This is a genomic window from Microvirga flavescens (genome assembly GCF_003290125.1).
GTDB classification, from domain to species: domain Bacteria; phylum Pseudomonadota; class Alphaproteobacteria; order Rhizobiales; family Beijerinckiaceae; genus Microvirga; species Microvirga flavescens.
The window spans coordinates 111,500-168,802 of sequence record NZ_QMKH01000006.1; the positions used below are offsets into that span (position 1 = coordinate 111,500).

47 protein-coding genes and 1 tRNA gene (1 of these 48 running past the window's edge) are annotated in these 57,303 nt (G+C 62.4%); 26 read left to right on the forward strand and 22 right to left on the reverse strand.

The features are described from left to right. Positions 1–252 precede the first annotated feature (252 nt). Positions 253–3,948 carry a vitamin B12-dependent ribonucleotide reductase gene (locus DQW91_RS12850; RefSeq protein WP_112664045.1) on the reverse strand — a complete coding sequence of 1,232 codons (3,696 nt, stop codon included), beginning with the start codon at positions 3,946–3,948 and terminating at the stop codon, positions 253–255. A 725-nt stretch (positions 3,949–4,673) separates the two neighbouring features. On the opposite strand from DQW91_RS12850, the gene DQW91_RS12855 reads away from it, so the two are divergent. Both DQW91_RS12855 and DQW91_RS12860 read left to right on the forward strand, forming a co-directional pair. Beyond that, on the forward strand, positions 4,674–5,084 hold the full coding sequence (locus tag DQW91_RS12855; RefSeq protein ID WP_112664046.1) for an NADH:ubiquinone oxidoreductase subunit NDUFA12: 411 nt from the start codon (positions 4,674–4,676) through the stop codon (positions 5,082–5,084). Positions 5,085–5,106: 22 nt separating this feature from the next. Then, complete coding sequence (locus tag DQW91_RS12860) at positions 5,107–5,328, forward strand: hypothetical protein (RefSeq protein WP_112664047.1); 222 nt, start codon at positions 5,107–5,109, stop codon at positions 5,326–5,328. Positions 5,329–5,354: 26 nt separating this feature from the next. Here DQW91_RS12860 and DQW91_RS12865 read toward each other — a convergent pair whose 3' ends face one another. Continuing rightward, positions 5,355–5,981, reverse strand: coding sequence for a hypothetical protein (locus DQW91_RS12865; RefSeq protein ID WP_112664048.1), 627 nt, complete (start codon positions 5,979–5,981; stop codon positions 5,355–5,357). Next, complete coding sequence (locus DQW91_RS12870) at positions 5,978–7,213, reverse strand: alpha/beta fold hydrolase (RefSeq protein ID WP_198411865.1); 1,236 nt, start codon at positions 7,211–7,213, stop codon at positions 5,978–5,980. Before DQW91_RS12870 ends, DQW91_RS12865 begins: the two co-directional genes overlap by 4 nt. A 251-nt stretch (positions 7,214–7,464) precedes the next feature. Here DQW91_RS12870 and DQW91_RS12875 point away from each other — a divergent pair, with 251 nt between their 5' ends. Continuing rightward, a complete protein-coding gene (locus DQW91_RS12875) occupies positions 7,465–8,073 on the forward strand; it encodes a DUF2155 domain-containing protein (protein WP_245411020.1) in 609 nt (202 codons plus the stop codon). Here the strand turns inward: DQW91_RS12875 and aat are convergent. The 5 genes from aat to DQW91_RS12900 form a co-directional block, all read right to left on the reverse strand. Further along, entirely contained in the window at positions 8,070–8,741 is a 672-nt protein-coding gene (aat, locus tag DQW91_RS12880; RefSeq protein ID WP_112664051.1) for a leucyl/phenylalanyl-tRNA--protein transferase, read from the reverse strand. The two genes, DQW91_RS12875 and aat, sit on opposite strands and share 4 nt — an antisense overlap. A 71-nt stretch (positions 8,742–8,812) precedes the next feature. Next, positions 8,813–10,168 (reverse strand): acetyl-CoA carboxylase biotin carboxylase subunit, encoded by a 1,356-nt coding sequence (gene accC / locus DQW91_RS12885; protein WP_112664052.1) that lies wholly within the window; start codon positions 10,166–10,168, stop codon positions 8,813–8,815. Positions 10,169–10,173: 5 nt separating this feature from the next. Beyond that, the gene (gene accB / locus DQW91_RS12890) at positions 10,174–10,659 is read right to left on the reverse strand and encodes an acetyl-CoA carboxylase biotin carboxyl carrier protein (RefSeq protein WP_112664053.1); all 486 of its coding nucleotides are present in this window, start codon (positions 10,657–10,659) and stop codon (positions 10,174–10,176) included. Between the two features lie 24 nt (positions 10,660–10,683). Further along, on the reverse strand, positions 10,684–11,151 hold the full coding sequence (aroQ, locus tag DQW91_RS12895; RefSeq protein ID WP_112664054.1) for a type II 3-dehydroquinate dehydratase: 468 nt from the start codon (positions 11,149–11,151) through the stop codon (positions 10,684–10,686). Between the two features lie 143 nt (positions 11,152–11,294). After that, positions 11,295–12,071 (reverse strand): DsbA family protein, encoded by a 777-nt coding sequence (locus DQW91_RS12900; RefSeq protein WP_112664055.1) that lies wholly within the window; start codon positions 12,069–12,071, stop codon positions 11,295–11,297. 158 nt (positions 12,072–12,229) lie between these two features. On the opposite strand from DQW91_RS12900, the gene DQW91_RS12905 reads away from it, so the two are divergent. After that, a complete protein-coding gene (locus tag DQW91_RS12905) occupies positions 12,230–13,411 on the forward strand; it encodes a pyridoxal phosphate-dependent aminotransferase (RefSeq protein WP_112664056.1) in 1,182 nt (393 codons plus the stop codon). Between the two features lie 179 nt (positions 13,412–13,590). Here the strand turns inward: DQW91_RS12905 and DQW91_RS12910 are convergent, their stop codons facing one another. Next, a complete protein-coding gene (locus DQW91_RS12910) occupies positions 13,591–16,185 on the reverse strand; it encodes an Rne/Rng family ribonuclease (RefSeq protein WP_112664057.1) in 2,595 nt (864 codons plus the stop codon). Positions 16,186–16,790: 605 nt separating this feature from the next. Here DQW91_RS12910 and DQW91_RS12915 point away from each other — a divergent pair. From DQW91_RS12915 to prfB, 3 genes are all read left to right on the forward strand, one after another. Next, positions 16,791–18,062 carry an N-acetylmuramoyl-L-alanine amidase gene (locus DQW91_RS12915; RefSeq protein WP_112664058.1) on the forward strand — a complete coding sequence of 424 codons (1,272 nt, stop codon included), beginning with the start codon at positions 16,791–16,793 and terminating at the stop codon, positions 18,060–18,062. Positions 18,063–18,208: 146 nt separating this feature from the next. Beyond that, on the forward strand, positions 18,209–20,635 hold the full coding sequence (locus DQW91_RS12920; protein ID WP_112664059.1) for a penicillin-binding protein 1A: 2,427 nt from the start codon (positions 18,209–18,211) through the stop codon (positions 20,633–20,635). A gap of 131 nt (positions 20,636–20,766) precedes the next feature. Then, a protein-coding gene (prfB, locus tag DQW91_RS12925; protein WP_112664060.1) for a peptide chain release factor 2 occupies positions 20,767–21,895 on the forward strand; the annotation gives its coding sequence in 2 pieces (ribosomal slippage) (positions 20,767–20,835 and positions 20,837–21,895; 1,128 coding nt in all). A gap of 22 nt (positions 21,896–21,917) precedes the next feature. On the opposite strand, the gene DQW91_RS12930 is transcribed toward prfB, so the two are convergent. After that, positions 21,918–22,382 carry a peroxiredoxin gene (locus DQW91_RS12930; protein WP_112664061.1) on the reverse strand — a complete coding sequence of 155 codons (465 nt, stop codon included), beginning with the start codon at positions 22,380–22,382 and terminating at the stop codon, positions 21,918–21,920. A gap of 210 nt (positions 22,383–22,592) precedes the next feature. Between DQW91_RS12930 and DQW91_RS12935 the strand changes: the two genes are divergently transcribed. Then, positions 22,593–26,021: a YhdP family protein gene (locus DQW91_RS12935; protein WP_157961443.1), complete on the forward strand. Its 3,429-nt coding sequence runs from the start codon at positions 22,593–22,595 to the stop codon at positions 26,019–26,021. On the opposite strand, the gene DQW91_RS12940 is transcribed toward DQW91_RS12935, so the two are convergent. Both DQW91_RS12940 and tyrS read right to left on the reverse strand, forming a co-directional pair. After that, on the reverse strand, positions 26,010–26,468 hold the full coding sequence (locus DQW91_RS12940; protein ID WP_112664063.1) for an NUDIX hydrolase: 459 nt from the start codon (positions 26,466–26,468) through the stop codon (positions 26,010–26,012). The two genes, DQW91_RS12935 and DQW91_RS12940, sit on opposite strands and share 12 nt — an antisense overlap. Positions 26,469–26,532: 64 nt before the next feature. After that, on the reverse strand, positions 26,533–27,795 hold the full coding sequence (gene tyrS, locus DQW91_RS12945) for a tyrosine--tRNA ligase (RefSeq protein WP_112664064.1): 1,263 nt from the start codon (positions 27,793–27,795) through the stop codon (positions 26,533–26,535). A gap of 202 nt (positions 27,796–27,997) precedes the next feature. Between tyrS and DQW91_RS12950 the strand changes: the two genes are divergently transcribed. After that, positions 27,998–30,091, forward strand: coding sequence for a M10 family metallopeptidase C-terminal domain-containing protein (locus DQW91_RS12950; protein ID WP_112664065.1), 2,094 nt, complete (start codon positions 27,998–28,000; stop codon positions 30,089–30,091). Between the two features lie 178 nt (positions 30,092–30,269). Here the strand turns inward: DQW91_RS12950 and DQW91_RS12955 are convergent, their stop codons facing one another. After that, complete coding sequence (locus tag DQW91_RS12955; protein ID WP_112664066.1) at positions 30,270–30,926, reverse strand: alpha/beta hydrolase; 657 nt, start codon at positions 30,924–30,926, stop codon at positions 30,270–30,272. Between the two features lie 228 nt (positions 30,927–31,154). On the opposite strand from DQW91_RS12955, the gene DQW91_RS12960 reads away from it, so the two are divergent. The 7 genes from DQW91_RS12960 to DQW91_RS12990 all read left to right on the forward strand — a co-directional run bounded on the left by DQW91_RS12960 (position 31,155) and on the right by DQW91_RS12990 (position 38,155). Continuing rightward, a complete protein-coding gene (locus DQW91_RS12960; protein WP_112664067.1) occupies positions 31,155–32,324 on the forward strand; it encodes a cysteine desulfurase family protein in 1,170 nt (389 codons plus the stop codon). 72 nt (positions 32,325–32,396) lie between these two features. Further along, positions 32,397–33,869, forward strand: a complete 1,473-nt coding sequence (sufB, locus tag DQW91_RS12965) for a Fe-S cluster assembly protein SufB (protein ID WP_112664068.1) — start codon at positions 32,397–32,399, stop codon at positions 33,867–33,869. A 13-nt stretch (positions 33,870–33,882) separates the two neighbouring features. Further along, a complete protein-coding gene (locus tag DQW91_RS12970; RefSeq protein ID WP_112664069.1) occupies positions 33,883–34,266 on the forward strand; it encodes a hypothetical protein in 384 nt (127 codons plus the stop codon). 11 nt (positions 34,267–34,277) lie between these two features. Beyond that, positions 34,278–35,030, forward strand: coding sequence for a Fe-S cluster assembly ATPase SufC (gene sufC, locus DQW91_RS12975; protein WP_112664070.1), 753 nt, complete (start codon positions 34,278–34,280; stop codon positions 35,028–35,030). 1 nt (position 35,031) lies between these two features. Next, the gene (gene sufD / locus DQW91_RS12980) at positions 35,032–36,345 is read left to right on the forward strand and encodes a Fe-S cluster assembly protein SufD (protein WP_112664071.1); all 1,314 of its coding nucleotides are present in this window, start codon (positions 35,032–35,034) and stop codon (positions 36,343–36,345) included. 175 nt (positions 36,346–36,520) lie between these two features. Next, entirely contained in the window at positions 36,521–37,756 is a 1,236-nt protein-coding gene (locus DQW91_RS12985) for a cysteine desulfurase (RefSeq protein ID WP_112664072.1), read from the forward strand. 102 nt (positions 37,757–37,858) lie between these two features. After that, positions 37,859–38,155 (forward strand): SUF system Fe-S cluster assembly protein, encoded by a 297-nt coding sequence (locus DQW91_RS12990; RefSeq protein ID WP_245411026.1) that lies wholly within the window; start codon positions 37,859–37,861, stop codon positions 38,153–38,155. A gap of 10 nt (positions 38,156–38,165) precedes the next feature. On the opposite strand, the gene ybaL is transcribed toward DQW91_RS12990, so the two are convergent. Both ybaL and DQW91_RS17320 read right to left on the reverse strand, forming a co-directional pair. Then, complete coding sequence (ybaL, locus tag DQW91_RS12995; RefSeq protein WP_112664074.1) at positions 38,166–39,851, reverse strand: YbaL family putative K(+) efflux transporter; 1,686 nt, start codon at positions 39,849–39,851, stop codon at positions 38,166–38,168. A 166-nt stretch (positions 39,852–40,017) separates the two neighbouring features. Next, a complete protein-coding gene (locus tag DQW91_RS17320; protein WP_112664075.1) occupies positions 40,018–40,317 on the reverse strand; it encodes a DUF6678 family protein in 300 nt (99 codons plus the stop codon). A gap of 220 nt (positions 40,318–40,537) precedes the next feature. Between DQW91_RS17320 and sufA the strand changes: the two genes are divergently transcribed. After that, the gene (gene sufA, locus DQW91_RS13005) at positions 40,538–40,918 is read left to right on the forward strand and encodes a Fe-S cluster assembly scaffold SufA (protein WP_198411866.1); all 381 of its coding nucleotides are present in this window, start codon (positions 40,538–40,540) and stop codon (positions 40,916–40,918) included. A 2-nt stretch (positions 40,919–40,920) separates the two neighbouring features. Further along, positions 40,921–41,280 (forward strand): TfoX/Sxy family protein, encoded by a 360-nt coding sequence (locus DQW91_RS13010; RefSeq protein ID WP_245411021.1) that lies wholly within the window; start codon positions 40,921–40,923, stop codon positions 41,278–41,280. A gap of 203 nt (positions 41,281–41,483) precedes the next feature. Here the strand turns inward: DQW91_RS13010 and DQW91_RS13015 are convergent, their stop codons facing one another. Beyond that, positions 41,484–42,041, reverse strand: coding sequence for an NADPH-dependent FMN reductase (locus DQW91_RS13015; RefSeq protein WP_112664078.1), 558 nt, complete (start codon positions 42,039–42,041; stop codon positions 41,484–41,486). Positions 42,042–42,141: 100 nt separating this feature from the next. Further along, positions 42,142–43,584 carry a DEAD/DEAH box helicase gene (locus DQW91_RS13020; RefSeq protein WP_112664079.1) on the reverse strand — a complete coding sequence of 481 codons (1,443 nt, stop codon included), beginning with the start codon at positions 43,582–43,584 and terminating at the stop codon, positions 42,142–42,144. 735 nt (positions 43,585–44,319) lie between these two features. Here DQW91_RS13020 and DQW91_RS13025 point away from each other — a divergent pair. Further along, positions 44,320–45,015 (forward strand): outer membrane protein, encoded by a 696-nt coding sequence (locus DQW91_RS13025; protein WP_112664147.1) that lies wholly within the window; start codon positions 44,320–44,322, stop codon positions 45,013–45,015. Between the two features lie 119 nt (positions 45,016–45,134). Here the strand turns inward: DQW91_RS13025 and DQW91_RS13030 are convergent, their stop codons facing one another. Further along, entirely contained in the window at positions 45,135–45,755 is a 621-nt protein-coding gene (locus tag DQW91_RS13030; protein WP_112664080.1) for a LysE family translocator, read from the reverse strand. Between the two features lie 120 nt (positions 45,756–45,875). Here DQW91_RS13030 and DQW91_RS13035 point away from each other — a divergent pair, with 120 nt between their 5' ends. Beyond that, positions 45,876–46,571, forward strand: a complete 696-nt coding sequence (locus DQW91_RS13035) for a helix-turn-helix transcriptional regulator (RefSeq protein ID WP_112664081.1) — start codon at positions 45,876–45,878, stop codon at positions 46,569–46,571. A gap of 179 nt (positions 46,572–46,750) precedes the next feature. Here the strand turns inward: DQW91_RS13035 and glnA are convergent, their stop codons facing one another. Both glnA and DQW91_RS13045 read right to left on the reverse strand, forming a co-directional pair. Further along, positions 46,751–48,160 carry a type I glutamate--ammonia ligase gene (gene glnA / locus DQW91_RS13040; RefSeq protein WP_112664082.1) on the reverse strand — a complete coding sequence of 470 codons (1,410 nt, stop codon included), beginning with the start codon at positions 48,158–48,160 and terminating at the stop codon, positions 46,751–46,753. Between the two features lie 65 nt (positions 48,161–48,225). Then, on the reverse strand, positions 48,226–48,564 hold the full coding sequence (locus tag DQW91_RS13045; protein WP_112664083.1) for a P-II family nitrogen regulator: 339 nt from the start codon (positions 48,562–48,564) through the stop codon (positions 48,226–48,228). A 168-nt stretch (positions 48,565–48,732) separates the two neighbouring features. Between DQW91_RS13045 and DQW91_RS13050 the strand changes: the two genes are divergently transcribed. After that, complete coding sequence (locus DQW91_RS13050) at positions 48,733–50,232, forward strand: NAD(P)H-hydrate dehydratase (RefSeq protein WP_245411022.1); 1,500 nt, start codon at positions 48,733–48,735, stop codon at positions 50,230–50,232. A gap of 34 nt (positions 50,233–50,266) precedes the next feature. On the opposite strand, the gene DQW91_RS13055 is transcribed toward DQW91_RS13050, so the two are convergent. Further along, positions 50,267–50,665 carry a DUF1801 domain-containing protein gene (locus DQW91_RS13055; RefSeq protein WP_112664085.1) on the reverse strand — a complete coding sequence of 133 codons (399 nt, stop codon included), beginning with the start codon at positions 50,663–50,665 and terminating at the stop codon, positions 50,267–50,269. A 99-nt stretch (positions 50,666–50,764) separates the two neighbouring features. Beyond that, complete coding sequence (locus tag DQW91_RS13060; RefSeq protein WP_112664148.1) at positions 50,765–52,156, reverse strand: multicopper oxidase family protein; 1,392 nt, start codon at positions 52,154–52,156, stop codon at positions 50,765–50,767. Positions 52,157–52,333: 177 nt separating this feature from the next. On the opposite strand from DQW91_RS13060, the gene DQW91_RS13065 reads away from it, so the two are divergent. The 5 genes from DQW91_RS13065 to lon form a co-directional block, all read left to right on the forward strand. Continuing rightward, a tRNA-Leu gene (locus DQW91_RS13065) sits at positions 52,334–52,418 on the forward strand. Between the two features lie 115 nt (positions 52,419–52,533). Further along, on the forward strand, positions 52,534–53,940 hold the full coding sequence (gene tig, locus DQW91_RS13070; protein WP_112664086.1) for a trigger factor: 1,407 nt from the start codon (positions 52,534–52,536) through the stop codon (positions 53,938–53,940). Positions 53,941–54,020: 80 nt separating this feature from the next. Beyond that, complete coding sequence (locus DQW91_RS13075) at positions 54,021–54,653, forward strand: ATP-dependent Clp protease proteolytic subunit (protein WP_112664087.1); 633 nt, start codon at positions 54,021–54,023, stop codon at positions 54,651–54,653. Between the two features lie 334 nt (positions 54,654–54,987). Continuing rightward, positions 54,988–56,256 carry an ATP-dependent Clp protease ATP-binding subunit ClpX gene (clpX, locus tag DQW91_RS13080; protein ID WP_112664088.1) on the forward strand — a complete coding sequence of 423 codons (1,269 nt, stop codon included), beginning with the start codon at positions 54,988–54,990 and terminating at the stop codon, positions 56,254–56,256. Positions 56,257–56,466: 210 nt separating this feature from the next. Continuing rightward, positions 56,467–57,303, forward strand: the 5' portion of a protein-coding gene (gene lon, locus DQW91_RS13085) for an endopeptidase La (RefSeq protein ID WP_112664089.1). The gene runs 1,587 nt beyond the window's last position; the window shows 837 of its 2,424 coding nt (coding positions 1–837); it begins with the start codon at positions 56,467–56,469; its stop codon lies beyond the right edge, outside the window.

The following is a 57,303-nucleotide window of genomic DNA, read 5'->3' on the forward strand; positions in this document are numbered from 1 at the left end:
CCCCGCCTCATTAGGTGAGGCGGGGGCTTCGGCTTCTTTTGAGACGCGCCAGGTGGTTGCGACCATCCTAGTCATTTTCTGAGTGACGGATGAGTCCAACTTTGGGAGGTGTGAGCGCAAACTCCTTGGCGAGCCTCACTAACCTTGCATCTATTCTCACCTACGGACAGACTATGCAGTCACTTGCGGGCAGACTTCGCTGAAATCTGCCCAAACTTTCAGTTTCGGCACAATTAGGTGTTGTCAACGAAGTTAACTGCACCCCGTCGTGCTTCCGCACGTATCGCATTTCAAGCACGTCCCATTCCGAACCAGCGTAAAGTTCGCGCACTCCGGGCACGCTTCGCCCACGTAACCCTTCATCTTCGCCTCGGCGCGCTTGTCAGCGAGGGAAGGGGTGGCTGCGGGGGCGGTGAAGGCGAGTTTGGCGATTTCCGCTTCGCCGACGGTTTCCTGCACCAGCTCGCTCTTGAGGGCGGCTGCGCCCGTGGTGGCAAGGGCCACGGCGGGGGCCGCGGCGCGGGCGATGGCGGCTCCGCCGGGGATCAGCATCAGGCGGTCGACATTGCCGCGGGTGAAGCCGCGGGAGACGACGGTCGTCGCCGGTGCGGGCTCGGGAGCCTTCGATTGCGCTTCGCCCTGGCCGATGGTGGTGGGGCCGGCTTCCGACGGGTCCACATGGGCGAGATCGTTGCGCCCGAGATAGGACACGGCCAGCTCGCGGAATACGTAGTCGAGGATCGACGTCGCGCTCTTGATGCGCTCGTTGCCCTGCACGAAGCCCGCGGGCTCGAAGCGCGTGAAGGTGAAGGCCTCCACGTATTCCTCCAGCGGCACGCCGTATTGCAGGCCGAGCGAGATGGCGATGGCGAAGTTGTTCATCATCGCACGGAAGGCCGCGCCTTCCTTGTGCATGTCGATGAAGATCTCGCCGAGGCTGCCATCGTCGTATTCGCCCGTGCGCAGGTACACCTTGTGGCCGCCGACGACGGCCTTCTGGGTGTAGCCCTTGCGGCGGTCGGGCATCTTCTCGCGCTCGTGCACCTTCACCACGCGCTCGACGATCTTCTCTACGATCTTCTCCGAGAGATTCGCGGCCTTGGCGGCGGCGGGCAGGGCGACGAGAGCCTCGACGGCATCCTCCGCATCCTCGTCCTCATCGGCGATGAGGGCCGAGTTGAGCGGCTGCGAGAGCTTGGAGCCGTCGCGGTAGAGCGCGTTGGCTTTCAGCGCCAGACGCCAGGAGAGCATGTAGGCGTTCTTGCAGTCCTCGACGGTGGCGTCGTTCGGCATGTTGATGGTCTTGGAGATCGCGCCCGAGATGAAGGGCTGCGCCGCCGCCATCATGTGGATGTGGCTCTCCACCGACAGATAGCGCTTGCCGATCTTGCCGCACGGATTGGCGCAATCGAATACCGCGTAGTGCTCGGTCTTGAGGTGAGGCGCGCCTTCGAGAGTCATCGCGCCGCAGATGTGGATGTTCGCCGCTTCGATATCGGCCTTCGAGAAGCCGAGGAAGGTGAGGAGGTCGAACGACGCCTCATTCAGCTTCTCGGCCGGGACCTTCAGCGTGCCGGTGAGGAAGTCCTCGCCGAGCGTCCACTTGTTGAAGACGAACTTGATGTCGAAAGCGCTCTTCAAGCCCTTCTCGACCGCTTCGATCTTCTCGTCTGTGAAGCCCTTCGCGGCAAGCGTCGTCGGGTTGATGGCGGGGGCCTGGCGCATGGAGCCGTGGCCCACCGCGTAAGCCTCGATCTCCGCGATGTCCGCCTCACGGTAGCCGAGGGCGCGGAGCGCATCCGGCACGGCGCGGTTGATGATCTTGAAGTAACCGCCGCCAGCGAGCTTCTTGAACTTCACGAGGGCGAAGTCAGGCTCGATGCCGGTGGTGTCGCAATCCATCACGAGGCCGATGGTGCCCGTCGGCGCGATCACGGTGGCCTGCGCGTTGCGGTAGCCGTGCTTCTCGCCGAGTTCGAGCGCCTTGTCCCACGCAGCCTTGGCGTGCGTCACGAGGTTCTGATCAGGGCAGGAGGCGTGATCGAGCGGAACCGGGTTGACGCTCAGACCTTCATAGCCCGTGTCGTGCCCATGCGCCGCGCGGCGGTGATTGCGGATGACGCGCAGCATGTGCTTCGCGTTCTTGGCGTAGTTCGGGAACGGCCCGAGCTCGCCCGCGATTTCCGCCGAGGTGGTGTAGGACACGCCGGTCATGATCGCGGTGAGCGCGCCGCAGAGCGCGCGGCCTTCCGCCGAGTCGTAAGGCAGGCCCATCGTCATGAGCAGGCCGCCGATATTGGCAAAGCCCAGGCCCAGCGTGCGGTATTCGTAGGAGAGCTGCGCGATTTCCTTGGAGGGGAACTGCGCCATCATCACCGAGATTTCGAGAACGACGGTCCACAGGCGGCAGGCATGCTCGTAGGACTTCGCGTCGAAGGTCTTCGTTTCGCGGTCGTAGAACTGCAGCAGGTTCGCGGAGGCGAGGTTACAGGCCGTGTCGTCCAGGAACATGTATTCCGAGCAGGGGTTCGACGCCCGGATGCGGCCACCGGCGGGGCTGGTGTGCCAGTCGTTCATGGTGGTGTTGAAGTGCAGGCCGGGATCGGCGGATGCCCAGGCGGCGAAGCCGATCTGCTCCCACAGGTCGCGGGCCTTGATGGTCTTGATGACCTTGCCGTCCTTGCGGGCGGTGAGGTTCCAGTCGCCATTGGCCTCGACGGCGCGCAGGAAGTCGTCCGTCAGCGAGACCGAGTTGTTGGAGTTCTGGCCTGAGACGGTGAGATAGGCCTCCGAATCCCAATCCGTGTCGTAGATCGGGAAGTCGATATCCGTGTAGCCCTGCTTGGCGAACTGGATGACGCGCTTGATGTAGTTGTCCGGGATCATGACGCGGCGCGCCATCTTGATCTCGCGCTTCAGGGCCGGGTTCTTCTCCGGATCGAAGCAGGCGTCGTCCTGTCCCTCACAGTTCACGCAGGCTTTCAGAATCGCCTTGAGGTGCTTGTTGCCGAGCTTGGAGCCGGCGACGAGAGCAGCAACCTTCTGCTCTTCCTTCACCTTCCAGTCGATATAGGCCTCGATGTCCGGGTGATCGACGTCGACCACCACCATCTTCGCCGCGCGGCGCGTGGTGCCGCCGGACTTGATCGCGCCCGCCGCGCGGTCGCCGATCTTCAGGAAGGACATGAGGCCGGAGGAGCGGCCGCCGCCGGAAAGCTTTTCGCCTTCGCCGCGCAGCTTGGAGAAGTTGGAGCCTGTGCCCGAGCCGTACTTGAACAGGCGTGCCTCACGGACCCACAGGTCCATGATGCCGCCTTCGTTCACCAGATCGTCCTCGACGCCCTGGATGAAGCAGGCATGCGGCTGCGGATGCTCATAAGACGACTTCGACTTCGTCAGCTTGCCGGTCTTGTAGTCCACGTAATAGTGGCCCTGGCCGGGGCCATCGATGCCGTAGGCCCAGTGCAGGCCGGTGTTGAACCACTGCGGCGAGTTCGGCGCGACCATCTGGTTCGCGAGCATGAAGCGCATCTCGTCGAAGAAGACCTGAGCGTCCTCCTCGGAGGAGAAATAGCCGCCCTTCCAGCCCCAGTAGGTCCAGCAGCCGGCGAGGCGGTCGAAGACCTGCTTGGAAGAGATTTCGGAGCCGTAGCGCTTGTCTTCCGGCAGCTTGGCCAGCGCCGCCTCATCCGGCACCGAGCGCCACAGCCAGGAAGGAACGTTGTTCTCTTCAACCTTCTTCAGGTGCGCGGGGACGCCCGCCTTGCGGAAATACTTCTGGGCGAGGACGTCGGAGGCCACCTGGCTCCAGGTCTCCGGCACTTCGATGTTCTCAAGCCGGAAGACGACCGAGCCGTCCGGATTGCGAATTTCACTCGTCGCGAGACGGAAGGCGATGGAAGAATAGGGCGATTGCCCAAGCTTGCTGTAACGCCGCTCGATCCGCATCAGTCAGTTCCTTATAAGGGAGACAATAAGTCCCCGGGCCGCGACTGTCGCGCGGCTCCTCAGCCCACAATATTTTGACGCCCCGACGAACCCTCTTTGAGGGCTACGCCACACATGCAACGCCCGAGTTTGGGCCGCTTCCAGGGCCGCTTTCTTCTCGCGATGCAATATTTCCGCGAGGGTGCGACGCTTTGCCTTTGGAAGGGTGTTGGCCGGCCCTTTCAGGTCGGCTGCCGGTCTCGGGTCGGCACGTTTCCAAGCTAGTCGTGACTGCCGTGTGACGTCAAGAACTTGTGTCATCGGGCCCCGCCAAAAACTACATATAGTGTTTTCTGTGTAAATTGTGGATAGCGTTGAAAGTCGCCGCTAAGCCTCGGAGACTCCTTCGAGATTCCACATTCGGCATTTTGTCCTCCGGTTGATCGGACATCGCGAAGTGCGTCCCGGAAGCCACAAGTGCCCATACGTCATGTCTAATGCTTATCGGATGTGATTTAGCGCTCGGTTTCTGATGGGCGATATCCGGATTCGGGACCAAGTGTCGGCAGATGTTAGGAGAATCGTCTGCACGGCGCTTCGACGGGTGGGATGGGGAATCGTTCGGCGATTCTCCCTCGCTTGGGCGCTCTCTCGCGGGCAGCGTCGCACCATGCGCTAAAGGCTGGACTTCGTGCCGTTGCGAAGCCATATTCCGCGCGATTTTCGACGAACCTTCGGCGGCAGCGATGAAACAGTTTTGGCTTCAGTTCTTTACCTGGTGGAACGGCCAGACGCTCGGCACACGATTCTATACGTGGCGCCGCGGGCAGTTCGTGGGGCAGGATGAGTTCGGCAACAAATACTACCGCGCACAGGGACCGCTGATCGACCGGTCCGTCGGGACGGAGCGCCGCTGGGTGATCTATGTCGGCGATGCCGATGCCTCCCGCGTGCCCCCCGGCTGGCGCGCTTGGCTCACCCACAATGAGAACGTTCCGCCGAGCGAGGACAAGTATCAGCCGCGCGAGTGGGAAAAGGGGCATATCCCGAATCTCACCGGTACGCCGCAGGCCTATCGCCCCGCCGGTTCGCAACTCGCCTCCGGCCAGCGCCCGGCTGCGACGGGCGATTACGTGCCCTGGACGCCGGGCGAGTAATTCTTCCGGTCGAGGCAGCCCCATGTTGAACCGCCTGAGCCAACGCCGCTGCCTGGAATGCGGACGCCTCTACGGCGATCCCGATTTTACCTATCATGCCGGCCGGATCGAAAAGGGACCGGCCTATTGGACCGACGAGGGCGTGCTGTGCTCGCACGCCTGTTCCGTGGCGCACTTCAAGCGGCGCAACGAAGAAGGCCGCCCGATGGCCGAGCCGGCGGACGAGACGTTCCCGAAGGGCTAGTCCCGCGCCGTACCCAGGTTGACGCACTAAGCGCCCGGTTTCGGGTGAAACTCCGTCTGCCGTCTCAGCGGGGCGTTCGCGAAAAGGTCGAAGGATTGAATCACATGTCCTTGCGAGACATGGAGATTTCGCGCCACGCCGGAGCCTTTCAGGACGCCGCCGCGCCGGTCGGGATCGGGTTCGCGGTAATCGCCGCCATTGCCGAGCGCGCAATTCTGGCAACGGATCGGCCCGAGAATCTGCGCGCCATTCCCGATGTCATTCGACAAGGTGAGAGAGCCGCCCCCGAGAAGGCGCGCCGTGTTGCCGATAGTGATCGCAGCGCCTGCCTCGGCCTTCACGGTAAAGCCGCCTTCCTCGCCGATCTCGGCCAACGCACCGATGGCGACCGTTCCGCCATCGGCGACGATGCGCGTTCCTGGAAAGAGCGCAGTGCCGTTGCCGATGGTGATCGAGGACTGACCCAATCGCTGAACGACCGTCCCCGGCCAGAAAATCACAAGCGCACCGATATCCACGCCGGGTGAAATCAGCGTCGAGGACGGGTCGAGGATCATCACGCCCCTGTTCGCCAAAGCCAGCGTATCGGCAAGGCTCAGAAACCCGAGCTGTTGCCGCGCGGCGTCGTTCGAAACGGGGAGGGGCGCGGTCATATCCGTTCCTTCAGCCAGCTGCCGATGATGTTGCCGAGTTCGGTATGAACTTCGCCGCCCCTGTCTTCCCTGCGGGCGAGGAAGCTCTCCTTCTGGTCCTTCATCTTGTAGAAGTAATGATCCATGTCGGCGATCTCGACGAAAGTCGCCGATCCCGGCCGGGCCGCGTTGAGCACGTCCAGGATCTCGCGGTGCTCATCCGAGCTCGTGAGAAAATCGGCGCTGCCGTAGATGAGGAGCGTGTCCGGTTTCAACCGCGTCCAAAGGCCCGGAAGATCCTGGGCCGCGATCTGCTGCAGATAGGAATCGGAGGAGGGGATCTCCATTTCCGCCGCGCATTCGGGGCGCTTCTCCAGGATTTGCGCACGAGGCTGGCGCTCGATGAGAAGCGCGTTCATGCACCATTGCTTCAACTGCATCTGGCGGCCGATCTTCTGCGGCTCCGTCCCTGCAAGCTTGAGCTGGCGGCGGCGGTTTATCAGTTCGTACTCGAACCAGGTGCTGCCAATGGTGCTCATGGCGACGATGCCGCGCACCGGCTCTTCATCCGCGACGAGCGGCCCGACGATGCCGCCGATGCTGTGCCCGACGATAAAGACTTTGTCGGCATTCACGAAAGGCTTCGCCTTCAGGGCCTTCAGGCCCGCCACATAGCCTTTGACTTCCGTGAGCATATCGACTTGCGAGCAAGGAGCGCCCTCGCTGTCGCCCATGCCGCTTTTCTCCACGCGCATCGTCACGAAGCCCTGGCGGGTGAGGGAGGACAGGATCTGTCGATAATTGGCTTTCTCGTCGAAGGGATAGTCCATACTGTAGCAACCGACGCCCCCGACGAACAAAACTGCCGGTTGCTTGCCGTCGCGGGGCGGCTTCGTGACGATGGTTCGGCGAAGCACGCCCTCGACATCGACCGCCTCATAAATCGTCTCGAAGCCCTCGGTGGTTTCGAGGGGCTGGCCGATCAGTTGCACGATGCGCTCTTCGCGCTTGCCGTCCCGGATCAGCGAAAGCCGTAACGCCGCACCGGCGCGGTTCGCGCGGACGACGCCGATGACGTCCGCGCTCGAACGAATGGCGTCGTCGTTGATCTTCGCCAGAACGTCGCCCTTCAGAAGGCCCGCCTTCTCGGCGCTCGACCCCGGAATGATCCGCTCGATCAGGATGCCTTCGCCTTTGGGGAGCAATCCGCTTGCCGCGTGCTGCTCCGGCAAGGCGGTCATGCTGATGCCCATGAAGGCACGCCGCGCAAGGTCCGCACCTTGGGCTGTCAGAGGGAGATGGGAGGCGAAAACGAAAGCCAGAGCACAGGGCAGGAGACGCATAGGAAAACCTTTCTGATGTTCTGACGTTATATGATAACTGCGCGTGCAGCGAAACTTTCGCGTGCACTGCCCTTTTTCCAACATTGTTGACGTGTTAACGCGTTGCCTGAATGCAAAGACGGCCACGTTTGGCCGGCTGAGACATGGCGCGGACAGGCAGTATGAATTTCGGTTGGACACGGGCCTCTTTGGTGCTCGCATCTGTGGTTTTCGGCGCGGGCGCTGCTCAGGCGGATCGGATCAAGAATCCGACGGCCCTGTTCTCCGGCCTCGACAAGATCACGGGGCGAATCGTTTCCTTCGAAGTCGGGGTGGGCGAGACCGTGCAGTTCGGCTCCCTGCAGATGACACCCCGCGCCTGCTTCACCAAGCCGCCGAACGAAAATCCGAACACCACTTCCTTCGTCGAGGTGGATGATGTCGGGCTCGACGGCCACTACAAGCGCATCTTCTCCGGCTGGATGTTCGCATCGAGCCCTGGCCTGCACGGCGTCGAGCATCCGGTTTACGATCTCTGGCTTGTCGATTGCAAAGGCGGCACGGAAGTGATCGCCGAGCCGAAGGACGTGCCCGAGGAATTGCCGCCCATTCAGCAGGAGCCGCCGCGCCAAGGGCAGCAGCCGACCGGTATCATCGCTCCTCCCGGAGGCCTGATGGCTCCCGGTGGCGCGGCTCCTGTCGAGACCGCTCCGGTGCAGCGCCCGCCGCGGCAGGTGCTGCCGGCGCAGCGCACTCCGGCTCTCAACAACAACCGGTCGAACGACCGCTAGGGATTGCTCGCGGCGAGCGCGGCGAGGGCCTCTTCCCCGGTCACGATCTTGCCGGGTGGCCACGTATGCCAGTCGGCGTCTTTGTCCAGCGCCGCCTGGAGCTTCAGCTTGTATTGGCGACGCGAGATCTCGATGGCGCCGAATTGCGCCAGATGGGGCGTGACGAACTGCGTGTCGAGCAAGGTGAACCCGCCGCGACGTAGCCGCGCCACGAGATGGACGAGAGCGACCTTGGAGGCGTCTCGCTCTGTATGGAACATGCTCTCGCCGAAGAAGGCGCTCTTCAGCGATACCCCGTAAAGACCGCCGACGAGCTTGCCTTCCTGATACACCTCGACCGTGTGGCAATGCCCGGCCTCGAACAATGCACCGTAGAGATCGCGGATGCGTTTGCTGATCCAGGTTTTCTCTCGGTCCCGTCCAGGTGCGGCGCAGCCGTCGATCACCCCGTCGAAATCGTGATCGACGCGAACCTGAAACGTATCGGAGCGGACGGTGCGTGCGAGCCTTTTGCCCACATGGAACGTATCGAGCGGGATAATGCCGCGCTCGCGGGGCTCGACCCAAAAAAGGGAAGGATCGTCGGCATCTTCCGCCATCGGGAAGATGCCGGCCGCATAGGCCTTGAGCAGGATCTCAGGCGTGATCTCGACGGAGTCGCCTCTCATCCGGAGAGGTTAGCACGGATTTGAGCGGGACGCGCCACCAGTCTTGGGGCGGCGCATCCCTGAAGTGAGGCTCAGTTTTCCTCGAGGCCGCCGGTCTTGAGGAAATTCTCAAGCCAGTGAATGTCATACTGGCCGTTCTGAATTTCCGGGTTGCGCACGAGAGTGCGGAACAGGGGCAGGGTGGTGTCCACGCCGTCGACCACGAACTCGTCGAGGGCGCGACGCAGGCGCATGAGGCATTCGTTGCGCGTGCGGCCATGGACGATGAGCTTGCCGACGAGGGAGTCGTAGTGCGGGGGAATGCGGTAGCCCTGATAGGCCGCCGAATCCACGCGCACGCCGAGGCCGCCCGGCGGGTGGAAATAGCTGATCGTGCCCGGTGAGGGGCGGAAGGTCGCGTGATGCTCCGCATTCACGCGGCACTCGATGGCATGACCTTCGATCTTGATGTCGCTCTGCTTGACGGAGAGCGGGTGCCCCGCCGCCACGCGGATCTGCTCGTTCACGAGATCGATGCCGGTGATCATCTCGGTGACCGGATGCTCCACCTGGATGCGGGTGTTCATCTCGATGAAGTAGAACTCGCCGTCCTCGTAGAGGAACTCGATGGTGCCGGCGCCTGCGTATTGCAGTTCCTGCATCGCCTTGGCAACGATGCCACCGATGCGCTCGCGCATTTCCACGTTGAGGGCGGGCGAGGGGCCTTCTTCCCATACCTTCTGGTGGCGGCGCTGGAGCGAGCAGTCACGCTCGCCGAGATGCACGGCGTTGCCCTTGCCGTCGCCGAGAACCTGAATCTCGATGTGGCGCGGCTTCTCGAGATACTTCTCGATATAGACCGCGTCGTCGCCGAAAGCGGCCTTGGCCTCGGTCTTGGCAGTCTGGAGGGCGTGGACGAGATCTTCCTCCGTCCGCGCGACCTTCATGCCGCGTCCGCCGCCGCCGGCAGCCGCCTTGATGATGACGGGGTAGCCGATGTCCTTGGCGACGCGCTTGGCTTCCGCCTCATCGGTGATGCCACCCTCGGAACCCGGCACGCAGGGAATGCCCAGGCGCTTGGCCGTGCGCTTCGCCTCGATCTTGTCGCCCATCATGCGGATGTGTTCCGCCTTGGGGCCGATGAAGGCGATGTGGTGATGCTCCAGCACTTCGGCGAAGCGGGCGTTTTCCGAAAGGAAGCCGTAACCGGGGTGAACCGCGTCCGCGCCGGTGATCTCGCAGGCGGCGATGAGCGCCGGGATGTTGAGATAGCTGTCGCGAGCGGCCGGCGGGCCGATGCAGACGCTCTCATCGGCGAGGCGCACATGCATGGCGTCGGCGTCAGCGGTGGAATGAACCGCGACGGTAGCGATGCCGAGTTCCTTCGCGGCGCGCAGGATGCGCAGTGCGATCTCGCCCCGGTTGGCGATGAGGATTTTGTCGAACATCGGCGTTACTCGATGACGATCAGCGGCTCGCCATACTCGACCGGCGAGCCGTCTTCCACATGGATGGCTGTCACAGTGCCGGCGCGGGGTGCCGTGATCTCGTTGAAGGTCTTCATCGCTTCGATAAGCAGGACCTTGTCCCCGGCCTGGACCTTGGAGCCGACCTCGACGAAGGGCTTCGCCTCAGGCGAGGGGCGCAGGTAGGCCGTGCCGACCATCGGTGAGAGAACCGCGCCGGGGTGAGACGCCGACTTGACGGCGGCGGGCGCGGCTTCGGTGACGGCTGCGGGCGGGGGCGCGACAACGGGGGTCGGAGCCGCCGTCGGATAGGGGGCTGCAGCATAGGGAACCGCGACCTGGGTCGCCGTGGCGCGCGCCACGCGAATGCGCAGGTCGCCCTTTTCCACTTCGATTTCGGTGAGATCCGTATCGGAGATCAGGGTCGCCAGCTCACGCACGAGATCCGGATCAAAGGGGTTGTCTTTAGCCATAGGGCGGCCTCTTAATCTTGAGAATCAATGTTTCGAAGGCTGTTGCGCGCGTGCGCGCTCGATCATCACCTGATGAACAGCATCAAGCCCGAGGAGGTAGCTCATCGGGCCGAAGCCGCAAATCACGCCGATGCAGACCGGGGCGATGAAGGAGCGATGGCGAAAGCCCTCGCGCGCATGCACATTCGACAGGTGGACCTCGACCGTCGGCGCTCCGGAGCCGGCGATGGCGTCCCGGAGTGCGATCGAGGTGTGGGTATAGGCGCCGGCGTTGATGACGATTCCTGCTCCTTGCGCCCCCGCTTCCTGGATCCAGTCCACGAGTTGTCCCTCGTGGTTCGACTGGCGGAAGGTGACGTTCACCGCAACCTTGGCAGCCTTTTCGCGCACGAGACGTTCAATCTCGGCGAGCGTGATGCTCCCGTAGATATGCGGCTCTCGGCGGCCCAGCATGTTCAGGTTGGGTCCGTTCAGGACATGGATGGCAGTCATCGCGGCTTAAAGCGCTCCGAAAAGCCTCCCCGGAGGGAGGCCGAAACGCCCTCTTAGCCAAAAGAAGGGCCTTGGGAAAGGGGATTGAACGGTTCATCCCATGCGAAGAACGGGGTTCCCAAGGTTTTGCCGGGGTTCGCCGGTCAGCAACTCGCCTTGCCGCATTGGCGGACGCTGGCGACCACCTGCTTGAGCGGATCGAGGCCGACGGCGCCCGGGATCACGGAATCGCCGATGATGAACGCGGGCGTGCCGGTCAGGCCGAGCTTGTCGCCGAGGTCAGCATTCTCGGCGAGGGCCGCCTTCACGTCGTTCCCGTTCATGTCCTTCTGCAGGCGGGCGATATCGAGGCCCATATCCTTGGCGACTGCGATGGCCCGGTCGCCGTTCACGCGGCCACGGCTTTCCAGAAGCTTGGTGTGGTAATCAAAGAGCTTGTCGCCCGAGAGCTGGTTCCTGGCCGCGAGGGCGACGCGGCTCGCCTCCACGGAATCCGGGCCGAGAACCGGGAAGTCTTTCAGTACGATGCGAAGCTTCGGATCGGCCTTGGTCAGAGCCTGCAGGTCGCTGAGGGCGCGCTTGCAGTAGCCGCAATTGTAATCGAAGAACTCGACGAGGGTGACATCGCCGTTCGGGTTGCCGACGACATAGGAATGCGGGGCATTCAGGATCGCCTTTTGGGATTCCTTCATGGCGGCGGATTGCGCCACGCGCTGCTGGTCGGCCTGGCGCTTCTCGAGCTCGGCGATGACTTCCTGCAGAAGCTCGGGGTTCTTGAGAAGATAATCCCGAACGATGTCGCCGATAGCCTGGCGCTGGGCCTCGTTGAATTGGGTGCTCTGGGCGAGCACCGGCGCGCCCAGGCTGAGCATTCCCGCAACAGCGGCCATTCCGAAAGCGTGGCGAAGAGAAAAGCGCATCGTCAGTCCTATCGTTCGGGGCGAGGGCGGCACGAATCCGCGCAACGCCCGCAACATATTCTCCACGAGGGGTTAAAGGGTTGCCAAGGCAAACGTCAAATCACGCCTTCGTTGGTCAAAATGTTGAAGGGCGCGGTTCGACAGGCTACGAGCGTTTCATGAGCAAATCGATCGTCGCTACACCCGGTCCCCACATCGCCCGCCGCATGGAGCGGGTTTCGTCCTTCCTCGCGATGGATGTATTGAGCGCCGCCGCGGCGAAAGAAAGGCGAGGGGACAGCGTCATCCATATGGAAGTCGGCCAGCCTTCCGCGCCTGCGCCCCGCGCGGTGCGCGAGGCGGTCAAGGCCGCCCTCGATCTCGGCCGGATCGGCTATACCGAGGCGCTCGGGATTGCCCCCTTGCGGGAGCGCATCGCTCGCCACTACCGCGAGACTTACGGTGTCAGCATCGCGCCCGAGCGCGTGGTGGTGACGACAGGCTCCTCGGCCGGGTTTGTGCTGGCTTTCCTGAGCCTCTTCGACGCAGGCCAGCGCGTTGCGATCACCGCGCCCGGATACCCCGCCTATCGCAACATTCTCGAGGCGCTCGATATCGAACCGGCGACGATCCCTCTCGCCAAGGCCGACGGCTGGATCATGACGGCGGACGCCATTGAGAAGGCCCATGCGGAAAAGCCGCTCCACGGCATTCTCGCCATGAGCCCGGCGAACCCTTCGGGCACGATGATCGGGCGCGCCGCGCTCGCGGCCTTGGGCGAAACGTGCCGCCGCTTGGGCCTCTGGTTCGTCTCGGACGAGATCTATCACGGCCTGACTTACGGCGAACCCGCCTCGACGGCTCTGACGTCGGACGATGATGCCGTCGTCATCAACTCGTTCTCCAAATACTACTGCATGACCGGCTGGCGGATCGGCTGGATCGTCGTGCCGGAGCGGCTGGTGCGCCCCATCGAGCGGCTGGCGCAAAATCTCTACATCTCGCCGCCCTATCTCTCGCAGGTCGCGGCGCTCGCAGCCTTCGATGCGGTGGATGAGCGTGAGGCGATCAAGGCAGGATACGCCCGCAACCGCGCGCTGCTTCTGGAAGAGCTGCCCCGCATCGGCATCACCGACATGCACCCGGTGGACGGGGCCTTCTACATCTATGCGGATGTCGCCCGTTACACGAACGACTCCATCGCCTTCTGCAAGCGCATGCTGGAGGAAACCGGCATCGCCGCGACCCCGGGCCTCGATTTCGACCCCATCGAAGGCGCGCATTACCTACGCCTGTCCTTCGCGGGCTCGGAGAACGATTGCCGTGAGACGGTGCAGCGGCTGAAGGGGTGGTTGAAGTAGGCCTTTTGGGAAAACTCAACCGCACAAGGATGCTCGTCTCAAAACCTCACCCTTCCCAAGCCTCACCCTGAGAAGCGAAGCGTCTCGAAAGGCGAGGCGGTTCCAGCGCGCATTCAGAACGAAGCTGAAGGGTGGGCGCGAAAAAAAGCCCCGGCAAAACCGGGGCTTTTTTATTTCGGTTACGATCCGCCGAGGACCGACTTGGCCTTGGACCACCAGCCGGCCCGCTTCGGGCGATTGGGGTCTTCCGGGGTCAGCACGACGGCGACGGGTTCCGGCTCGGAGACGATGGGCGCGCGGGGCGCTTCTTCCACCTTTTCCGCCACGGGCTCGGCCTGAACCGGAGCTGGCTGCCGCTCCACGCGCGGCTCACGTTTCTCGCGCGGCGCGCGCTCTTCAACGAGAGGCGCTTCAGCCGGAGCCTCATCCGCGAAGGTGGCTTCCTCGCCCTCAGAGAGGGGAGCGCCTTCCTCGCGGTTGCGGCCCCGTCCGCCGCGACGTCCGCGACGGCGACGGCGACCCTGGCGCTCGCCGGAGCCTTCGCCTTCGGTCGCTTCCCGCGGTTCTTCGCCCTCAGCAGCGGTGGCTTCGCCTTCCTCGGCTTCCTCGCCGCCTTCTTCTTCACCCTCTTCACGAGCTTGCGCTTCGTCGGTAGCACCTTCCCGGTCGCGCCCGCGACGACGGCGGCGACGACGGCGGCGGCGGCCCTGGCCGTCTCCTTCTTCGTCTCGCTCGCCGTGGCCGGCCTCTTCGGCCTCGGCCTCGGCTTCGATTTCTTCGATCTCCGCTTCCTCGGCCTCGGCGAGTTCGTCGGCGGGGATGATCGTGTCGATCTGCACACCGGTTGCGGCGGCCTTGTGCTCGAGGCGCAGGGCCGGTTCGCCACGCTCGATGGCGAAGGTCGTCGTGCCCATCAGGCTGTCATCGGGGAGGATGGTGATGGAGACGCCGAAGCGGGTTTCCAGTTCGCGCAGGTGAACGCGCTTCTGGTTGAGCATGTAGAACGCCGCCTCCGACCGCGTGCGGACGGTAAGGTTGAAGCCGGAATTCTTGATGAGCGTTTCCTCGATGGAACGCAGCACGTTGAGCGCGACCGACGGGGTCGCGCGCACGAAGCCCGTGCCCGCGCAATGCGCACAAGGAACGGAGGAGGATTCGAGCACGCCGGTGCGGATGCGCTGGCGCGACATTTCAAGCAGGCCGAAGGGCGAGATGCGGCCCACCTGAATGCGGGCGCGGTCGTTCTTCAGGCACTCGTTCAGTTTCTTCTCGACAGCGCGGTTGTTGCGCTTCTCTTCCATGTCGATGAAGTCGATGACGATGAGGCCCGCCAGATCACGCAGGCGAAGCTGACGGGAAATCTCTTCCGCCGCTTCGAGGTTCGTGCGCAGGGCCGTGTCCTCGATGTTGTGCTCGCGGGTGGATCTTCCTGAGTTCACGTCGATGGAAACCAGCGCTTCCGTCGGGTTGATGACGAGATAGCCGCCGGACTTCAGCGTGACCGTGTTCGAGAACATTGCGTCGAGCTGAGCCTCGACACCGTGCTTCGCGAAGAGAGGCTGCTGCTCGCGGTAAGGCTGGACGATCTTGGCATGGCTCGGCATGAGCATGCGCATGAAGTCCTTGGCCTCGCGGTAACCCTCGTCTCCGGAGACGAGAATGTCGTCGATGTCCTTGTTGTAGAGATCGCGGATGGCGCGCTTGATGAGCGAACCTTCCTCATAGACCAGCGAGGGCGCGGAGGAGCTGAGGGTGAGCTCCCGCACGCTCTCCCACAGGCGCATCAGATATTCGTAGTCGCGCTTGATCTCCGGCTTGGTGCGCGAGGCGCCCGCCGTGCGCAGGATGATGCCCATGCCGTCCGGCACCTCGAGATCCTGAGCGATCTCCTTCAGGCGCTTGCGGTCGGCCGCGTTGGTGATCTTGCGGGAAATGCCACCGCCGCGTCCGGTGTTCGGCATGAGGACCGAATAGCGGCCGGCAAGCGAAAGATAGGTGGTGAGGGCCGCGCCCTTGTTGCCGCGCTCTTCCTTGACGACCTGAACCAGCAGAACCTGCCGGCGCTTGATGACTTCCTGAATCTTGTACTGCTTGCGCGAGACGCGCGTGCGCTGGGGAATGTCCTCGTGCGCATCGTCGCCGCCGAGCTGCTCGATGACATGGTGAGGCTCGACCTCGCCGTCTTCATGGTCCTCGTGCTCGTCGCCGGACTCTTCCTCGGCGTGGCCTTCTTCCGTCTCGATCCCATCTTCGATGGTGGCGACGGCATCCGAGCCGGAGACGACCTCGATCAGCGCGCCGGTATCCTCGCCATCAAAGGCTTCGCCCTCGGCGATCCCGCCTTCGACGGATTCGCCCTCGGGAGTAGCGCCCTCGGCGCCTTCTTCGACGGCCCCGCTGACGGTCTCATCGCTTTCCGCCTTCTTGGTGGCGGGGCGGCGACGGCGGTTGCGGCGGCGCTCTTCCTCCTGCTCCTCTTCCCGCTGGGCTTCTGCCTCGGCTTCGAGAAGGGCCTGACGGTCGGCCATCGGGATCTGGTAATAATCCGGATGGATTTCGCTGAAGGCGAGGAAGCCGTGCCGGTTGCCGCCGTATTCGACGAAGGCGGCCTGGAGGGACGGTTCGACGCGGGTGACTTTCGCGAGGTAGATATTGCCTCGCAACTGCTTCCGGCTAGCGGATTCGAAGTCGAACTCTTCGACCTTCTGGCCGCGCACCACCACAACCCGGGTCTCTTCCGGGTGGGAGGCATCGATGAGCATTTTGTTTGCCATGTTGGACTCTCGACATGGCGACCGGAGGCAAGACCTTGAGCGGGAGCCGCGCTGTTAGCGGGCGGCCGCGCCGGAAAATGAGTCGGCGGGCTGAAGCGTGAGGATTGCGAACGGTCGCCATCATGCGCCGCGTTGGGGCGCATTCTGGGTTAAACCGGGCCGAAACCATGCTGAATTGTGTCAGGCAGTGGCTGGCGCGAAGGAAATCGCGCGCATCGAAAGGTGCTCCCACGACAGTCAAGAGTGACTTCGCCTGCGCAACCATTCGACGACGGCCCTTTCGAAAACGATGCGCCAGCAGGGCTGGCCATCGGCGAAAAACGGCGGAAATTACGCCATAGAGCCTGTCCGCGAGCCTATAGGAAGTGACGTCGGCCCAGATCAGGATCGATCAACACAATCGTCTCCTGGAGGGCGCCGTCAGATTCGGCCATGCCGGACGGGATCGAGATCATTACAGATCGATTGGGGCATTTGGCAAGATGCTGGGACGATGTGACCTAGTTGCAACATGCCCGGATCAACGGACTTTTAAAGGGGATGAGCTTCCTTAACCAAATCCGGACTATGGGGTAGGAGGGGCTCCTGGAGAAGCTGGGCTCAGGATGCACGATCTCTCTTTTTCACGTCTGGCATGCTTTTTCCTGCTCGTCGCGCTGTTCGCCGGGGGCGCGGGGCCCGTTGCTGCTGCGCCGAACAATGGGAAACCTGCCCCGATTGCCGCCGAGGCCGACCGCTCGCCCGCCGTGGCCGCCGACATCATTCTTGAGAGCGAAGCCTCCAAGACCCGCTTCAAAGTGGTGCTCTCCAAGCCGGTGACGGTCAGCGCCTTCGTGATGGAGCGCCCCGACCGGGTCATTGTCGACCTGCCGGAAGTGGCGTTCCATGTTCCCGCGGAGGCGGGACGCAGGAAGGCTGGGGCTGTGGCGTCCTTCCGATACGGCCTTTTCGCCCCCGGCCAGTCCAGGGTGGTGATCGATCTGGCGCAGACCGCCGTCGTGTCCGCGACCGAGGTTTCGCAGCGGGATGACGGTTCGCACCTTCTCACCATCGAGCTGACGAGGGTCGAACGGGAGGAATATCGCCGCGCGGCTGCCGCCAACGCGGCCGCGACGGCGGCCAAAGCCTCGATTTCCGAGCCGGAGCTTGCGTCGAACCAGGACGCTCGTCCGCTCATCGTGATCGATCCCGGACATGGCGGCATCGATCCCGGTGCGGCCTCCCTGATCGGCACCTACGAGAAGGATCTTGTGCTCGCGTTTGCCCAGCTTTTGAAAAAGAGGCTCGATGACGGCGGCCGCTACAGGGTGGTGCTGACCCGGGACAACGACGTGTTCATTTCCCTCAGCGACCGGGTGAAGTTCGCCCAGAAACGCAAGGCCGACCTGTTCATTTCGATCCACGCCGACTCGCTTTCAGGCGGTCAGGACGTGCGGGGCCTGACGGTCTACACCCGGGCGGAGAGGGCGTCCGACGCGGATTCAGCCCGGTTGGCCGACCGGGAAAACAAGGCGGATGCCATCGCCGGCGTCGACGCCAAGGAGGAGTCGAATGACGTTTCCGACATCCTCCAGGAGCTGACTTTACGCGAGACGCGGGTTTTCTCGCACGGATTCGCGACGAATCTCGTCAGTTCTCTCGAATCCGTGGCGCGCCTCAATAAAAATTCCCGGCGCGAGGCCGGGTTCTGGGTGCTGAGAGCCCACGATGTGCCCTCCGTGCTGCTGGAACTCGGTTACCTGTCGAGCAAGCAGGATTACGATCTTCTGATTTCCGACGAGTGGCGGGCCAAGGCGACGGCCTCGATCGCGGCCGCGGTGGATCGTTTTTTCACCACACGGTTCGCAAAACGCGACCCTGCCGCAGTTTTACCATAGATACAGTGTGGATACCCGTAGCGGGCACGCGATTCCTCGGATAACAGGGCAGGGCTGACAGGAGCCGCTTGCCCCGCCTTGGGTTCAGGTGGCCAAATCAGCGCGAAATGAGCGCCGTCAGGCGTCGACAACGGACTTTTTCTCGGATGCGCATCATCCTACGATTTTTCGGCTTTCTGTTTAGCGTCGGGGCGATCTTTTTCCTGATCGGCGCCGCTATCATAGCCTATGGCTTCTGGCACTTCTCCAAGGACCTGCCGGACCATGCGCAGCTCGCCAATTACGAGCCGCCGGTGATGACCCGCGTCCACGCGACGGACGGCAGCCTGATCGCGGAGTATGCCCGCGAGCGCCGCCTCTACATTCCGATCCAGGCTGTTCCGAAACGCGTCGTTTCCGCTTTCCTCTCCGCCGAGGACAAGAATTTCTACAAGCACGCGGGCATCGACCCGGAAGGCATCGTGCGCGCCATCATTGCCAATGTGAGCTCTGGCGGCAAGCGCGAGCAGGGCGCTTCGACCATCACCCAGCAGGTGGCGAAGAACTTCCTTCTCACCAACGAGCGCAGCTATGAGCGCAAGATCCGCGAGGCCCTCATCGCGCTGCGGATGGAATCGACCTTCTCGAAGGACAAGATCTTCGAGCTTTACCTCAACGAGATTTATCTCGGCCTCGGCAATTACGGCATCGCCGCCTCGTCGCTGAACTACTTCAACAAGTCGGTTCACGAATTGTCCATCGCGGAAGCCGCCTATCTCGCGGCCCTGCCGAAGGCCCCCAACAACTATCACCCGTTCCGCCAGCGACAGGCCGCCATCGGCCGCCGCAACTGGGTCATCGACCGCATGGTGGAGAACAACTACATCACGCGTGAAGAGGCTGAAGCGGCGAAGAAGGAGCCGCTCAACGTCACTCCGCGCGTTGTCTCGCCGAACAGCATCGCCTCCGGCTATTTCGCTGAAGGCGTGCGCCGCGAGATCGCCGAGCGCTACGGCGAGCAGAAGCTCTATGAGGGTGGCCTTTCCATCCGCACGACACTCGACCCGAAAATGCAGGCGATGGCCCGCAAGTCCCTGGTCGACGGCCTCGTCCGCTACGACGAGGCCCGCGGCTGGCGCGGCGCGCAGCAAAAGATCGAGCTTGCCGGCCGCGAGTGGGGGCTCGCGCTTGCTGAAGTGACCTCTCTCGCCGACGTGCAGCCCTGGCGCATGGGCGTCGTGCTCGAAGTCTCCGGCGGGCGCGCTCGCATCGGCCTGCAGCCGAAGAAGGATTCGTCGGGGCAGATCGTCAAGGAGCGCGAACTCGGCTTCGTGACGGCGGACGGCGTGAAATGGACCCGCCGCACGGTGGACAAGGTGCTCGCGCCGGGCGACGTGGTTTATGTCGAGCCGCTCGACGGCAAGCAGGACCAGTTCCGCCTGCGCCAGGTTCCTGAAATCTCCGGGGCCATCGTCGCGATGGATCCCAATACCGGCCGCGTTTATGCGATGGTCGGCGGGTTCTCCTTCGACCAGAGTGAGTTCAACCGCGCGACGCAAGCCCTGCGCCAGCCGGGTTCAGCCTTCAAGCCGCTCGTCTATGCGACGGCACTCGACAACGGCTACACGCCCTCGACCCTGATCCTTGACGATCCGCTGACGATCAACATGGGGCCGGGGCAGGAGGCCTGGACGCCGTCTAACTTCGAGAATGGCGGCGGGGGCGCGCACACGCTGCGCTACGGCGTCGAGCATTCCAAGAACATCATGACCGTGCGCCTGGCGCGCGATATCGGCATGCCTGTGGTGTCCGAATATGCTCGCCGTTTCGGCATCTACGACGACATGCTGCCGCTTCTCTCGATGTCGCTCGGCGCCGGCGAGACGACCGTGATGCGCATGACGGCGGCTTACGCCATGTTCGTCAACGGCGGTCATCGCATCAAGCCGAGCCTGATCGATCGCATTCAGGACCGCAGCGGCAAGACGATCTATCGTCACGACGACCGTCAATGCACCGGCTGTGATGCTCCGCGTTTCGACGGCAATGCGCCGCCCAAGCTCGCGGACAACCGCGAGTCCGTGGTCGATACGCTCACCGCCTACCAGATCACCTCGATCCTCGAAGGCGTCGTGCAGCGCGGCACAGGCCAGTCAATCAAGGCCGTGGGCAAGCCGCTCGCCGGCAAGACGGGAACGACGAACGACGCGAAGGACGTGTGGTTCGTGGGCTTCTCGCCGGACCTCGCAGTGGGCGTGTTCCTCGGCTACGACAAGCCGCGTTCTCTGGGCGCGACGGCGCAGGCCGCGCACTACGCTGCGCCGGTGTTCCGCGATTTCATGAAGATGGCGCTCAAGGACAAGCCCGCGACGCCCTTCCGTGTGCCTGCCGGAATCAAGCTCGTGCGCATCAACGCCGGTTCCGGCACCCGTGCGGGCCCGGGCGATACGGGAGGTGTGATCGTCGAGGCGTTCAAGCCCGGTACGGCACCGCCCGATTCCTATATGCCGCCGACTGATCCGGCTGCGGAAGCGGGGCTCGCCTCGCCGGAAGCGCAGCAGGCGGTGGGCGTCGGCACCGGCGGCCTGTATTAGGCCCCGCTCCGCAAACCATAAAAGAAGGCCGAAGCTGGGTCTCCAAAAGGGACCCAGCTTCTTTACACCCTGCGACGCTCCCCTTAAACGGGACCGCAATTCCTCTGGCAGAGTTCAGAACAAGCAAGACAATGCGCGCCGAAATTCAACACCTCGTAGATGAGACCAAGCAGTCAGTCGGGCTGCTGAGGAGGCATCTTTGACTGGGATAATGCCCAGAGACGCCTCGCGGAGCTGAACGCTCAAGCTGAAGACCCGAATTTCTGGAACGATGCGGAGGCCGCGCAGAAGACCATGCGCGAGCGCACCTCCATCGAGGACCAGATCACGGCGATCAAGCGCCTCGAGCAGGAACTCGATGATGCCATCACCCTGATCGAACTCGGTGAGATGGAAGAAGACCAGGGCACGATTACCGAGGGCGAGGAGGCGATCCGCGCGCTCCAGGCCGAGGCCGCACGCCGCCAGGTCGAAACCCTGCTTTCCGGCGAAGCCGATGGCAACGACACCTACGTGGAAGTGCATTCCGGCGCAGGCGGCACCGAGAGTCAGGATTGGACCAACATGCTCCAACGCATGTATGGGCGCTGGGCCGAACGCCGCAAATACAAGGTCGAGCTGCTCGAAATCACCGACGGCGAAGAGGCGGGCATCAAGAGCGCGACGCTCCTCATCAAGGGCCTCAACGCCTATGGCTGGCTGAAGACCGAGTCCGGCGTGCACCGCCTCGTGCGCATTTCGCCCTTCGACTCCAACGCGCGCCGCCACACGAGCTTCGCGTCGGTGTGGGTCTATCCGGTGGTGGATGACCGCATCAACATCGAGATCAAGGAATCCGATTGCCGGATCGACACGTTCCGCTCTTCGGGCGCAGGCGGCCAGCACGTCAACACGACCGACTCGGCGGTTCGTATCACTCACATCCCCACCGGCATCGTTGTGGCCTGTCAGCAGGAGCGTTCGCAGCACAAGAACCGCGCGACCGCCTGGAACATGCTGCGCGCGCGCCTCTATGAGGCCGAGCTGAAGAAGCGGGAAGAAAAGGCCAACGCCGAAGCCGCCGCGAAGACGGATATCGGTTGGGGCCATCAGATCCGCTCCTACGTGCTCCAGCCCTATCAGTTGGTGAAGGACTTGCGCACGGGAATGCAATCGACCAGCCCGCAGGACGTGCTCGACGGCGATCTCGACCAGTTCATGGAAGCCTCCCTCGCACAGCGCGTCTATGGCGGCGGCGAGGCGGTCGAGGATATCGATTAGGGCAGATAGGCGCTTCTGGGGACTAAATTCCCTTCGCCGCCTCCAGCACCTCCTTGACGTGGTCCGGCACCTTTACCTTCGGCCAGATCTTCGCGATCTTGCCGTCGCGGTCGATGAGCACGGTCGTGCGTTCCACGCCCATGTATTTGCGTCCATACATGCTCTTCTCGACCCACACGCCATAGGCTTCGAGCATCGACTTCTCCTCGTCGGAGGCGAGGGGGAAGGCTAGGCCGTATTTGTCTCGGAACTTGTCGTGGCTTTTCAGGCTGTCCGGCGACACGCCGATAATTTCGGTATCCGCTGCGGTGAAGGCGTTACGCAAGGATTGAAAGTCCTGAGCTTCACGGGTGCAGCCGGAAGTATCGTCTTTGGGATAGAAATAGAGCACAGCCTTGCGGCCTTTGAGGCTCGCGAGGCTGATCTTGTCTGCGCCGGTTATCGGCAACGTGAAGTCCGGGGCTTTTTGTCCGACGGTCAGTGTCATGGCTTGCCTTCCTTTTGGCGGATTGTCGGTGTTTGGGGAGGAAATCGCAATCCTCAACAAGATTGTCGAAGATTGTCGCGAGAGACGATCCGTCGGGTTAAGGTCCCCGCGATTTGATTCCCTCCCACTTCGGACAGTTCAAGAACCGGATCGCTCGACAGCGAGAGAATGAAGCAGTTTTTGACCGGAAATAAACGCCCGAAAGGTGCGATGAAGCTGAAGGCACAGCGGAGCGCTTTGTCGCGCGTGCTGCGCGGAGCCCTCTATGTGAAGGTCGGAATCGTTCTGGCCGTCATTGTGGGGCTTGGGCTGCTCTATGCGCGTCTGTCCGCCGGCCCGCTCAGCTTCGGACGAATGCCGGAGCGGATCGGCGAAGCTTTGGCCTCGCGGATCGGTCCGGGCTGGTCCGTGACCATGCGTAATACGGCGCTTGAATTGAAAGCCGGATCCCCCGCTCTGCGAGCGATAGGGCTGGATGTTCGCGATCCCAACGGCGCCCTCGTTGTCCGAGCTCCTTACGCGACGGTTAGCGTCGACGGATTTTCCCTTTTGACAGGGACGTTGCAACCCAGGTCCATCGAACTGCGCGATTTGCAGATCCGCGCCCTTGTCGCCAAGGACGGCTCACTCTCGTTTTCTCCAGCCGCCGGGGGAGAGGGTTCGGAGACCACGTCCCCTGCTGTCGTCCCTCAGGTCGCGACGCAAGAGCCATCCGACCCGCAGGCTTCGCCGGTTTCGCGTGTGGTTGGGTCGCTCTTCGAGCTCGTCGTAGGACGTTTCGGCATTCTCAACTTGCTCGACCGCGCGCAATTGACCAATGCCAGCCTCACGCTCGTCGATGCGAACCAGAAGCAACGCGGCACGTTCAAGCGCGTCGATGCTGTTTTCGAGAAGAACGGCAGCGGCGAGCACCATTTCGACGCCACGCTCGATGGACCGCAGGGCGTATGGCAACTGAACGGCGACGCCAGCGGCGATTACAAGACAGGCTATCGCGCCACGGTCGTCACCGCTGACGCTCCGTTGGAGGACGTGCTGCTTCTGGCGGGCATGTCGGCACTTCCGACTTCGACCGATCTCAAGCTCTCGGGGCGCATCGATGCCGCTTATGGCGCGGGGCGATTGAGAGATCTCAGGGCGCGCTTCACAAGCAATAGCGGCGCGATCCTGATCGATGACAAGGACACGTCGCCGCTTCAGATTGACCGCTCCACCATTGCCCTGGCCTGGGAAGAGGAGCAGCACGCGCTCGCGCTTCAGACGCTTGAGATGAAGGGCGGTGATACTGCCGTGAACCTGCAGGGCAAGCTGGCCCTGCCGGTCAACGGAGATCCGTGGCGCTTGTCCTTGAGCGGAACGAACGCTCGGCTGTCGGGAGCCGCGGCCGGTGATGCCCCTGTCGAAGTGAGCTCCATCGAGGCTGATCTGTCGGGACCGGACGGCGTTGTCCTCAACTCCGTGAAGCTGCGTGGCCCGAACCTGTCCGCCGACATCTCGGGTGTCCTTGGTTCATCGGCCGATCCTCATGGCCTGCGGCTCGACCTGCATGCCACGAACTCAAACCTCCGCTCTGTCCTTCGCGTCTGGCCGGAAGCGGTCGCGCCTCCGGTTCGGAGGTTCCTCGTCTCCAATCTGAAGGCCGGCACGCTCGATTCGATCGCGCTCAAGGTCGCCATGACTGGCGAGGACATGAAAAAGGCGATCTCAGGCGAGCCGATTCCCGATCAGTCGCTCAACATCGACTTCGCGATTTCGCAGGGCACCCTGCAGGCCGCCGCCGGCCTGCCGCCGGTTTCGAAAATGAATGTGACCGGCAACGTCACCGGCATGAAGGTCATGCTGCATGCCCCGACGGGGGAGGTGTCGTTACCCGAAGCGCGAAGCCTTGCAGCTTCCGACGGCACTTTCGTGCTTGGCAATTATTGGGACGAAGCTGCCATCGCGCAGATCGATTTTCGTCTGCAAGGCGGTGCCGATGCGCTCGCGGCCCTTCTGCGGGAGCCCTTGATCCAGCAGATCGCGGGTTTCGACGCCGATCCGGCTTCCACCAGAGGCAAGACAGACCTCAAGGTCGGCATCGGCCTTTTGGTCAACAACGTCCCGGCTTTCGCGGATCTGCCTCTGACAGTGAACGGCAAGGTGACGGATCTCACTGCCGATAAGATTTTCGGCAAGGAGAAACTCGAAGGCGCGGCTCTCACCATCGCCTATGATCGCGGAGTGCTCGCCATCAAGGGCGACGGGAGGATCGCAGGCAATCCCGCCACGATCGATGTGCGGAAGAACCGCGAGGGCGGGGAGGCGAATGTTGCGCTCGTTCTGGACGACGCGGCGCGCCAGCGACGCGGTATGTCGTTCGGATCGCAACTGACCGGCCCGCTCCCGATCAAGGCGACGATGCCGCTCGGCAAGGATGCGAGCAAGCAGGGCATCCGCCTCGATGCGGATCTGACGAAGGCGAATGTGGACCAGCTTATTCCCGGATGGGTGAAGCCCGCAGGTCGACCGGGTAAGCTCACTTTGACGCTGGTCGAAGGTCATACGAGCGAGCTTCGCGACCTGGCGCTTGACAGCGGCTCGACCCAGTTACGCGGCACGGCTGCGTTGGGAAGCGACGGTTCGCTCGAAAGGGCCGACTTGTCCACGTTCAAGATGTCTCCCGGTGACGACATGCGCGTGCAGGTCGACCGCGCCGCTGGGGTCTACAAGGTCGTCGTTCGCGGCAACGTGGGCGATGCGCGCCCCTTTACCAAGTCGTTGAGTTCGTCTTCGCCTGCGCCGGCCTCCAATGGCCGCGGCAGCTCCCGCGATGTCGATCTCGACATCGCCCTCAACATTCTCACCGGCTATAACGACGAGGCGATCACAAACGCCACGATCAAGGCTTCCACCCGTAAGGACAGCCTGCGGCAGCTGGATATCAAGGGCCGGCTCGGCTCGACCAACGTGACCTCGCGCACGGTTGCGCAGGGCGCCGGCGCTGCGCCTGTCATCCTGCTCCAGGCCGAGGATGCCGGCGCCTTGCTGCGTTTCACTGATGTCTATCGCCGCATGTCCGGCGGGGATCTTGTGCTGCAGATGAATACCGGCGACGGGCCCCAGCCCGGAGTTTTGACGCTGCGCTCATTCACTCTCGTCAATGAGCCTGCCTTGCGGCGGATCATTCCGACGCAAACCCGGATTGTTGCCGGGCGCGACAGCACCGGGCAGGCACAAAATGTGCTGGTCGATACGAACCGCGTCGATTTCGCAAAGGCGCGGATGGATTTCACGCGCACGGCCGGACGCATCGATTTCAAGGATGCCGCGATCTGGGGCAACCAGATCGGATTTACCCTCAACGGGTTCATCGATTACGCCCGCGACAAGATGGATATCAGTGGCACCTTTATCCCGGCCTATGGCCTGAACAACGCTTTCGCGCAGGTGCCGCTCTTCGGCCCGTTGCTCGGGGGCGGTCAGTACGAAGGGTTGTTCGCCGTAAACTTTCGGGCCTCCGGCGCGACAGCAACGCCCTCGCTGATGGTGAACCCCTTGTCCGCCGTCGCACCCGGATTCCTGCGCAAGCTGTTTGGAACCGGAGGGACGATGGAGGCGGATTCGCTCCCGACGATGCCGGCAATGCCTCTAGACCGTTGAGGCGGCCGCGAGCCTTCGGGCCTGAAGAGCGACCTTGTCCACGTTGAGGCTGACACGGTCGAGGCTGCCCAGATCCGAGATGGGCCACCAGGCGGCTTCGGTCGCATCGTCCCCTGCCTGCGGCGTTCCTGAAAGCCATCGGCACAAAACAGCGATCAGCACGAAGTGGTGCCGAAGTTCGCCGTTCTCACTCCAATCGAAAGCGTCGAGCGCCGTAAAGGCTCCCAGCGCTTGCGCGCGGATGGCCGTTTCCTCGAAGAGCTCCCTGATCGCTGCCGCTTCCACGGCTTCGCCGTGATCGATCTTGCCCCCGGGAAAACCCCACATGCCGGCATCGGGCGGGTTGGCCCGCCTGACCAGCAGCACGCGATCCTCATGGACGACCACGGCAAGGACGGCGGCAACAGGGAGAGCCGAGGGAGGCAAGGGAGTGTCTGAGGCTTTCATGGCATGGCCTCGATCCGCCGTGGTGACGCGCTCCGATTCTCATGACGACCGGAGCGCACCTCCCTTAAATGGCGCGTAGCAGAACGTGGCGCTTCTTGCCGAAGGACAGCTTGATGACGCCCTCGGGAGTCATGTCGGCGAGGCGCAGCACACCGCGCTCGTCGCTGACTGTCTCGTCGTTGACCTTGAGGCCGCCGCTCTTGATCTGGCGCCGCGCCTCGCCCGTTGAGGGCACGAGCTTGGCGTATTCCGGGCCGAAGGCCGAGAGGACACCGAGGCCGGCTTCCAGGAGACTCGACGGGACTTCGATGGTCGGCAGGCTTTCCGCGAGGGTGCCTTGCTCGAAGGTCTTGCGTGCGGTCTCTTCCGCCAGCGCCGCGGCTTCGCGGCCGTGGATGAGGGCGGTGGCCTCGGTTGCCAGGACCTTCTTGGCCTCGTTGATCTCCGCGCCCTGCAGCGCCGCAAGGCGCGCGACCTCATCGAGGGGCAGGATCGTGAAGAGCTTCAGGAAACGTGCGACGTCCGCGTCCTCGGTGTTGCGCCAGAACTGCCAATAGTCGTAGGGGCTCAGCATGTCCGCGTTGAGCCATACGGCGCCGGAGGCCGTCTTGCCCATTTTGGCGCCGGAGGCGGTCGTCAGAAGCGGGCAGGTGAGGGCGTAAAGCTGCGGCGTGCCGAGGCGGCGACCGAGATCGATGCCGTTGACGATGTTGCCCCACTGGTCCGAGCCGCCCATCTGCAGCACACAGCCGTAGCGCTTGTTGAGCTCCACGAAATCGTAGGCCTGGAGGATCATGTAGTTGAATTCCAGGAACGACAATTCGTGCTCGCGCTCGAGGCGCATCTTCACGCTGTCGAAGGACAGCATGCGGTTGACCGAGAAATGGCGGCCCACATCGCGCAGGAACTCGATGTAGTTGAGCGTCGTCAGCCACTCGGCGTTATCGACCATCACCGCGTCGGCCTTGCCATCGCCGAAGTTGATGAAGCGCGAGAAAACGCCCTTGATGCTGGTCTTGTTGGCTTCGATCTGCTCGACCGTCAGGAGCTTGCGGCTCTCATCCTTGCCGGAGGGATCGCCGACCCGGGTCGTGCCGCCGCCCATGAGGGTGATCGGTTTGCCCGCGCCGGTCTTTTGCAGCCAGTGCAGCATCATGATCGAGAGCAGGTGCCCCACATGGAGTGAGGGGCCGGTGCAGTCATACCCCACATAGGTCGTCAGGCGCCCCTCGGCGGCAGCGGCGTCCAGCCCCTCGAAATCGGAGGTCTGGTGAATGAAGCCTCGCTCGGTGAGAACCTTCAAAAATTCGGATTTCGGCGCGTTCATCGCGTCTCTCTCGTCAGTCCTGGTCGCAATCGAGCTGGACCTCTAGCAGCTTCATCGCAGGATTTCACGCGGTTTTGGCCCCCGGTAGGGCGAGTTTACCTTCCAGGGTCCCATTTTATGCGCCCTAGGAATTCATACGGGGCCAGGTCGCGAGACCTCGCTCATAGTGCAGGCACTACACTCAGAATTGCAAAGGTGCCCTATGTCGTGGTTCTCGGACGCGTTCCGCTCTGCGGGGAATTGGATCGGCGATCAGGTCGAAGCCATTGGAAACTGGTTTGGCGACGCAGCGAATTCCGCCTGGAACTGGATTTCAGACAACATCTCGGGACTGCCCCTGAACTTCTTCTCGGTCATGGGGACACTCTTCCCCTCATGGAATATCGGTGGCGTGCAGTATTTCACGCCGAGTCATTCCGATAGCGACGTGAAGTCGTTGATCTCGGGCTCCAAGTGGGCCGACTCGACCATTACCTATTCGCTGCCCGATTCCCGGAGCGATTACGAAGCGATCAATCCGAGCGCGTCCGGCTACAAGCCGCTTTCGGCTGAGGTCGAGAGCGCTGTCCATGAGGTTATGGCATCCGTGGCCGGCTACGTGACGACCGGCATCTCGTATGCGGGCCGCAACGATGCCAACATCAAGGTGGCGGCGTTCGAGCCAGGATCCATTATCGTAAACAGCCACGGCTATTATCCGGGCGTGCCTGTTTATGGCGGCGATACATGGCTGACGCTCGGCACGTCTACGAGCGCACAGAAGGGTAGTCGCCCTTACTTGCTGGCCATGCACGAGCTTGGCCATTCGCTGGGGCTCAAGCATACTCACGATTCCGGCTGGGGCCTGCCCAAGACGTCCGCAGTCCACGATTCTATCGAATACACGGTGATGTCTTACAATAAGACCATCGATTCCCCGCAAACCTTCATGCAGTACGACATCGCTGCACTGCAGTTGATGTACGGAGCCGATTTCGGAACCAACAGCGGCAACACCGTGTATCGCTGGAGCTCATTGACGGGTGAGATGTTCGTCAACGGGGCTGGTCAGGGCGTGCCTTCGGATAATCACATCTTTCTGACCGTTTGGGACGGAGGAGGGGTCGATACCTACGACTTGTCGAACTTCTGGAACAATGCGGTGGTCGATCTGACCCCGGGCGGGGTTTCCCGGTTCTCCGATGCTCAACTCGGCCGCAAGGACGGGACGTCTTTTGTCAACGGTAACGTCTATAACGCCTTCCAGTACAATGGTGATCCCCGTTCGCTGATCGAGAACGCCACCACGGGCTCCGGCAACGATAAGATCATCGGAAACAGTGCCAACAACGTGCTGAGCGGCAATAGCGGAAACGACTCCCTGCATGGCGGGAATGGTTCCGACTCGCTCTATGGTGGGCTCGGCAACGATGTTCTCGACGATGCCGTTCCCAGCTCGAGCGCCGGAAATTACGTTTACGGTAACGACTATATGTCCGGCGGCGATGGCGACGACCGCATCTTCGGCCGCTTTGGAAACGACAAGCTCTACGGCGACGACGGCAACGATTACATCGATGCAGGCGAGGACAATGACGTCGCATACGGCGGCAACGGCCACGACATCGTCATCGGGTTCACCGGGAATGATGAGTTGTACGGTGATGCAGGCAACGACACCCTGTATGGCGGAGACGGTTCCGACGCGCTTTATGGCGGTGCCGGCGACGATTTGCTTGACGATGCCATCCCGGGTTTTGGGAACTTCGTTTACGGCAATGACATGATGAATGGCGGTGCCGGCAACGACCGCATCTTCGGCCGTTTCGGAAATGATCTGCTCGTTGGAGACGACGGCAACGACTATATCGATGCTGGCGAAGATAACGACGTTGTGTACGGTGGCTATGGCCAGGACACCATCATCGGCTACACCGGGAACGACCATCTCGTCGGCGATGCTGGCGATGATGTGATCTATGGCGGTCAGGGCAACGACGTTCTCTACGGCGGAGCCGGGCGCGACATCGTCGTGTTCGATACAGCCCTGGATCGCTACTACAATGTCGATCAGATGTGGGACTTCAACACCTATGAAGACCAGATCCGCCTTGATCGCGGCATCTTCAAGGGCTTCGGCTGGTCGGTTGCGCTGTCCATCGGCGCAAGCGCGAAGGGGTGGGGCGCGCAGATCGTTTACAACAACGTCACGGGCGAGCTGTTCTACGATTCCGATGGCTTCGGTTACGCGGCCCAGATCAAGTTCGCGACCCTCTCTGCGGGTCTCGCCCTGACGTCTGCCAATTTCGTGCTGTAACAAACCGGCGTTCGGATACTTCTTCCGCGTAGATTCAAGCGGCTAAAAATTAAAAGGCGCTGGTGCTTTAGTTGCGCTGGCGCCTTTTGCTTGGGCGGCTTTAAGTGGCAGGAGCGGGCCAATAAAAAAGGCGGGCCGACTGGCCCGCCCGATTGCTTTTGAAGGCAGATGCTTAAGCCTATGCAGCTTCCTCGATGGTGCCGAGGCGCTTGTCCAGATACTCGTCGACGGCGACCATCAGTTCGTCGACCTTGCCGTCGAAGAAATGGTTCGCGCCATCGACGACGGCGTGCTCGAGCTTCACGCCCTTTTGCGTCTTCACCTTCTCGATCACGCTGACGACGTCCTTGACCGGGGCCACACGGTCTTCCGAGCCGTGGACAAAAAGGCCGGAGGAGGGGCAGGGGGCGAGGAACGAGAAATCGTAGCGGTTCGCCATCGCAGCGATAGAGATGAAACCCTCGATCTCCGGACGGCGCATGAGAAGCTGCATGCCGATCCACGAGCCGAAGGACACGCCGGCGATCCAGCAGGCGCGAGCGTCCGGATTCATGGCCTGCGCCCAATCGAGCGCGGCGGCGGCGTCCGAAAGCTCGCCCTGGCCGTGGTCGAACGCGCCCTGGCTGCGGCCGACGCCGCGGAAGTTGAAGCGCAGGACCGAGAAGCCACGGTTCAGGAAGTTGTAGTAAAGGTTATAGACGATCTGGTTGTTCATCGTGCCGCCGAATTGCGGGTGCGGATGCAGCACGATGGCGATGGGAGCCCCCTTCTGCTTCGCGGGCTGATAACGCCCTTCGATGCGACCGGCGGGGCCCGTAAAGATGACCTCAGGCATATTGCTGACCTCTTGGCGACAGCCTCCTTGAAGGAGGGCGCAACGCAGGCGACCTTGACTCAAGGCCCCTGTTTTCCTTAAAATCCTTAGAATTGTTCTAAGTAGTGTGGCCTTTCGGTCACTGCAATGGTCGCGTAACCGTCAAGCACAGGCTGATCTGATATGGTTCTGTTGCTTTAGCACGGCAACCAGGGGCCATTGCAAGGTTTTCATGAAAGGGCGTTTCGCATGGCGGCAAGCCAGCGCAGCTATCTCGATTACAACGCGACCGCGCCGATGAGGCCCGAGGTCGCGACCGAGATGGCGCGCGTCTTTCTGCTGCCGGGAAATGCCTCCTCCGTCCATGCGGAGGGCCGTGCCGCGCGGGCCGAGATGGAGACGGCGCGGGAGCGCGTGGCCGCGCTTGTCGGTGCCCTGCCGAAGAACGTGATTTTCACCAGCGGCGGCACCGAGGCCAACAACCTCGTTCTGTCTCCTTCATTCCGCCATGCGGGGAAGGCGGGCGCCGGGCTTTTGCTCGTTGGCGCGACGGAGCATCCCTCCGTGCTCGCCGGTCACCGCTTCGCGCCTGAGGCCGTGGAGCGCATTCCGGTCAATGCTCAAGGCACCGTGGACCTCACCTGGCTCAAAGCCCGGCTGGAAGCCGCCGAAGGGCCGGTTCTGGTTTCGGTTCAGGTCGCCAATAACGAGACCGGCGTTCTGCAGCCAATTGCCGCCATTGCTGCCCTTGTGCGCGAACATGGCGGATACGTTCATGCGGACGCGGTGCAGGCCGCGGGCAAGGTCACGCTCGACATCGGCGAGCTCGGCGTTGATGCGCTGACGCTTTCCGCTCACAAGATCGGCGGTCCGAAGGGAACCGGGGCCGTCATACTGGCCTCCGACCGGATCGAGATCGCGGATCGGCTGATCCGGGGCGGCGGTCAGGAGCGCGGCTATCGGGCGGGCACGGAAAACGTGGCCGCGATTGCAGGCTTTGGAGTTGCGGCGCAGATCGCGAAAGCCAATCTGAGCGAAGAGGCTGAGCGCTTGCGGTCCCTGCGGGACGAGGCTGAAGCGCGGCTTCTACAAATCCTGCCGGAGGTCGTGGTTTTCGGCGCCGGGACTGAGCGCCTGCCGAACACCTTGGCTTTCGCCATCCCCGGTGTGAAGGCCGAGACGGCGCTGATCGCGTTCGACATGGGCGGGGTCGCCCTCTCGTCGGGGTCGGCCTGTTCTTCGGGGAAGGTCAAGCGGTCGCATGTGCTCGATGCCATGAGCGTCGAGCCCGCGCTCGCAGAGGGCGCCTTGCGCGTCAGTTTGGGGTGGATGACCACGAAAGAGGACGTAGCCCGCTTTGCGGAAACGTGCGAAAGACTGGTCGAAACCCTATATAAACGGAAGGCGAACGCGGCCTGATCTAAAGGCTTCGCTCGTCATCCATTGTCATCAACCCGCGGTCCTTGAAACCGTGAGCGGTGGGAGAGACAGATGCCTGCAGTGCAGGAAACGATCGACCAGGTCAGGTCGATCGACGTCGATCAGTATAAGTACGGCTTCGAGACCGAGGTCGAAATGGAAAAGGCCCCCAAGGGGCTTTCCGAGGACGTGATCCGTTTCATCTCGGCCAAGAAGGGCGAGCCGGAATGGATGCTCCAGTGGCGTCTCGACGCCTACAAGCGCTGGCTCACCATGACGGAGCCGAAATGGGCGCGGGTGTCCTACGACAAGATCGACTACAACGACATTTACTACTACGCCGCGCCGAAGAAGAACCCGGCGCCGAAGTCGCTCGACGAGGTCGATCCCGAAATTCTCAAAACCTATGAGAAGCTCGGCATCCCGCTGCGCGAGCAGGAGGTCCTGGCAGGTGTCGAGCCGAAGAACCGCGTCGCGGTCGATGCGGTGTTCGACAGCGTGTCCGTGGTCACCACCTTCAAGGAGGAGCTGGCCAAGGCGGGCGTGATCTTCATGCCGATCTCCGAGGCGATCCGCGAATATCCGGACCTCGTGCGCCAATATCTCGGCACGGTCGTTCCGGTGACGGACAATTACTTCGCGACGCTCAACTCGGCGGTCTTCACGGACGGCTCGTTCGTCTACATCCCGCCGGGCGTGCGCTGCCCGATGGAGCTGTCGACCTACTTCCGCATCAACGAGAAGAACACCGGCCAGTTCGAGCGCACGCTCATCATCGCTGACAAGGGCTCCTACGTCTCGTATCTGGAAGGCTGCACGGCCCCCAAGCGCGACGAGAACCAGCTTCACGCCGCCGTGGTCGAGCTGATTGCGCTCGACGATGCCGAGATCAAGTATTCGACGGTGCAGAACTGGTATCCCGGCGATGCCGAGGGCCGGGGCGGCATCTACAATTTCGTGACGAAGCGCGGCGATTGCCGTGGCAAGAACTCGGTCATCACCTGGACACAGGTCGAGACGGGTTCGGCGATCACCTGGAAGTATCCGTCCTGCATCCTGCGTGGCGACAATTCGCGCGGCGAGTTCTACTCGATTGCCGTGTCGAACGGCATGCAGCAGGTCGATTCCGGCACGAAGATGATCCATCTCGGCAAGAACACCACGAGCCGGATCATTTCCAAGGGCATCGCGGCGGGCAAGTCTGAGAACACCTATCGCGGTCTCGTCTCGGCGCACCGCAAGGCGACTGGCGCGCGCAACTTCACGAATTGTGACTCGCTCCTCATCGGCAACCAATGCGGCGCGCATACGGTGCCCTACATCGAGTCGAAGAACGCGAGCGCCGTGTTCGAGCACGAGGCGACGACCTCCAAGATCTCCGATGATCAGATGTTCTACTGCCAGCAGCGCGGCCTCTCGGAAGAGGAAGCGACGGCACTCATCGTCAACGGCTTCGTGAAGGACGTGCTGCAGCAGCTCCCGATGGAGTTCGCGGTGGAAGCGCAGAAGCTCATCTCGATCTCGCTCGAAGGCAGCGTGGGGTAATCAAGTGAGAGAGATGCTTGTCGGAACGGCGCGGTTTCGCCTGATGGCAAGTGAGCTCAAGGCGCTGAGTGGCATGTTCGAGAAATACAAGATCTCGGCGTATTGTACTGGCGATCAGATCATCTTCTCTCACAACGGGCATGTCGAATTTGCATCGATTGGGAAGGATTACGAGTTTGGCGCAAGTCATCCCATGTTCTTTTACAAAAGAATGCAGTCTGAGGCTGACTCACGCCGAGCTGGCTTTGGCTTCGACGATACAGATGGCAACTATTTGCCGATTGTTCGCCGTGGAATTCTCGACGCTCTGAAAGATCTCAAATACTTAGACGAGTACACAAGAAATAACGGGCTGGAGCCTTCGAACGTGGATCACGTTGCTCTGGCCGATCTGTAGGAACCTTTAAAATGCTCGAAATCAGGAACCTCGTCGTTCAGATCGAAGACAAGCGCATCCTCAACGGTCTCGACCTCACCGTGAATAACGGCGAGGTGGCGGCCATCATGGGGCCGAATGGCTCAGGCAAGTCGACGCTTTCTTATGTCATCGCCGGCAAGGAGGATTATGAAGTCCTCGATGGCGAGATCCTGCTCGACGGCCAGAACCTTCTCGAAATGGAGGCCGACCAGCGCGCGGCGGCGGGCGTGTTTCTCGCCTTCCAGTACCCGTTGGAAATTCCCGGGGTCGCTTCGATGACCTTCCTCAAGGCGACGCTGAACGCCCAGCGCAAGGCGCGCGGCGAGGCGGAACTGACGACGCCGGACTTCATCAAGCGCGTCAATGCGGCTGCGGCAAAGCTCGAAATCCCGAAGGACATGCTCAAGCGCGCCCTCAATGTTGGCTTCTCCGGCGGTGAGAAGAAGCGTATGGAAATCCTCCAGATGTCGCTTCTGGAGCCGAGCTTCTGCATTCTCGACGAGACGGATTCCGGCCTCGACATCGATGCCCTGCGCATCGTCTCCGAGGGCGTGAATGCGCTGCGCTCGAAGGATCGCTCGTTCCTCGTCATCACGCACTATCAGCGCCTGTTGAACCACATCGTGCCCGACACCGTGCACGTCATGTCGGCGGGCCGCATCGTGAAGACGGGCGGCAAGGAGCTGGCGCTCGAACTCGAGGCCAATGGCTATGCGGATTACCGGCAGAGCGAGGCCGCCTGACATGGCCGACGTCACCTTGATGAAGACGCCGGCGGAAACCGCGCTGGCGCAGGCTTTCGAGGCGGTGAAGACGGCGCTGCCTGGCAGCGCGGAATCGCGCGCCGAGGCCTTTGAGCTTTTCGCCGAGCGCGGGCTGCCCCATCGCCGCGTGGAGGAATTCAAGTACACGGATCTGCGCACGTTCATGCGCGAGGTCGCTCCCTTCGCGCCGACGCCTTCGTCGGCAGAGGCCAAGGCCGCGCTACGCGACGCCAAGGCCCTGGCGGGCGTCGAGGCGCTCAGCATTCCGTTCGTGAACGGCCATCTGGTCCGCGACGAGATCGACTTTTCAAAGCTGCCTGAGGGCGTCGAAATCGTTCCGCTGTCCGAGGCTCTGGCGGCAGGGCATGACTGGCTCGCCAAGCTCAGCCCCATCGAATGGGCGCGCAAGAATCCGGTCTACCAGCTCAACTCCGCTTTCATGGCGGACGGCGTCATGGTCCGCCTGTGGGGTGATGTGGCGACGCCGGTGCACCTTCGTTTTGTCACGTCGAGCGCCACGGCTGTCGCCACCGCGACGCGGGTTCTCGTCATTGTCGAGCAGGGGGCGAGCGTCACCCTTTTCGAGACGCATGAGAGCACGAGCGGCGCCGGCCATCAGCCGAACGACGTCGTCGAGCTTCTTGCGGGCGACAACGCGCATGTTCACCATGTCCGCGTCAACGCGGAAGGCGATCAGGCGCTGGCGCTCTCCACCTTCGCGGTGAAGCTCGGTGCGGATGTGGCGTTCAACACCGTCAACGTCGTTGCCGGCGCGAACGTGTCCCGCCATCAGGTCTTCGCCGTCTTCGAGGGCGAGAACACCAAGGCGCAGATCAACGGCGCGACGATGCTCAAGGGTCGCCAGCATGGCGACACGACGCTGATCGCGGAACACGCCGCGCCTCATTGCGAGAGCCGCGAATTGTTCAAGACCGTCGTGGACGATGAGGCCACCGGCGTCTTCCAGGGCAAGATCATCGTTCCGCATCATGCCCAGAAGACCGACGGGCGCATGATGTCCGCCGCGCTCCTTCTCGGAGATGGTGCGTCGATGAACAACAAGCCTGAACTCGAAATCTTCGCCGACGACGTGCAATGCGCCCACGGCGCGACTTGCGGCCAGCTCGATGAGGATCTCCTGTTCTATCTCATGGCGCGAGGCCTGCCGAAGAAGGAGGCGGAAAGCCTTCTGGTTCAGGCGTTCCTCGGTGAAGCCATCGAGGCGGTGGAACACGAGGGCGCGCGTGATGCCCTGGTCGGCGTGGTCGAGACTTGGTTGAAGGCGAGAGGCTGAAATGACCTGAGGTTCCAGCGCCTCTGTCCTCATCCTGAGGAGGTCACGAAGTGACCATCTCGAAGGAGGGTCCAGAGCGCACTGGAGACGCCTCGTGTCCTTCGAGACGGCCTGACGGCCTCCTCAGGATGAGGCTCGCCTCGCAGGGATGAGGCTTCTAGTAGTGGATTGAGCGATGAACGCATCTTTTGCCCCTTATGACGTCGAGGCGATCCGGGCCCAGTTCCCGATCCTGTCGCAGCAGGTCTACGGCAAGCCGCTCGTCTATCTCGACAACGCGGCGTCGGCGCAGAAGCCGCGCGCGGTGATCGATGCGATGGTGAACACGATGGAGACCGGCTATGCCAACGTCCATCGCGGCCTGCACTACATGGCGAACGCGGCGACGGAAGCCTTCGAGAATGCGCGCGAGGCCGTGCGCGCGTTCCTGAACGCCGAGTCCGTCAACGAGATCATCTTCACGAAATCCGCGACCGAGGCCTACAACCTCGTGGCAGATTCCTTCGGGCGCATGAATATCGGGGAGGGGGACGAGATCATCCTCTCCATCATGGAGCACCACTCCAACATCGTGCCCTGGCACTTCCTGCGCGAGCGCAAGGGTGCGGTCATCAAATGGGCTCCGGTGGACGACGAGGGTAATTTCCTCGTCGAAGAGTTCGAGAAACTGTTTTCGCCGAAGACCAAGATCGTCGCCATCACGCACATGTCGAATGTGCTCGGCACGGTGACGCCGATCAAGGAGATCATCCGCATCGCCCACGCCCACGGCGTTCCGGTGCTGGTGGACGGCGCTCAGGGCGCGGTGCATTGCGATGTGGACGTGCGCGACCTCGATGCGGATTTCTACGTGCTGACCGGCCACAAGGTCTACGGCCCGACCGGCATCGGCGTGCTCTACGGCAAGCGCGAATGGCTTGAGAAGATGCCGCCCTATCAGGGCGGCGGCGAGATGATCCGCGAAGTCACGCAGGACCTCGTGACCTACAACGATCCACCGCATCGCTTCGAGGCGGGCACGCCCGCGATCATCGAGGCGGTCGGCTTGGGCGCTGCCTTACGGTTCATGATGGATCTCGGGCGCGACAGGATCAGGGCGCATGAGGAAGCCCTCTCGGCCTATGCCCATCAGCGCCTTGGCGCGTTGAACTCGCTGCGCATCATCGGTCGTGCGAAAGGCAAGGGCGGCATCATCGCGTTTGAGATGAAGGGCGCGCATGCCCACGACGTCGCGACCATCATCGACCGGCAGGGTGTCGCCGTCCGCGCCGGAACCCATTGCGCCATGCCGCTGCTTCAGCGCTTTGGCGTCACTTCAACCTGCCGTGCGTCGCTGGCGCTCTACAACACGACGGCGGAAGTCGATAAGCTTGCCGAAGCCTTGCAAAAGGCGGAAGCCCTGTTTGCCTGAGGACCGAGACCCGTGAACGCTCAAACTCCCTCCAACGATGCCGCGCCCAACGCGCCGCAGGTCACCCCGGGTTCCGCCATTCCCCCGGAAGAACTCGACCGCATGACCGATGACATCGTCGCGGCTCTCAAGACGGTCTATGACCCCGAAATCCCGGTCGACATCTACGAGCTCGGCCTGATCTACCGCGTCGATATCGACGATGATCGCAACGTCTCCATCGACATGACGCTCACCGCACCGGGCTGCCCCGTCGCCGGCGAGATGCCGGGTTGGGTCGAGAACGCCGTCGGCGCAGTGGAGGGTGTGCAGAGCGTCAAGGTCACGATGGTTTTTGACCCGCCGTGGGACCAGAGCCGCATGTCCGACGAGGCCCGCGTGGGCCTCGATATGTGGTAGGGCCGACCGCCTAACCTGCTGCCGATGCTTCCTCGGCACGGGGAATGCTTGCGATCAGTGCCTTCGCGGTTTCCCGCTCTCCCAGAATGACGCTTGTCGCGCCGTATTTGAGAAGATGAGCGGATTCCGCGTCCGAATGGGCGCGCGCGATGATCGGCAGGCCGGGATTGATGGCCCGGGCCTGTTCGACAACCTGGCCGCTTTCGAAAGCCTCCGGAATGGCAACCAAGAGGCACCGTGCGGCGGCAATGTTCGCAGCCGCCGCGACGGATGGGCTCGCGGCGTTGCCGATGATCGCCTCAATGCCCTGCTGCTGAAGCTGCGCCGCCTTGTCCTCGTTGTTCTCGACGACGAGGAAGGGAATGTTCGCGGCGTGCAGTTTCTTCGCAATGAATTTGCCGACGCGGCCGTGACCGACGAGGACGACGTGATCGCTCAAAGCCGTCATCTGGCGGGGCGCCTCGACGGCAGCCTCCTCCACGACGTCTGCCGCGCCGGGCTCGGGGAGGGCGGTTTCCTTCTTCACCCAGAAATCGAGCAGGCTGAAGAGGAAGGGATTGACGAGGATCGAGAGGATCGCGCCCGCCAGAATGAGATCGCGTCCTTCCTTGGGGAGCATGTCGAGCTCGACGCCGAGCCCTGCGAGGATGAAGGAGAACTCGCCGATTTGCGCAAGGCTCGCCGCGATGGTGAGCGCGGTTGTCCTCTGGTGCCCGAACAGGCGCACGATGGCATAAGCCGCGAGCGACTTGCCGACGACGATGATGAGGAAGGTCGCCAGCACTGGCCCGAAATTCCGCACCAGGATCGTCGGGTCGAACAGCATGCCGACCGAGATGAAGAACAGAACCGCGAAGGCGTCACGCAGGGGCAGCGTCTCGGATGCTGCCCGGTGGCTGAGTTCGGATTCGCTGAGGATCATGCCCGCGAAGAACGCGCCGAGGGCGAAGGACACGCCGAACAGGGTCGCCGCGCCATAGGCGACACCGAGCGCGATGGCGAGCACCGAGAGCCGGAAGAGTTCGCGGGAGCCCGTATGCGCGACGTAGTGCAGGATCCACGGGATGACCTTGCGCCCGACGATCAGCATGAGGGCGACGAACGCGCCGACCTTGCCGAACGTGACCATGAGGGGCAGGGCAAGGGCGATACCGCTTCCCGATGAGCCTTTCAGCAGATCGGCGATGGCGGGCAAGAGCACGAGGGTGAGCACCATCGCGAGGTCTTCGACGATGAGCCAGCCGACGGCGATGTGACCGCGTTCCGTCTCGACGAGGCGGCGCTCCTGCAAGGCGCGCAGGAGAACGACCGTACTCGCGACGGAGAGGGCGAGGCCGAACACCAGCCCCGCGCTGGCGGACCATCCGAGCAGCCACGCGAGTCCCATGCCGAGCAGGGTCGCCACCGCGATCTGCGCGATAGCGCCGGGTACGGCGATGGCTTTGACCGAAAGCAGTTCCTTGAAAGAAAAATGCAGCCCGACGCCGAACATCAGCAGAATGACGCCGATCTCCGCCAACTGGTTGGCGAGGCCCTGATCGGCCACATAGCCAGGCGTGAAGGGGCCAACCAGGACGCCGGCGAGCAGGTAGCCGACGAGAGGGGAGATGCGAAGACGGTGAGCGAGGGCGCCGAGAGCGAAAGCCAGCACGAGACCGACGACGATGGTCGAGATCAACGGGGTATGGTGCGGCATCAGCTCTCCTTTACGCCCTGATTGTTTTCCATTTAGAGCATTTATCTCCTGTGAGGAAACCGCTTCTCAAGGGAAATTCTGGCAACGTCATTACAATTTCGAGGGCTGAGGAGCTCCGGTCCGGGACGCCCTAGGGCTCAGCTCAATCAAGTGGAGGACGGCATAGTTACAGGTAATATGTTGCCTGATCGTCTCGAAGATACCCAAATACACGAAAGCCCTCGGGCGTTTCTTCGCCAGGCACATGAACCTTTTGGAGGGCCGATCGAACCTTCTCACGCTGGATGGCATCCTCCACGAGGATATCGACATGAAGGATGGAGGCGTACCCGCCATGTCGAAAGTGATAGTACCATTCACGATCTGGGGGCGACTGGTAGCCTTCGACGGAAAGTGTGCTCCAAGCTGGCGTCGGAGTGATCCTGTACATTTCCAGTCGAAGCTCGTCCCACTTTGTGTTGTTCATTGCCGGATTTCGCACGCAGATCGCCTTTTAAAGCCTGAATGAAATCAGGATAACGAGTGTCGCTGCAGATAGGAAGTTTTGAACCGGCTTGTCATCGCGGGCGGCGATAGGCCCTGCGACACGGAATTGCTCTCGACGTTCGCTCCATGAGCGCCTATTTTAAGCTTAGATATGACACTCATTCTGCCCGGGCCTTGAACCCGGCCGTCAGGAGAGAAAAATGGCTCTACCCGGTTTCAAGGTCATGACCTTGACGGACGCGGCGGCGAACCGCGTCAAAGCGATCATCGCGAAGGCCGAGCGGCCTCTCGTGGGCGTGCGCGTCGGCGTGAAGAACGGCGGCTGCGCGGGCATGTCCTACACCATGGAATATGCCGAGAGCGTGAACCCGCTCGATGAGGTTCTGGAAGACAAGGGCGTGAAGGTTCTCATTGACCCCAAGGCGGTGCTGTTCCTCCTCGGCACGGAAATGGACTTCCAGACGACCAAGATGTCGTCCCAATTCGTGTTCAACAACCCCAACCAGACCTCGGCCTGCGGCTGCGGCGAATCCGTCGCCATTACCCCCGCCACGCCGGATGCGCTTGAGACGGTGCAGTAATCTTGGATGCTGACGACATCCGCGATGTGTTCAGCGGCTTCGGGCCGGTGCGCATCCGCAAGATGTTCGGCGGGCAGGGGATCTATCGCGACGATCTGATGTTCGCTCTCGAGGCTGACGGGGAGCTCTACCTCAAGACCGATGCCGAGAGCGAAGCGATGTTCCGCATCCATGACTCCCGGCCCTTTGCCTATACAACACGCGACGGCAGGACCACGGTGATGAGCTATTGGCTGCTGCCGTCCTTCGCCCTTGACGATCTCGACGAGGCGGCCCGCTTCGCTCACGCCGCTTTCGCCGCCGCACAACGTGCGAAGATGCCGAAGCCGAAGGCGCATGCTCCGAAGCGCAAGCGGGCTTAAAGACCACTCTTCCCTCGTCATCCGTGGCCGCCCGACGGGCCGCGCCCTTTCCCACTGCCCTCATCCTGAGGAGCGGCAAAGCCGCGTCTCGAAGGAGGTTCCAGTGCGCACTGGAGACGCCTCGCCCTTCGAGACCCCGCGGCCCTCCTCAGGGTGAGGCTGCGGGAGTTACGAGCTCTCAGACCCAACGCTCGATCTACACATCAACGCTTGATGGTTTTCTCGACCCATTCGGCGAAGGCTGCCATGAAGGTGGCCAGAAACTTCCGCGTGCCCTCGTTCACGAGCTTGCCGCTGTCGTCGAGCAGGGTCGAGACGTTCCCTACATAAGCCTCCGGCTGCTGCAGCACCGGAATGTTGAGAAAGACCAGTGATTGGCGCAGGTGATGGTTGGCGCCGAAACCCCCGACAGCCCCCGGCGAAACGCTCACCACCGCCCCGGGCTTGCCGTCCCAGGCGCTCTGCCCGTAAGGCCGCGAGGCGATGTCGATGGCGTTCTTGAGAACGCCGGGAACGGAGCGGTTGTATTCGGGCGTCACGAACAACACCGCGTCCGCCGCCTTGATCTGTTGCCTGAGCGAAACCCACGCTTCCGGTGGTGAGGTATCCGCATCCTGATTGTAAAGGGGCAGGTGACCGATCTCGATGAAATCGAATTTCAATCCATCCGGCGCGAGCTCGGTGAGCGCCTTGGCGATTTTGCGGCTGAAGGATTCCTTGCGCAGGCTGCCGACGAGGATGGCGACATTGCGGGTGGTCATGAAGCTCTCCGGGATAAGCGATGACGGGCTTATCCCTAAAGCTTGAGCGCATGCGGGCAGGGGTCAAGGCTGCCCGCTTACGATTTTAGGGAGGCGGATTCTATTTCGCCTTCTTCGGCGCTGTAGAGCGCATGAGGAACGCGGGAACGTGATCGCCGAGGCCGATCACCGGCGGCTCGTTATCGTCGCCTCTGTCGCGGCGGTGGTCACGGCGCTGTTGAGGCTCGCGCTGCTCTCGCGGTTCGCGCTGCTCTCGCGGTTCTCGCGGCTGGCGCTCCACTGGTTGCGGCTCCACTGCTTCAACCTCGCGGGCCTCGCGCGGCTCTCCCCTGCGTCCACGGCCGCCGGAACGGCCCTTGTCACGGCCACCTCTTTCGCGCCCGCGCGACGGGCGCTCCTCCGAAGCCGGGAGCTCGGCCAGCGTCGGGCCTTCCCATTCGATCTTCTTGTCGATCAGCTTCTCGACGGCGGCGAGGGACTTTTCGTCCCTGCGGCTGACGAGCGTGAAAGCCGCGCCTGTGCGTCCGGCGCGGCCCGTACGGCCGATGCGGTGCACGTAATCTTCCGCGTGATGGGGAATGTCGTAGTTGAAGACGTGGCTCACGGCGGGAATGTCGAGGCCGCGCGCGGCGACGTCGCTGGCGACGAGAAGCGGTATCTCACCGGAACGGAAGGCGGCGAGGGCGTCCATGCGAGCCCGCTGGTCCATGTCGCCGTGAAGCGCTGCCACCTTGAAATCGTGCTTCTGCAGCGAGCGGTGCAGCACCGCCACATCACGCTTGCGGTTGCAGAAGATGATGGCGTTCTGCAGATCGGTGGCGTTGCGGATGAGGCCGCGCAGGGTCTCGCGCTTCTCGTAATCCTCCGATCCCGTCGCCACGAGGCGCTGGGTGATGGTGGAGGCGGTGGAAGAGGCGCGGGCGACCTCGAGCCGCACTGGGTTGTGCAGGAACGCATCCGCGAGGCGCTGGATCTCCGGCGGCATGGTGGCCGAGAAGAACAGCGTCTGCCGGGTGAAGGGCACGAGCTTCACGATGCGCTCGATATCGGGAATGAAGCCCATGTCGAGCATGCGGTCTGCCTCGTCGATGACGAGAAGCTCAACGCCGGAAAGCAGCAGCTTGCCGCGCTCGAAATGATCGAGCAGGCGGCCGGGAGTGGCGATCAGCACGTCGACGCCGCGGGTGATCTTGGCGTCTTGATCGCCGAAGGACACGCCGCCGATGAGCAGGGCGACGGAGAGGCGGTGGTTGACGCCGTACTTGTCGAAGTTCTCCTCAACCTGCGCCGCGAGCTCGCGGGTCGGCTCGAGGATCAGCGTGCGCGGCATGCGGGCCCGCGCGCGGCCTGTCTCGAGGAGGGTCAGCATCGGCAGGGTGAAGGCGGCAGTCTTGCCGGTTCCGGTCTGCGCGATGCCCAGCACGTCCTTGCGCGCGAGGACGTGGGGGATGGCCTGCGCCTGAATGGGCGTGGGCTGCGTGTATCCGGCGGCGGAAACCGCTTGGAGAACTTTATCGCTAAGTCCGAGTTCGGCGAACGACATGAATGATATAACCGTTGAGGGCCAGAGTACGCTTTCCGTGCCAGCCGCTCTCTACGGCAACATACAGGCGCGAGACGAGTTTCGCCCGAAACCCAGTTTCAGACGAAGCTGCGCGGACCATAGGACAAGTCGACCGCTTGTCAATCCAAGGAGAGGAACCGCAGAGGGCTCTCTCATATTTATTCCAGACCTTGTGAATACAGGAGGCTGTTCTCAGCGGGCGAACCGCCGCTGGACGATTGCAGGGTGACAATCCCCGTACCTGCTCCGAGGAGGAGTCCTGGCCCTTCACGAGGGGCGCGACCAGGAGTTGCGCCCAGTGCGGGGAGGCTTGCCGGGCGGCAACGCCACAAGGCCCTTTCCTTCTCGTCAATCAGAACGTCCCCGCTGCGTCGCCGAGGCGATCGCTACAGTGATTGTGGACACGCCGATCGTTATGGCCACGCCATAATTCAAGTGCCTCCAGTTATGGTCAAATATTCGTTACGCGCATAACGCAGCGTTATTGTTGCCGTAACAATTATTTAAGCGTTTGAAAAATATAGGAAATTTAATTTTTCGGCCGAGCTGTCGCCACTTTTTGTTCCGAGGCGTCAATTAAAAAGCCTGTCGCTCAATAGCCTGATATGTGGCGAGACATCGCTTCAAATATGGCTGTTGCATGAAAGTGACAGACCTTTAAGGCGAAGTCGGATAAAGACACTCTCGGACTTAGACACAATCATGGGTCACAAAATGAAAAAGATTCTCCTCTCCTCCGTTGCTCTTCTCGGCCTCGCCACTGGCGCTCTCGCTGCCGATCTTCCCACCCGTAAGCCTGCCCCGATCGTTCCGGTTGTCCCGGCCTTCACCTGGACCGGCTTCTACCTCGGCGTGAACGCTGGTTACGGCTGGAACTCGAACAACGACAGCGTGTTCGTTCCGGGCATCGGCTTCGTCAGCAACGACAGCAACGGCGGCTTTGTCGGCGGTGCTCAGATCGGCTACAACTACCAGATCGGCCAGTTCGTCGTCGGTGTTGAGACGGACATCCAGTACGCTGACCTCGGTGGCGACAACAACCTCCCGCTGTTCGCGAACAACGTGATCGGCTTCCGTAACAACAACGGCAGCGACAACTACTTCGGCACTGTCCGCGCTCGCGCTGGTGTCGCCTTCGATCGCGCTCTCATCTACGTGACCGGCGGTTTCGCTTACGGCGACGTGGCTGGCAACAGCTTCAGCAGCAGCTCGAACGGCGGCTGGACGGTCGGCGGTGGCGTCGAGTACGCCTTCACCAACAACCTGACGGCGAAGATCGAAGGTCTCTACGTGAACCTCGATCGCGGCAACAACAGCCTGCTGGTCAACAACATTGCTCTGGGCAACAGCAGCAACACCGAGTTCGGCGTTGTTCGCGCTGGCCTGAACTACAAGTTCAACAGCTACTAAGAACTTTCGCTTCGGCGATCGGAAAGGCCCGGTGGAAACACCGGGCCTTTTTTGCTTTTTGCTCGTGATAATCTCCACATGGGATAAGCTCCACATGGCTTCATCGACTGATGTCGTGATCACCTCAGAACGGTTATTGCGGCGATAGCGATGAAGAGGAGGCCTGCAGCGCGCCCGATCAGCATGGTCGTGCGAGGCCGGGAGACAAGGAAGCGTCTGCTCGATCCCGCGGCGAGAGCCAGGCCTCCATAGACGCCAAACTGCATCAGCACCGTCAACAAGCCCATGACCAGCGCCTGCGTCCAGATCGTCCCGTATTGCGGCAGCATGAATTGCGGGTAGACAGCCAGGACGAAGAGATAGGCCTTGGGGTTGAGAAGGCAGGTGACGGCCCCTTGCCGGAAGGCCACCCATAGCGAGCGCGCCTTCGCCGCGCCGACCGTTTCGACGGTAATGGAGCTGCGCAGAAGCGTGAAGCCGATCCACGCCATGTAGGCCGCGCCGATGAAGAGCAGGGCCGTGAAGGCGGAAGGCGCGAGGCGATACAGCAGGCCGACGCCGAGAGCCCCGAAGAGCGTATGGGCCGCCCCGCCGAACATGATCCCTGCCGTCGCGGCAAAGCCTGAGCGGCGTCCTCCCGTCAGCGAATTCGCCAGGACGAAGAGCATGTCCATGCCGGGGACGATGATGATCCCGAACAGCAGGATCGTGAAAAGCCAGAGATTTTCGCCGTAACTCATGTCAGTATCTCGGTTCTGTGAAAAGCGCCTGATATATTAAGTAGCGGAAATAAAAGGCTATTGGATCTGACCTGACAGTCTGCAAGTGACAACGTTGTGTCAGTTGCGAGGGAGCGGAACATGCGCAAGGCCTCACGGCTGTTCGAGATCATCCAGACGCTCAGGCTGGCCGATGCGCCGGTCACGGCCGCGCAGATCGCGGCCAGCCTCGATGTCACGCCGCGTTCGATCTATCGCGACATTGCCGCGCTGCAGGCCATGCAGGTGCCGATTCAGGGCGGGCGCGGGATCGGCTATCGGCTCAAGGCCGGATTCGATCTTCCGCCGCTCATGTTCTCCATCGAGGAGACGGAAGCTATCGTCCTCGCGCTCGCTCTTCTCGACCGAACGGGAGATGCCGGCCTCAAGGCGGCCGCGAAGCGGGTGAACCAGAAAGTCGCCGCCGCGATGCCGCCGCCTCTGCGGCATTCGCTCGGCACGAAGGCTCTTCACGCATGGGGCGCGATCGCTCCCACGCCGGATGGGGTCGATCTTGCGATGGTCCGGAGCGCCATTCGCGACGAGCGCAAGATCGAGATCGATTATCGCGACGAAAAGGGGAGCGGGACTCAGCGGACGATCCGCCCCATCGCACTCATCTACTATTCGGAGGCTGCGAACATCGTCGCCTGGTGCGAGCTTCGCGATGCCCTGCGCAACTTCCGCACGGACCGCGTGACCGCAAGCCGCCTGACGGACGCATTCTTCAAAGGCGAGGGCGATGTGCTTCGGAATAGATGGATCGCGGGGTGGGGCTCGGGAACGCCCGCGCGCTGACCGTCATCGCACAGCGCTTTGCGGCGCGTGTATCCGGGCCCCATTCCTGCCACGCGGGATTGCATCGCGCTGCAGGAGATGATGAACGACGATTGGCGCAACCAACAAAAAAGCCGGAGCCATGAAGGCTCCGGCTAGGAGGCTGCGGGTCTCGCAGCCGGGAGGAAACCAAGTCCCGCTTAGCAGGAATAGTACATCTGGAATTCGACCGGGTGAGGCGTCATTTCGAAGCGGGCGACCTCGGTCATCTTCAGCTCGATGTAGCTGTCGATGAAGTCGTCGTTGAACACGCCGCCGGCCTTGAGGAATGCGCGGTCCTTGTCGAGAGACGCAAGAGCTTCACGCAGCGAGCCGCAGACGGTCGGGATCTTCTTCAGCTCCTTCGGCGGCAGATCGTAGAGATCCTTGTCCATCGCCGCGCCGGGATCGATCTTGTTCTGGATGCCGTCGAGGCCGGCCATCAACAGGGCGGCGAAAGCGAGATAGGGGTTCGCAGCCGGATCGGGGAAGCGAACCTCGACGCGCTTGGCCTTCGGCGAAGTCGTCCACGGAATGCGGCAGGAAGCCGAACGGTTACGGGCCGAGTAGGCGAGCAGAACCGGAGCCTCGTAACCCGGAACGAGACGCTTGTAGGAGTTCGTCGACGGGTTCGTGAAGGCGTTCAGCGCCTTGGCGTGCTTGATGATGCCGCCGATGTAGTAGAGGCATTCCTGGCTGAGATCGGCATACTTGTTGCCCGCGAAGAGGGGCTTGCCGCCCTTCCAGATCGACTGGTGCACGTGCATGCCCGAGCCGTTGTCGCCGAAGACGGGCTTGGGCATGAAGGTCGCGGTCTTGCCGTAGGACTGCGCCACGTTGTGGATGCAGTACTTGTAGACCTGCATCAGATCGGCGGTGCGCAGCAGCGTGTCGAACTTCATGCCGAGTTCGTGCTGGGCGGAAGCCACCTCGTGGTGGTGCTTTTCGACCGCGACGCCCATCGAAGCCATGGCCGCGAGCATCTCGCCGCGCATGTCCTGAGCGGAGTCGAGCGGGGGAACCGGGAAGTAGCCGCCCTTCATCGGAATGCGGTGACCGAGGTTGCCGCCCTCATAATCCGTGTCGCCGTTGGTCGGCAGTTCGGTGGAGTCGAGCTTGAAGCCGGTGTTGTATGGGTCGGCCATGAACTTCACGTCGTCGAACACGAAGAACTCGGCCTCGGGGCCGACATAGACCGTGTCGCCGATGCCGGTCGACTGGAGATAGGCCTCGGCCTTCTTGGCGATGCCGCGCGGGTCGCGGTTATAGGGTTCGCCCGTGGCTGGCTCGAGAATGTCGCAGACGATGGAGAGCGTCGAGGCCGAGAAGAAGGGGTCGAGCGTCGCGGTCGCCGGATCGGGCATGAGGGTCATGTCCGACTCGTTGATCGCCTTCCAGCCGGCGATGGAAGAACCGTCGAACATGATGCCATCGGCGAACAGATCCTCGTCGACGATGGAGACGTCGAACGTCACATGCTGCCACTTGCCGCGCGGGTCCGTGAAACGGAAATCGACATACTTGATGTCGTTGTCTTTAATCGCCTTCAGCACGTCCTTGGCGGTCTTCATGATTGCGTGGTCCTTCTACCCTTGAGAGTTCCTCGGCACTGCCTGCCGCGGTTTGTTGAGGCGGATCAGATCGCGTCGGATCCGGTTTCGCCCGTCCGAATGCGAATGGCTTCTTCCACACTCGATACGAAAATCTTGCCGTCGCCGATGCGGCCGGTCTGGGCGGCCTTGCGGATGGCCTCGACGGCCCCCTCGACGAGGTCATCGGAGAGAACGATTTCCAGCTTCACCTTGGGCAGAAAGTCGACGACGTATTCCGCGCCGCGGTAGAGTTCGGTGTGGCCCTTCTGGCGGCCAAAGCCCTTGGCTTCGATGACCGTGATGCCCTGGAGGCCGACCTCCTGGAGGGCTTCCTTCACCTCGTCCAGCTTGAAAGGCTTAATGATGGCTTCGATCTTTTTCATGGTCGATGGGTTGCCTTCATCTCGAGCTATTGCCGCTCTTAACATCAAAGAACGGTCCTGTTCCACGCGACCCTGCTTCTAAAGATGCAGGACTTGCATATCTCGCGGGCACATCATGACTAAAGTTTGTGCATATGCAATTTCGGGCATCGCTTCCCTGGAAAACTCATGCATTTTCAAGGGATGTGGGAAAAAGAACTTCTCCTGAGCGCCGAGGAGACGAGGCGGGCCGATGCTGGTGCCATCGAGGGCGGAACGCCGGGCATCGAACTCATGGCCCGGGCCGGCCGCGCGGTGGCCGATGCTGCCGTGAAGATGGTTCCGGCCGGGGCGCGCATTCTCGTGCTCGCGGGGCCGGGGCAGAACGGCGGTGACGGCTTCGTGGTGGCGACCCGCGTGGCCAATGCGGGCTTTGACGTCACGCTTGCCCTGCTCGGGGAGAGGGAGCGCCTTCGGGGCGATGCCGCCATTGCCGCGACCCGGTGGGACGGGACGACGATCCCCGCCGAGGATGCGCCTTTCACGGATGCGGACCTGATCGTAGACGCCCTGTTCGGCACCGGGCTCTCGCGGGGTCTTGAAGGGATTGCCCACACCGTGATCGAGCGTGTGAACGCCGCCCGGCGTCCGGTGCTGGCGGTCGATCTTCCTTCCGGCATCGATGCGGATACGGGCCTGCCTCATGGAATTGCCGTGCGCGCCACGCGGACCGTGACCATCGGCACCCGCAAGCCCGGCCTTCTTCTCCTGCCGGGGCGGGATTATGCCGGTGTGGTGGAGGTCGCCGATATCGGAACCGGCGCGGAGATCGCGGCCTCCCATGCCAAGACCTTCGCCAATCATCCGCCGCTCTGGTTTACCGGGTTTCCGAAGCCGGCCCATGCCTCGCATAAATATGACCGGGGCCACGCCCTTGTCGTCTCCGGCGGCGCGGTGCGGACGGGCGCAGCGCGGATGGCCGCGCGGGCGGCGTTGCGGATCGGGGCCGGGCTCGTCACCCTGGCCTCGCCGCCGGAGGCCCTTGGGGTCAACGCGGCGCACCTGACGGCCATCATGCTGCGCGGGTGCGACGGCCCGGAGGGGCTGGCCGAGATCCTAAAGGATCATCGCTTCAACGCTCTCGTCATGGGGCCGGCGCTTGGCGTCCATGCGGGCACGCGCGCGATGGTGATGGTGGCGCTTCAGGCCCGCCGTAGCCTCGTGCTCGATGCCGATGCGCTGACGTCTTTCGAAGGGCTGGTCACCGAACTCCACCAGGCCTTCCGCTCCGCCCCGACCGTCATCACCCCGCATTCGGGCGAATTCGCGCGGCTGTTTTCTGGCCATCCGGATATTCTCGATCCGCCCTCCAAGCTGGAGCGGGTGCGGCGCGCGGCGGCGTATCTTGGCGCGGTGGTGGTGCACAAAGGCGCGGATACGGTCATCGCCGCCCCGGACGGGCGCGCGGCCATCAACGAGAACGCCACGCCCTACCTCGCTACCGCCGGCTCCGGCGATTCTCTGTGCGGAATGATCGCGGGGCTCATGGCTCAGGGCATGCCTGCTTTTGAGGCCGCCTGCGCGGGTGTGTGGATCCACGCGGAGGCGGGCGCGTCCTTCGGGCCGGGGCTAATTGCGGAGGACTTGCCGGAACAGGTGCCGGGGGTGTTGCGGAAGCTGTTGGGGTAGGGGCCGCGCGCTTTTTCGCGCACGATACTTGAGATCAGCGTTTGGTTTTGGACTTGTTCAAAGCCACTGCGGTGCGAACGAGGTCCTTCAATGCTTCTTCGTTTATCTTCTCGCCTTCGCGGAAATCGATGGCGCGCCTCGTATTCCCATCAAGGCTGGAGTTGAAGAGGCCCGAAGGATCCTTCAGGGATGCTCCTTTGGCGAAGGTCATCTTCACGATGCTCTTGTAAGTCTCGCCGGTGCAGATCAATCCGTCGTGCGACCACACCGGAATCCCTCTCCACTTCCATTCTTCGACGATTTCGGGATCGGCTTGTTTGATCAAGCTCCGGAGACGGCCGAGCATTTCGCCCCGCCAGTCGCCCAACTCCTTGATTCTCGCATCTATCAGCTGAGAAGGAGATTTTTCGTCCAGCGCTGCGCTATTTGTCATGTCCGCTTCCTCTCCTGTCGTTGGGCGTGCCGCCGTCTCGGGGTCTCGAGTGCGCCGAGAGGTATCAGTTTCACGCCGTGAAGAAGCATGAGGCTTCTCTCACCCCACCTCAATCCACGTCCACAACCCGGCATCGAACCGCTCCATCACGGTCGAGGCCAGCAGCCATTTGCCGGGGTTGTCGGCGATGAAGGCGATGCGGATGGTTCGGTTTTCCGGCACCTGCACCGTATCCAGCCAGTAAGGCTCCCAGCCGTCGTCGAGGGCGTGGAGGAGGCGGAAGACGTGGCCGTGGAGGTGGAAGGGCTGCGTGAGTGGCGTGTTGTTCGTCAGGGTAAGGACGACGGGCGCGCCACGTCTGACTTTCGCCAGAGGGGGCATGCCCACCGTTCCGGCCTTGCCGTTGATGGTCCAGCGGGCGGACGTCCCGGCCTCGCGGGCTTCAATCGTCACATCCTTGCGGATAGCGTTCTGAAGCTTGATCTCGGTCGGGAGATTTTTGTTTTCCGGCAAAGGGGTTAACGGAGGAAGCTCAGAGCGTTTCTCGCCAACGGTGGTGAATTGGACGAGGGCCATTCCATCCCCGATCTGGGCGATGACCGAGCCGGTGGCGCCGGCCTCCGTGGGAAGATCCAGCATCACGTCGTAGCGGGTGCCGGGCGGGAACGGCAGGGAGGCTCTCAAGGGCTCGAAGGTGTCGGTCGGCTGGCCGTCGATGGCGATCACGTAGGGTTTCAACTGGTCGAAGCGCAGCCGCATGGTGCGGGCGTTGCAGGCATTGGCGAGGCGCAGGCGGATACGGCTTCCCGGCGCGGCTTCGATTTTCAGCGGGACAGTTTGGCGGTTGACGGTGAGGAGATTGCCGAGGCGGCCCGAGACCGAGGCTTCCGCCGCAGGTTCGAAGGCCGCGAGCGTGCCGTCGTCGGCCAGCTTCCAGTCGTCGATCAGGAGGGCGATGTCCCGGTCCGCGTGCGGTGGCACTTTTTCCTCGACTATGAGGAGGCCGGTCAGTCCGCGTTCCGCCGGTTCGGCGCTTCCTCCGATGATGCAAGGGCGGATCAGAAACGTCCCCGGGTCCGGCGGGGTCATGCAATAGGAGAAATCCTCGCCTGAAAGGATCGGCTCCTGCGTGAGGCCGCCGACGCCGTCCATAGCGTTCTCCCCCCGGACGCCATGCCAATGGAGGGAGAGCGGCTTGGGGGTACGGTTTTGCAGTTTGAGGCAGAATTCTTCGCCTGCTGTGATTTTCAGGACCCCGGGACTGAAATCGCCCGGCTGAAACCACAATTCGGCTTCCCTCCGCGAGTCGGGCTTGAGGCGGGAAGGGGTGGGGGTCGCAAGCCAGATCCACACCGCGTCGCCTGTCGGGCGAGGCTTATCTTCTTTCTTAGATTGCGACGCTAGTGCATTGTTTTTGAGTGAAAAAGCGCTGATTGCCAATCCCGCCCCAAACAGGCGCCGCGTCGGCTGGAATGGATGGTGACGGGGCATCACTGCGTTCCTTTCAAGGGATTGCGCCAAGAGGCTGCCCGCAGCCTTCGGGGCCAGATAGCCCACCCGGTAGCCCACGCCAGCGGGGATCGCGAACTTTTTTGATGCGTCGGCTTGCAAAGATGCTATAGAGCCGCGTCCCGGACGAGGGTGGTGCTTCGTGCGCCGCCTTTCCGCGCGGGCGTGGCGGAATTGGTAGACGCACTGGATTTAGGTTCCAGCGGCGAAAGTCGTGGGGGTTCGAGTCCCTCCGCCCGCACCAATCTCGCCAAGGGTTGGTATCCGGATGGTTTCTCTGGATCGGGGTGTGGGCGTGCCGCCGTCCCGTCCGGAGCCTGGGATGACATTTTTTCAAGTGAGCGAAGGCAGTTAACATCATGCAGGTGACGGAAACTCTGTCCCAGGGCCTGAAGAGAGAATTCAAGGTCGTGCTTCCGGTGGCTGAACTGGAGCAGCGTCTCAGCAGCGAGCTGGAGAACATCAAGGGTCGCGTGCGGATCGACGGGTTCCGCCCCGGCAAGGTGCCGCTGGCGCACCTTCGCCGTGTGTATGGCCGCTCGGTCATGGGCGACGTGGTGCAGAACGCCGTCAACGAGGCGAACCGCAAGATCGTCGAGGACAACAAGCTCAAGCTCGCCTTCGAGCCGCAGGTCGTCTTCCCGGAAGACAAGGCCGAGATCGAGAACATCATGAGCGCCAAGGGTGACCTGGCTTTCACGGTGGCTATCGAAGTTCTTCCGACCTTTGAGATCGCCGACATTTCCGGCGTGACGGTCAAGAAGCCGGTCACCAAGGTGACCGATGAGGAGATCAACGAATCGCTGACCCGCATGGCGAAGCAGAACGCCACCTTCGAAACCAAGAAGGGCAAGGCTGCCGCAGGCGACCGCGTGGTGACCGATTTCGTCGGCCGCATCGACGGCGAGGAGTTCCAGGGCGGCAAGGGCGAGGACGTCCGCGTCGAGCTCGGCTCCAACACCTTCATCCCCGGCTTCGAGGATCAGCTCATCGGCCTCAAGGCCGGCGACACCAAGCTGGTGAAGGTCGCGTTCCCCGTGAACTACATGGCCGCCCACCTGGCCGGTAAGGACGCGGAATTCGACGTCACCGTGAAGGAGGTCGAGGCTCCCGGCGAGTTGAAGATCGATGACGAGCTCGCCAAGGGCTTCGGCATGGAATCCCTCGACAAGCTGAAGGAAGCCATCTCGAGCGCCATCCAGCGCGATTTCGACGCCCAGTCCCGCCGCAAGGTGAAGAAGGACCTGCTCGACGCGCTCGACGGCAAGTACAGCTTCGAGCTGCCCCAGGGCCTCGTGGAGCAGGAATTCAACGCGATCTGGGCTCAGGTCGACGGCGAGATGAAGGCCAACAAGCGCACCTTCGCCGACGAAGAGACCACCGAGGAGGAGGCCAAGGCCGATTATCGCAAGATCGCCGAGCGCCGCGTGCGCCTTGGCCTGGTCCTTGCGCAGATCGGTGAGAAGGCCGATATCAAGATCGCCGACGACGAGGTCACCCAGGCGCTCATCGAGCGGGTGCGTCAGTATCCCGGCCAGGAAAAGCAGGTGTGGGAATTCTACCAGAAGAATCCCCAGGCACTGGCTGAGATCCGTGCCCCGCTGTTCGAAGAGAAGGTGGTCGACCACCTCCTTTCTCAGGTAAAGGTGGTGGACGAATCCGTGTCTAAGGACGAGCTGTTCGCCGACGAGGAGTCCGAAGAGGGCGAGTCGAAGGGGAAGGGCAAATCCACCAAGGGCGGAAAAAAGGCCAGCAAGAGCGAGTAACTGCCCGTTAAGGCGTCTCGCTGTTTGCATCTAATCTTTCGGCTGCGCATCCGCGCAGCCGACTCAGGAGCAGTGAGACGATGAGAGATCCGATAGAGGTCTATAACAGCACGCTCGTGCCGATGGTGGTCGAGCAGTCGAACCGGGGCGAGCGTGCATTCGATATCTACTCGCGCCTTTTGCGTGAGCGGATTATTTTCCTTACGGGTCCGGTCGAAGACTATTCGGCCTCGCTGATCGTGGCGCAGCTTCTGTTCCTCGAGGCTGAGAACCCGAAGAAGGAAATCTCCTTCTACATCAACTCGCCCGGCGGCGTCGTGACCTCGGGCCTGTCGATCTACGACACCATGCAATTCATCCGTTGCCCGGTTTCGACGCTTTGCGTCGGCCAGGCCGCCTCAATGGGCTCGCTGCTGCTCTGCGCCGGCGAGAAGGACATGCGCTTTGCGCTGCCGAACGCCCGAATCATGGTTCACCAGCCCTCCGGCGGTTACCAGGGGCAGGTGACGGACATCATGATCCACGCCCGCGAGAGCGAAGCCCTCAAGCGCCGTCTCAACGAGATTTACGTGACCCACACCGGCAAGGACATCGAGGCGGTGGAGCGGGCGCTGGAGCGCGACAACTTCATGACCGCCGATGCAGCCAAGGAATTCGGCATCATCGACCAGGTCATCGCCAAGCGGCCTGAGCCGGCCGCGCCGACGACCTAAAGGGGGCGGGGCCGGCGAAGCGGGGACGCCTCGCCGGTGGCCCACGCGAGGTTCAAGGATTCGGGCCGGGTCGTCTCTGCCTCTCGCAGACGATGTCCGGTCCGAATTATCCCGAATAACTGGGGATAAGGGTGGGCCCGGTGCGTCTTTTTAGCGTCAGGCCCCGTTTCTATTGATCGCGCGCAATTCGCGTGTTTGCATAGGGATTCGAGAAGCAACGCAAATGTGAGGCCTCGAATCGGCATCGGAACCTTTCATTAGCTTCGATGCTCCTACATTTAAGAGGTGCACGGTCGGCTAAGTTTCGTCCGGGCACTGATTGGAGATGTGATAAATGAGCAAGGCTGGCGGCAACGACTCCAAGAGCACGCTTTACTGCTCCTTCTGCGGCAAGAGCCAGCATGAGGTCCGTAAGCTGATCGCTGGCCCGACGGTGTTCATTTGCGATGAATGCGTCGAGCTTTGCATGGACATCATCCGCGAGGAATCGAAATCCTCGCTCGTGAAATCCCGGGACGGCGTGCCGACCCCGAAGGAAATCAGCCGCGTTCTGGACGATTACGTGATCGGCCAGGAATACGCGAAGAAGGTTCTCTCGGTCGCGGTCCACAACCACTACAAGCGCCTCGCCCACGCGACGAAGCACAACGACGTCGAGTTGGCGAAGTCCAACATCCTGCTGATTGGGCCGACCGGTTCGGGCAAGACCCTGCTCGCGCAGACCCTTGCCCGCATCCTCGATGTGCCCTTCACGATGGCTGACGCCACGACCCTCACCGAGGCGGGCTATGTGGGCGAGGATGTCGAAAATATCATCCTGAAGCTGCTCCAGGCCTCCGACTACAACGTCGAGCGGGCGCAGCGCGGCATCGTCTACATCGACGAGATCGACAAGATCTCCCGCAAGTCCGACAACCCCTCGATCACGCGGGACGTGTCGGGCGAGGGCGTGCAGCAGGCCCTGTTGAAGATCATGGAAGGCACCGTCGCGTCCGTGCCGCCGCAAGGGGGCCGCAAGCACCCGCAGCAGGAATTCCTGCAGGTGGATACGACGAATATCCTCTTCATCTGCGGCGGCGCGTTCGCCGGGCTGGAGCGGATCATCTCCGGACGCGGGAAGGGCACCTCCATCGGCTTCGGCGCTTCGGTGCAGGCGCCGGATGATCGCCGCACGGGCGAGATCTTCCGTGAGGTGGAGCCCGAGGATCTCTTGAAGTTCGGCCTCATCCCCGAATTCGTCGGCCGCCTGCCAGTTCTGGCGACCCTCGAGGATCTTGATGAGGAAGCGCTGAAGAAGATTCTGCAGGAGCCCAAGAACGCCCTGGTCAAGCAGTATCAACGTCTCTTCGAGATGGAGAACGTGCAGCTCACCTTCCAGGACGAGGCCCTTTCCCTCATTGCCCGCAAGGCCATCGAGCGCAGAACCGGCGCGCGCGGCCTGCGTTCGATCATGGAGGGCATCCTGCTCGAGACCATGTACGACCTGCCGGGCCTCGACTCGGTGGAGCAGGTGGTCATCGGCCCCGAAGTCGTGGAAGGGAAGGCGAAGCCGCTCTTCATCCACGGCGACCGTGCCGACCAGACGGCGAGTGTCAGCGCCTGACGCCGACATGCGGCAAAGCGTGCCGGACCCAGCCTTGAAAGCCTGGGTTCGACACGCCACTTCATTACTCGCGTGGACATCGTCCGCTCATCCTTCGAGGGATGGTTCCACGTCCGGGCGCAGCCAAATCCCACAGCCTGAGCGCTCCGGTTCCCCGTTCGCAGGCCAGCTCAATCGAGGGGCAGGCGGACGACGTCGAAAGGAAGTCTCATGACACAATCGAAGCCACGCCAGCCGATCGTTCCGGGTTCGACCGGGACATACGCTGTCCTGCCGTTGCGCGATATTGTCGTCTTTCCGCATATGATCGTGCCGCTCTTCGTGGGGCGCGAGAAGTCCATTCGGGCGCTGGAAGAGGTCGTCAAGGCCGACCGCCCGATCCTGCTTGCGACGCAGATCGATGCCACCGACGACGATCCGGCAACGGAGGCGATCTACAAGATCGGCACGCTCGCAAACGTGCTTCAACTCCTGAAGCTGCCCGACGGCACCGTGAAGGTGCTGGTCGAAGGCATGAGCCGCGCGAAGGTGAGCAACTACACCCGCACGGAAGAATTCTACGAAGCCGAGGCCGAAGCTCTCCCCGATGACATGGGAGATCAAATCGAGGCCGAGGCTCTTGCCCGCTCGGTGGTGTCCGAGTTCGAGAACTACGTGAAGCTCAACAAGAAGGTGTCGCCGGAAGTCGTTTCCGCAGTGACCCAGCTCGATGAACCCGCGAAGCTCGCCGACACCATCGCCTCGCACCTCGCCATCAAGATCGCGGACAAGCAGGCTATCCTGGAGACCCCGACGGTCGCCGGTCGTCTCGAGAAGGTTCTCGGCATGATGGAGAGCGAAATCTCCGTCCTGCAGGTCGAGAAGCGGATCCGCACCCGCGTGAAGCGTCAGATGGAGAAGACGCAGCGCGAGTACTATCTCAACGAGCAGATGAAGGCGATCCAGAAGGAGCTCGGCGACGACGAAGGTCGCGACGAGTTGGCCGAGCTGGAAGAAAAGATCCAGAAGACCAAGCTCTCGAAGGAAGCCCGCGAGAAGGCGATGGGC

What these genes read in the sequence shown, in the direction of transcription:
- DQW91_RS12850 (WP_112664045.1), bottom strand. Translation starts at nt 3,948, where the DNA reads ATGCGGATCGAGCGGCGTTACAGCAAGCTTGGGCAATCGCCCTATTCT.
- DQW91_RS12855 (WP_112664046.1), top strand. Translation starts at nt 4,674, where the DNA reads ATGAAACAGTTTTGGCTTCAGTTCTTTACCTGGTGGAACGGCCAGACG.
- DQW91_RS12860 (WP_112664047.1), top strand. Translation starts at nt 5,107, where the DNA reads ATGTTGAACCGCCTGAGCCAACGCCGCTGCCTGGAATGCGGACGCCTC.
- DQW91_RS12865 (WP_112664048.1), bottom strand. Translation starts at nt 5,981, where the DNA reads ATGACCGCGCCCCTCCCCGTTTCGAACGACGCCGCGCGGCAACAGCTC.
- DQW91_RS12870 (WP_198411865.1), bottom strand. Translation starts at nt 7,213, where the DNA reads ATGGGCATCAGCATGACCGCCTTGCCGGAGCAGCACGCGGCAAGCGGA.
- DQW91_RS12875 (WP_245411020.1), top strand. Translation starts at nt 7,465, where the DNA reads ATGAATTTCGGTTGGACACGGGCCTCTTTGGTGCTCGCATCTGTGGTT.
- aat (WP_112664051.1), bottom strand. Translation starts at nt 8,741, where the DNA reads ATGAGAGGCGACTCCGTCGAGATCACGCCTGAGATCCTGCTCAAGGCC.
- accC (WP_112664052.1), bottom strand. Translation starts at nt 10,168, where the DNA reads ATGTTCGACAAAATCCTCATCGCCAACCGGGGCGAGATCGCACTGCGC.
- accB (WP_112664053.1), bottom strand. Translation starts at nt 10,659, where the DNA reads ATGGCTAAAGACAACCCCTTTGATCCGGATCTCGTGCGTGAGCTGGCG.
- aroQ (WP_112664054.1), bottom strand. Translation starts at nt 11,151, where the DNA reads ATGACTGCCATCCATGTCCTGAACGGACCCAACCTGAACATGCTGGGC.
- DQW91_RS12900 (WP_112664055.1), bottom strand. Translation starts at nt 12,071, where the DNA reads ATGCGCTTTTCTCTTCGCCACGCTTTCGGAATGGCCGCTGTTGCGGGA.
- DQW91_RS12905 (WP_112664056.1), top strand. Translation starts at nt 12,230, where the DNA reads ATGAGCAAATCGATCGTCGCTACACCCGGTCCCCACATCGCCCGCCGC.
- DQW91_RS12910 (WP_112664057.1), bottom strand. Translation starts at nt 16,185, where the DNA reads ATGGCAAACAAAATGCTCATCGATGCCTCCCACCCGGAAGAGACCCGG.
- DQW91_RS12915 (WP_112664058.1), top strand. Translation starts at nt 16,791, where the DNA reads ATGCACGATCTCTCTTTTTCACGTCTGGCATGCTTTTTCCTGCTCGTC.
- DQW91_RS12920 (WP_112664059.1), top strand. Translation starts at nt 18,209, where the DNA reads ATGCGCATCATCCTACGATTTTTCGGCTTTCTGTTTAGCGTCGGGGCG.
- DQW91_RS12930 (WP_112664061.1), bottom strand. Translation starts at nt 22,382, where the DNA reads ATGACACTGACCGTCGGACAAAAAGCCCCGGACTTCACGTTGCCGATA.
- DQW91_RS12935 (WP_157961443.1), top strand. Translation starts at nt 22,593, where the DNA reads ATGAAGCTGAAGGCACAGCGGAGCGCTTTGTCGCGCGTGCTGCGCGGA.
- DQW91_RS12940 (WP_112664063.1), bottom strand. Translation starts at nt 26,468, where the DNA reads ATGAAAGCCTCAGACACTCCCTTGCCTCCCTCGGCTCTCCCTGTTGCC.
- tyrS (WP_112664064.1), bottom strand. Translation starts at nt 27,795, where the DNA reads ATGAACGCGCCGAAATCCGAATTTTTGAAGGTTCTCACCGAGCGAGGC.
- DQW91_RS12950 (WP_112664065.1), top strand. Translation starts at nt 27,998, where the DNA reads ATGTCGTGGTTCTCGGACGCGTTCCGCTCTGCGGGGAATTGGATCGGC.
- DQW91_RS12955 (WP_112664066.1), bottom strand. Translation starts at nt 30,926, where the DNA reads ATGCCTGAGGTCATCTTTACGGGCCCCGCCGGTCGCATCGAAGGGCGT.
- DQW91_RS12960 (WP_112664067.1), top strand. Translation starts at nt 31,155, where the DNA reads ATGGCGGCAAGCCAGCGCAGCTATCTCGATTACAACGCGACCGCGCCG.
- sufB (WP_112664068.1), top strand. Translation starts at nt 32,397, where the DNA reads ATGCCTGCAGTGCAGGAAACGATCGACCAGGTCAGGTCGATCGACGTC.
- DQW91_RS12970 (WP_112664069.1), top strand. Translation starts at nt 33,883, where the DNA reads ATGCTTGTCGGAACGGCGCGGTTTCGCCTGATGGCAAGTGAGCTCAAG.
- sufC (WP_112664070.1), top strand. Translation starts at nt 34,278, where the DNA reads ATGCTCGAAATCAGGAACCTCGTCGTTCAGATCGAAGACAAGCGCATC.
- sufD (WP_112664071.1), top strand. Translation starts at nt 35,032, where the DNA reads ATGGCCGACGTCACCTTGATGAAGACGCCGGCGGAAACCGCGCTGGCG.
- DQW91_RS12985 (WP_112664072.1), top strand. Translation starts at nt 36,521, where the DNA reads ATGAACGCATCTTTTGCCCCTTATGACGTCGAGGCGATCCGGGCCCAG.
- DQW91_RS12990 (WP_245411026.1), top strand. Translation starts at nt 37,859, where the DNA reads ATGACCGATGACATCGTCGCGGCTCTCAAGACGGTCTATGACCCCGAA.
- ybaL (WP_112664074.1), bottom strand. Translation starts at nt 39,851, where the DNA reads ATGCCGCACCATACCCCGTTGATCTCGACCATCGTCGTCGGTCTCGTG.
- DQW91_RS17320 (WP_112664075.1), bottom strand. Translation starts at nt 40,317, where the DNA reads ATGAACAACACAAAGTGGGACGAGCTTCGACTGGAAATGTACAGGATC.
- sufA (WP_198411866.1), top strand. Translation starts at nt 40,538, where the DNA reads ATGGCTCTACCCGGTTTCAAGGTCATGACCTTGACGGACGCGGCGGCG.
- DQW91_RS13015 (WP_112664078.1), bottom strand. Translation starts at nt 42,041, where the DNA reads ATGACCACCCGCAATGTCGCCATCCTCGTCGGCAGCCTGCGCAAGGAA.
- DQW91_RS13020 (WP_112664079.1), bottom strand. Translation starts at nt 43,584, where the DNA reads ATGTCGTTCGCCGAACTCGGACTTAGCGATAAAGTTCTCCAAGCGGTT.
- DQW91_RS13025 (WP_112664147.1), top strand. Translation starts at nt 44,320, where the DNA reads ATGAAAAAGATTCTCCTCTCCTCCGTTGCTCTTCTCGGCCTCGCCACT.
- DQW91_RS13030 (WP_112664080.1), bottom strand. Translation starts at nt 45,755, where the DNA reads ATGAGTTACGGCGAAAATCTCTGGCTTTTCACGATCCTGCTGTTCGGG.
- DQW91_RS13035 (WP_112664081.1), top strand. Translation starts at nt 45,876, where the DNA reads ATGCGCAAGGCCTCACGGCTGTTCGAGATCATCCAGACGCTCAGGCTG.
- glnA (WP_112664082.1), bottom strand. Translation starts at nt 48,160, where the DNA reads ATGAAGACCGCCAAGGACGTGCTGAAGGCGATTAAAGACAACGACATC.
- DQW91_RS13045 (WP_112664083.1), bottom strand. Translation starts at nt 48,564, where the DNA reads ATGAAAAAGATCGAAGCCATCATTAAGCCTTTCAAGCTGGACGAGGTG.
- DQW91_RS13050 (WP_245411022.1), top strand. Translation starts at nt 48,733, where the DNA reads ATGCATTTTCAAGGGATGTGGGAAAAAGAACTTCTCCTGAGCGCCGAG.
- DQW91_RS13055 (WP_112664085.1), bottom strand. Translation starts at nt 50,665, where the DNA reads ATGACAAATAGCGCAGCGCTGGACGAAAAATCTCCTTCTCAGCTGATA.
- DQW91_RS13060 (WP_112664148.1), bottom strand. Translation starts at nt 52,156, where the DNA reads ATGCCCCGTCACCATCCATTCCAGCCGACGCGGCGCCTGTTTGGGGCG.
- tig (WP_112664086.1), top strand. Translation starts at nt 52,534, where the DNA reads ATGCAGGTGACGGAAACTCTGTCCCAGGGCCTGAAGAGAGAATTCAAG.
- DQW91_RS13075 (WP_112664087.1), top strand. Translation starts at nt 54,021, where the DNA reads ATGAGAGATCCGATAGAGGTCTATAACAGCACGCTCGTGCCGATGGTG.
- clpX (WP_112664088.1), top strand. Translation starts at nt 54,988, where the DNA reads ATGAGCAAGGCTGGCGGCAACGACTCCAAGAGCACGCTTTACTGCTCC.